At 58.2% G+C, this 57,671-nt stretch carries 39 protein-coding genes and 3 pseudogenes (1 of these 42 running past the window's edge); 28 read left to right on the top strand and 14 right to left on the bottom strand.

The features are described from left to right. Positions 1-924, bottom strand: the 5' end (the start) of a protein-coding gene (locus AC1DOG_RS04005; protein WP_477926911.1) for a bifunctional rhamnulose-1-phosphate aldolase/short-chain dehydrogenase. It extends 1,173 nt beyond the left edge of the window; 924 of the gene's 2,097 nt are visible here — the first part of the coding sequence; it begins with the start codon at positions 922-924; its stop codon lies off the left edge, out of view. A gap of 198 nt (positions 925-1,122) precedes the next feature. Here AC1DOG_RS04005 and AC1DOG_RS04000 point away from each other — a divergent pair, with 198 nt between their 5' ends. The 9 genes from AC1DOG_RS04000 to AC1DOG_RS03960 all read left to right on the top strand — a co-directional run bounded on the left by AC1DOG_RS04000 (position 1,123) and on the right by AC1DOG_RS03960 (position 9,763). Then, positions 1,123-1,932, top strand: a complete 810-nt coding sequence (locus tag AC1DOG_RS04000; RefSeq protein WP_112943539.1) for a DeoR/GlpR family DNA-binding transcription regulator — start codon at positions 1,123-1,125, stop codon at positions 1,930-1,932. Positions 1,933-1,982: 50 nt separating this feature from the next. Beyond that, on the top strand, positions 1,983-2,978 hold the full coding sequence (gene rhaS, locus AC1DOG_RS03995) for a rhamnose ABC transporter substrate-binding protein (protein WP_477926910.1): 996 nt from the start codon (positions 1,983-1,985) through the stop codon (positions 2,976-2,978). Between the two features lie 71 nt (positions 2,979-3,049). Continuing rightward, entirely contained in the window at positions 3,050-4,585 is a 1,536-nt protein-coding gene (locus tag AC1DOG_RS03990; RefSeq protein ID WP_113198403.1) for a sugar ABC transporter ATP-binding protein, read from the top strand. Between the two features lie 9 nt (positions 4,586-4,594). Further along, positions 4,595-5,596: an ABC transporter permease gene (locus tag AC1DOG_RS03985; protein ID WP_477926909.1), complete on the top strand. Its 1,002-nt coding sequence runs from the start codon at positions 4,595-4,597 to the stop codon at positions 5,594-5,596. Further along, on the top strand, positions 5,593-6,606 hold the full coding sequence (locus AC1DOG_RS03980) for an ABC transporter permease (RefSeq protein ID WP_477926908.1): 1,014 nt from the start codon (positions 5,593-5,595) through the stop codon (positions 6,604-6,606). Before AC1DOG_RS03985 ends, AC1DOG_RS03980 begins: the two co-directional genes overlap by 4 nt. Further along, positions 6,603-6,923, top strand: coding sequence for an L-rhamnose mutarotase (gene rhaM, locus AC1DOG_RS03975; protein WP_477926907.1), 321 nt, complete (start codon positions 6,603-6,605; stop codon positions 6,921-6,923). Before AC1DOG_RS03980 ends, rhaM begins: the two co-directional genes overlap by 4 nt. Beyond that, positions 6,920-8,302, top strand: a complete 1,383-nt coding sequence (locus AC1DOG_RS03970) for an FGGY-family carbohydrate kinase (protein ID WP_477926906.1) — start codon at positions 6,920-6,922, stop codon at positions 8,300-8,302. The genes rhaM and AC1DOG_RS03970 overlap by 4 nt, the downstream gene beginning before the upstream one ends. Before the next feature lie 85 nt (positions 8,303-8,387). Further along, positions 8,388-9,155 carry a 2-keto-4-pentenoate hydratase gene (locus AC1DOG_RS03965; protein WP_113008908.1) on the top strand — a complete coding sequence of 256 codons (768 nt, stop codon included), beginning with the start codon at positions 8,388-8,390 and terminating at the stop codon, positions 9,153-9,155. Between the two features lie 104 nt (positions 9,156-9,259). Further along, positions 9,260-9,763 (top strand): hypothetical protein, encoded by a 504-nt coding sequence (locus tag AC1DOG_RS03960; RefSeq protein WP_477926905.1) that lies wholly within the window; start codon positions 9,260-9,262, stop codon positions 9,761-9,763. A gap of 39 nt (positions 9,764-9,802) precedes the next feature. Here the strand turns inward: AC1DOG_RS03960 and AC1DOG_RS03955 are convergent, their stop codons facing one another. Both AC1DOG_RS03955 and AC1DOG_RS03950 read right to left on the bottom strand, forming a co-directional pair. Then, positions 9,803-10,534, bottom strand: coding sequence for a CpsD/CapB family tyrosine-protein kinase (locus AC1DOG_RS03955; RefSeq protein ID WP_409457178.1), 732 nt, complete (start codon positions 10,532-10,534; stop codon positions 9,803-9,805). Between the two features lie 110 nt (positions 10,535-10,644). After that, a complete protein-coding gene (locus tag AC1DOG_RS03950; protein ID WP_113008907.1) occupies positions 10,645-12,180 on the bottom strand; it encodes a GumC family protein in 1,536 nt (511 codons plus the stop codon). 484 nt (positions 12,181-12,664) lie between these two features. On the opposite strand from AC1DOG_RS03950, the gene AC1DOG_RS03945 reads away from it, so the two are divergent. From AC1DOG_RS03945 to AC1DOG_RS03920, 6 genes are all read left to right on the top strand, one after another. After that, positions 12,665-13,978, top strand: a complete 1,314-nt coding sequence (locus AC1DOG_RS03945) for a polysaccharide biosynthesis/export family protein (RefSeq protein ID WP_477926904.1) — start codon at positions 12,665-12,667, stop codon at positions 13,976-13,978. Between the two features lie 91 nt (positions 13,979-14,069). Further along, entirely contained in the window at positions 14,070-15,611 is a 1,542-nt protein-coding gene (locus tag AC1DOG_RS03940; protein WP_113008906.1) for an O-antigen translocase, read from the top strand. Positions 15,612-16,239: 628 nt separating this feature from the next. Then, a complete protein-coding gene (locus AC1DOG_RS03935; RefSeq protein ID WP_112818936.1) occupies positions 16,240-16,743 on the top strand; it encodes a copper chaperone PCu(A)C in 504 nt (167 codons plus the stop codon). Between the two features lie 56 nt (positions 16,744-16,799). Next, a complete protein-coding gene (copC, locus tag AC1DOG_RS03930) occupies positions 16,800-17,168 on the top strand; it encodes a copper homeostasis periplasmic binding protein CopC (RefSeq protein ID WP_112818769.1) in 369 nt (122 codons plus the stop codon). Further along, positions 17,165-18,043, top strand: coding sequence for a copper homeostasis membrane protein CopD (copD, locus tag AC1DOG_RS03925; RefSeq protein WP_113008904.1), 879 nt, complete (start codon positions 17,165-17,167; stop codon positions 18,041-18,043). Before copC ends, copD begins: the two co-directional genes overlap by 4 nt. A 122-nt stretch (positions 18,044-18,165) precedes the next feature. Further along, on the top strand, positions 18,166-18,768 hold the full coding sequence (locus AC1DOG_RS03920; protein ID WP_112818935.1) for a HupE/UreJ family protein: 603 nt from the start codon (positions 18,166-18,168) through the stop codon (positions 18,766-18,768). 73 nt (positions 18,769-18,841) lie between these two features. On the opposite strand, the gene AC1DOG_RS03915 is transcribed toward AC1DOG_RS03920, so the two are convergent. Next, a complete protein-coding gene (locus AC1DOG_RS03915; protein ID WP_047505068.1) occupies positions 18,842-19,249 on the bottom strand; it encodes a response regulator in 408 nt (135 codons plus the stop codon). A 292-nt stretch (positions 19,250-19,541) separates the two neighbouring features. Here AC1DOG_RS03915 and AC1DOG_RS03910 point away from each other — a divergent pair, with 292 nt between their 5' ends. From AC1DOG_RS03910 to AC1DOG_RS03890, 5 genes are all read left to right on the top strand, one after another. Then, positions 19,542-25,016, top strand: a complete 5,475-nt coding sequence (locus AC1DOG_RS03910; protein WP_477926903.1) for an alpha-2-macroglobulin family protein — start codon at positions 19,542-19,544, stop codon at positions 25,014-25,016. Continuing rightward, a complete protein-coding gene (gene pbpC, locus AC1DOG_RS03905; protein ID WP_477926902.1) occupies positions 25,013-27,103 on the top strand; it encodes a penicillin-binding protein 1C in 2,091 nt (696 codons plus the stop codon). The genes AC1DOG_RS03910 and pbpC overlap by 4 nt, the downstream gene beginning before the upstream one ends. A 73-nt stretch (positions 27,104-27,176) precedes the next feature. Continuing rightward, entirely contained in the window at positions 27,177-28,034 is an 858-nt protein-coding gene (locus tag AC1DOG_RS03900) for an IS110 family RNA-guided transposase (protein WP_477926901.1), read from the top strand. A gap of 266 nt (positions 28,035-28,300) precedes the next feature. Beyond that, positions 28,301-28,702 (top strand): DUF2177 family protein, encoded by a 402-nt coding sequence (locus tag AC1DOG_RS03895; RefSeq protein WP_113012492.1) that lies wholly within the window; start codon positions 28,301-28,303, stop codon positions 28,700-28,702. A 53-nt stretch (positions 28,703-28,755) separates the two neighbouring features. Further along, positions 28,756-29,385, top strand: coding sequence for a hypothetical protein (locus tag AC1DOG_RS03890; protein WP_112974259.1), 630 nt, complete (start codon positions 28,756-28,758; stop codon positions 29,383-29,385). A gap of 319 nt (positions 29,386-29,704) precedes the next feature. Here the strand turns inward: AC1DOG_RS03890 and AC1DOG_RS03885 are convergent. From AC1DOG_RS03885 to AC1DOG_RS03875, 3 genes and pseudogenes are all read right to left on the bottom strand, one after another. Then, a pseudogene (locus AC1DOG_RS03885) lies at positions 29,705-30,038 on the bottom strand (ethanolamine utilization protein). 832 nt (positions 30,039-30,870) lie between these two features. Beyond that, positions 30,871-31,338: a hypothetical protein gene (locus AC1DOG_RS03880; protein WP_112974261.1), complete on the bottom strand. Its 468-nt coding sequence runs from the start codon at positions 31,336-31,338 to the stop codon at positions 30,871-30,873. A gap of 584 nt (positions 31,339-31,922) precedes the next feature. Next, positions 31,923-32,168 carry a helix-turn-helix domain-containing protein gene (locus AC1DOG_RS03875; protein WP_112974262.1) on the bottom strand — a complete coding sequence of 82 codons (246 nt, stop codon included), beginning with the start codon at positions 32,166-32,168 and terminating at the stop codon, positions 31,923-31,925. Between the two features lie 786 nt (positions 32,169-32,954). On the opposite strand from AC1DOG_RS03875, the gene AC1DOG_RS03870 reads away from it, so the two are divergent. The 7 genes from AC1DOG_RS03870 to AC1DOG_RS03840 all read left to right on the top strand — a co-directional run bounded on the left by AC1DOG_RS03870 (position 32,955) and on the right by AC1DOG_RS03840 (position 43,778). Further along, positions 32,955-33,191, top strand: a complete 237-nt coding sequence (locus tag AC1DOG_RS03870) for a DUF6894 family protein (protein ID WP_112974263.1) — start codon at positions 32,955-32,957, stop codon at positions 33,189-33,191. 1,646 nt (positions 33,192-34,837) lie between these two features. Continuing rightward, positions 34,838-35,434 carry a diguanylate cyclase domain-containing protein gene (locus AC1DOG_RS03865; protein ID WP_162725486.1) on the top strand — a complete coding sequence of 199 codons (597 nt, stop codon included), beginning with the start codon at positions 34,838-34,840 and terminating at the stop codon, positions 35,432-35,434. A 508-nt stretch (positions 35,435-35,942) separates the two neighbouring features. Then, complete coding sequence (locus AC1DOG_RS03860; RefSeq protein ID WP_112974273.1) at positions 35,943-36,836, top strand: adenylate/guanylate cyclase domain-containing protein; 894 nt, start codon at positions 35,943-35,945, stop codon at positions 36,834-36,836. Between the two features lie 557 nt (positions 36,837-37,393). Further along, complete coding sequence (locus AC1DOG_RS03855; protein WP_477926900.1) at positions 37,394-40,828, top strand: response regulator; 3,435 nt, start codon at positions 37,394-37,396, stop codon at positions 40,826-40,828. Next, positions 40,825-41,658, top strand: coding sequence for a CheR family methyltransferase (locus tag AC1DOG_RS03850; RefSeq protein WP_477926899.1), 834 nt, complete (start codon positions 40,825-40,827; stop codon positions 41,656-41,658). Before AC1DOG_RS03855 ends, AC1DOG_RS03850 begins: the two co-directional genes overlap by 4 nt. Continuing rightward, positions 41,655-42,221 carry a chemotaxis protein CheB gene (locus AC1DOG_RS03845; RefSeq protein WP_477926898.1) on the top strand — a complete coding sequence of 189 codons (567 nt, stop codon included), beginning with the start codon at positions 41,655-41,657 and terminating at the stop codon, positions 42,219-42,221. The genes AC1DOG_RS03850 and AC1DOG_RS03845 overlap by 4 nt, the downstream gene beginning before the upstream one ends. A 3-nt stretch (positions 42,222-42,224) precedes the next feature. Further along, positions 42,225-43,778: a response regulator gene (locus AC1DOG_RS03840; RefSeq protein WP_477926897.1), complete on the top strand. Its 1,554-nt coding sequence runs from the start codon at positions 42,225-42,227 to the stop codon at positions 43,776-43,778. A 204-nt stretch (positions 43,779-43,982) separates the two neighbouring features. Here the strand turns inward: AC1DOG_RS03840 and AC1DOG_RS03835 are convergent, their stop codons facing one another. The 7 genes and pseudogenes from AC1DOG_RS03835 to AC1DOG_RS03805 form a co-directional block, all read right to left on the bottom strand. Continuing rightward, positions 43,983-46,232: a glycosyltransferase gene (locus AC1DOG_RS03835; RefSeq protein WP_477926896.1), complete on the bottom strand. Its 2,250-nt coding sequence runs from the start codon at positions 46,230-46,232 to the stop codon at positions 43,983-43,985. After that, positions 46,229-49,462, bottom strand: a complete 3,234-nt coding sequence (locus AC1DOG_RS03830) for a glycosyltransferase (RefSeq protein WP_477926895.1) — start codon at positions 49,460-49,462, stop codon at positions 46,229-46,231. The genes AC1DOG_RS03835 and AC1DOG_RS03830 overlap by 4 nt, the downstream gene beginning before the upstream one ends. A 10-nt stretch (positions 49,463-49,472) precedes the next feature. After that, positions 49,473-50,612 (bottom strand): annotated as a pseudogene (locus tag AC1DOG_RS03825) (glycosyltransferase family 1 protein); the annotation flags it as partial. 39 nt (positions 50,613-50,651) lie between these two features. Continuing rightward, complete coding sequence (locus AC1DOG_RS03820) at positions 50,652-51,851, bottom strand: glycosyltransferase (RefSeq protein ID WP_112974270.1); 1,200 nt, start codon at positions 51,849-51,851, stop codon at positions 50,652-50,654. Next, positions 51,844-55,161: a DEAD/DEAH box helicase gene (locus tag AC1DOG_RS03815; RefSeq protein WP_477926894.1), complete on the bottom strand. Its 3,318-nt coding sequence runs from the start codon at positions 55,159-55,161 to the stop codon at positions 51,844-51,846. The genes AC1DOG_RS03820 and AC1DOG_RS03815 overlap by 8 nt, the downstream gene beginning before the upstream one ends. 1,014 nt (positions 55,162-56,175) lie before the next feature. Beyond that, positions 56,176-56,418, bottom strand: coding sequence for a DUF982 domain-containing protein (locus AC1DOG_RS03810; protein WP_112942185.1), 243 nt, complete (start codon positions 56,416-56,418; stop codon positions 56,176-56,178). 329 nt (positions 56,419-56,747) lie between these two features. Continuing rightward, complete coding sequence (locus AC1DOG_RS03805) at positions 56,748-57,137, bottom strand: RidA family protein (protein ID WP_477926893.1); 390 nt, start codon at positions 57,135-57,137, stop codon at positions 56,748-56,750. A 307-nt stretch (positions 57,138-57,444) separates the two neighbouring features. Here AC1DOG_RS03805 and AC1DOG_RS03800 point away from each other — a divergent pair. Beyond that, positions 57,445-57,671, top strand: a pseudogene (locus AC1DOG_RS03800) (adenylate/guanylate cyclase domain-containing protein); the annotation flags it as partial.

Here is a 57,671-nt window from a genome sequence, read left to right as displayed (position 1 = left end):
CTTGGTGCGTAGGAAGTGGTCGGGGCAGCTGGTGCCGAGCGCGCCGAGCGGTGCCAAGTTCTTCGAGTTGACGAATTCAAGGACTGCGTCCTGGTCATCGAAGTGGCCGAGCTTGGGCTCCGCCTTGCCGATGCGACCGCGGATTTCAGGCATCAGGCGGGCGGCGATGACGCGGCGCTGTTCGACGGCCAAGCTCTCAGTGGCGGCGCCACCGAAGATCGTCTTGCCTTCAGTCTTCTCGGCAAACCAGACGATCGCCTTGTTGATAATGTCGAGCGTCAGCTCGTAGCAAGCCTTGGCATCGTTGGCCCAGGTGAAGAGACCATGGCTTTCGAGCACGACACCCTTGGAATTCGGGTTCGCCTCGACGTAGGCTTGGAGGTCGAGGCCGAGCTGGAAGCCCGGGCGGCGCCACGGCAGCCAGCCGATGTCAGCACCAAAGATCTGCTGAGTCAACTCCTTGGAATTCTTCGAAGCGGCGATCGCGATGATCGCGTCAGGATGCATGTGGTCGACATGCGTGAAGGGCACGAAACCATGCAGCGGCGTGTCGATCGAGGCGGCGCGGCTGTTGAGGTTGTAGGTGCAATGAGGAAGGAAGCTGACCATCCGGTCTTCGTCTTCAACGCCCTTGTAGACGCCCTTCAGCGAATCCAGCTTGTCCTGATAGAGGGTGGCAAAGCCGTCGAGCTTGATGGTGCCGACGTCGCCGCCCGAACCCTTGACCCAGAGAACCTTGACTTTTTCGCCGGTCAGCGGGTCGGTTTCCATGACCTTGGCAGACGTGTTGCCGCCGCCATAGTTGGTGATACGCTTGTCAGCACCCAGCAGGTTCGAGCGATAGAGTAGCTTTCCAGGCTCATCCAGGCCTGCAGCGTACGAGTCATCCCAACGGTTATCCAGAAGCCGGACGGTTGCCGCCATGTCATCCTCCCATGTAGAATTCTTCAGAACGCGAAATGAGAAATGCGTCCTTTGCGTGGACGGTATCGCTCATCAAAAGCAGCGTTGTCAATCGAAAACGATCAAAATCGATTATGTTGCAACGCAATATGTAAAAATATGATCGTTTGTGATTGACACATTGTCACAACTGCGAAATAAACGATGCAGGAGGAACCCATGCACGAACGCGAACGCCATCGCATCATATTGAGCGCCGTACAGGAAAAGTCGGTCGTGACGGTTCAGGATATTTCTGAGCTGACCGAGGCTTCCGAGGCGACGATCCGGCGCGATATCGCGGCGCTTCACGTGCAGGGAAAGATCCGGCGCGTGCGTGGTGGGGCAGAAGCCGTGCATCCGCCGCAGCTCGGCAATCTCGCCGGCAGGCCTTTCCGAGTGTCAGAATCTGTCAATTCCGATAAAAAACGCGCAATTGCGCGCGCGGCCGTCGATCTCTGCGATCCTGGTGACGCCATCATCATAAACGGCGGAACGACCACCTTCCAGATGGTGCATTTCATGGCGGCGCATCGCATGCAGGTGATGACCAATTCGTTCGCGATCGCCGAACATCTGGTTAAGCACTCGAAGAACACGGTGACGGTTCCCGGCGGTGTGATCTATCGCGAGCAGAGCCTGATCCTGTCGCCTTTCGACAATGACGCGATCCGCAATTTCTATGCGCGGCGCTTTTTCATCGGTGCGCAGGGCGTGGGTCCGCTCGGCATCATGGAAGCGGACGCGCAGATCATTCAGAGCGAGCAGAAGTTGATGCATCAGGCTGACGAGCTGATCGTCATGGTCGATTCCAGCAAGTTTCATCGCCGCTCGAGCCTCATTTTATGCGGGCTCGATCGCGTCACGACCGTGATCACTGACGAGGGCGTGTCCGATGAGGCTGTGCGGATGATCGAGGATGCGGGCGTCAAGCTCGTGGTTGCGAGCGTGGTCTCGCAGGCAAAGGAGGATTCCTCGTCGGTTGCCTGAACGGCGCCGGCAGGATGTGGTCAAGTCAATCAACGTGGGAGGAAGAAAGCATGAAACTCGCAAAGACACTGGCGGTGGGCGTCGCCTTTGCCGTCGCATTGATGGCTGGTGCAGCAAGCGCCAAGGACGTCAAGATTGGCCTCGTGGTCAAGTCGCTCGGCAACGGCTTCTTTGAAGCCGCCAACAAGGGCGCACAGGAAGCAGCCAAGGAACTCGGCGGCGTAGAAGTGATCTACACCGGCCCGACCTCGACGACGGCCGAAGGCCAGATCGAAGTCATCAACTCGCTGATCGCGCAGGGCGTCGACGCCATTGCGATCTCCGCCAACGACCCCGACGCTGTCGTACCAGCCCTAAAGAAGGCCAAGCAGCGTGGCATCAAGGTCATCTCCTGGGATTCCGGCGTCAGCAAGGACGGCCGTATCCTGCAGCTGAACCCGTCGTCGAACGAACTGATCGGCAAGATGTGCCTGACGCTCGTCAAGGATCACCTCGAAGGCGGCAAGGGTGACTTCGCGATCCTGTCTGCAACCACCACCTCGACGAACCAGAACATCTGGATTGACCAGATGAAGAAGCAGCTGAAGGACTTCGACGGTCTGAACCTCGTCACCACCGTTTATGGCGACGACCTCTCCGACAAGTCTTACCGCGAAGCCGAAGGCCTCCTGAAGTCGAACCCGAACGTCAAGGTCATCGTCGCTCCGACGACGGTCGGCGTTCTGGCCGCTTCCAAGGTCGTAGAAGACAAGGGTCTCGTCGGCAAGGTTTATGTCACGGGTCTAGGCCTGCCGTCCGAAATGGCCGGTGCGATCAAGTCGGGTGCGACGAAGGAATTCGCGATCTGGAACCCGATCGACCTCGGCTACTCCGCAACGCAGATCGCCTATCACCTCGTAAAGGGTGACGCGACCGGAGCGCCGGGCACCGAAATCGAAGCCGGCCGCATGGGCAAGATCAAGGTGGACGACAAGGGCGAAGCCGCAATGGCCGATCCGTTCATCTACAATGCGTCGAACATCGATCAGTTCTCGAAGGTTTTCTAAGCCTTTCGCGGACAGACAAAACCCGGCGGTATTGCCGCCGGGCCCTTCCCAATGAACACTGGTAAGCGCTGATGAACAACGCCCTTCAACAACCTGTTGCTAGCGTCGCGACGAACGACGTACCGGCAATTCTCGAGATGCGTGGCATCTCCCAGATCTTCCCTGGCGTGAAGGCGCTCGATAACGTCAGCATCGCGCTCTACCCAGGCAAGGTAACCGCGCTGATCGGCGAAAACGGTGCAGGCAAGTCCACGCTCGTCAAGATCCTGACCGGCATCTACCGTCCGAACGAAGGCGAAATCCTCATCGATGGTAAGCCGACGACGTTTGCCAATGCGCAGGCAGCGATCGATGCTGGCGTCACCGCGATCCATCAGGAAACCGTGCTCTTCGACGAGCTGACGGTTGCCGAAAACATCTTCCTCGGCCATGCGCCACGCACGCGTTTGCGCACCATCGACTGGAAGTTGATGAACAGCCGCGCCAAGGCGCTGCTCACCTCGCTTGAAAGCAATATCGATCCGACGATCCGTCTGAAGGACCTCTCGATCGCGCAACGCCACCTCGTGGCCATCGCGCGCGCACTATCGATCGAGGCCCGCATCGTCATCATGGATGAGCCGACCGCCGCCCTGTCGCGCAAGGAGATCGACGATCTCTTCCGTATCGTCGAAGGCTTGAAGGCGCAGGGCAAAGCCATCCTTTTCATCAGCCACAAGTTCGACGAGCTTTACGAGATCGCTGACAACTTCGCTGTCTTCCGTGACGGGCGCGCCGTCGGCCACGGCAATTTGAAGGCCACACCGCAGGACGAGATCGTTCGCATGATGGTCGGCCGCGACGTCGAGAACGCGTTCCCGAAGATCGACGTCGCGATCGGCGGACCGGTGATGCAGGTCGAGAAATACTGTCACCAGACAGAGTTCCGCGATATCTCGCTGACGCTTCGCAAGGGCGAAATTCTCGGCATTTACGGCCTGATCGGCGCCGGCCGTTCCGAACTCTGTCAGTCCCTGTTCGGCATCACCAAGCCGTTGTCGGGTAAGCTCACGCTTGATGGCCGGGAGATCAGCATCAACTCGCCGCTCGATGCGATCAGGGCGGGCATCGTCTATGTACCGGAAGAGCGCGGCCGCCACGGCCTGGCGTTGCCGATGCCGATCTACCAGAACATGACGCTGCCATCGCTGGGGCGCACCTCGCGCAAAGGCTTCCTGAAGGCGGCCAATGAATTCGCGCTGGCGCGCAAGTATGCCGAGCGGCTCGATCTGCGCGCGGCGGCACTCTCGGTTCCAGTTGGAACTCTGTCCGGCGGCAACCAGCAGAAGGTGGTCATCGGCAAATGGCTGGCGACTATGCCCAAGGTCATCATTCTCGACGAACCGACCAAGGGCATCGACATCGGCTCGAAGGCGGCCGTGCACGGCTTTATCAGCGAGCTCGCCGCCGAGGGCCTCTCCATCATCATGATCTCATCGGAGCTGCCGGAGATCATCGGAATGTCCGATCGGGTGCTTGTCATGAAGGAGGGCCTGTCGGCCGGCCTTTTCGAGCGCAAGGACCTGACGCCGGAAACGCTGGTGCGCGCTGCGACCGGTAACGCTTGAGGATAGCTGATGTCCAGACTCTTGAGAAAACGCGAAACGCTGCTCTTCATCATCATCGCGGTGATGATCGCCGCCTTTTCGAGCCGCGCTGACGGCTTTGCAACGCCTGGAAACCTTGCCGGCATCTTCAACGACACGTCGATCCTGATCATCTTGGCGCTGGCGCAGATGACGGTTATCCTGACGAAGTCGATCGACCTGTCCGTTGCCGCCAACCTCGCCTTCACCGGCATGGCGATTGCGATGCTGAACGCCGCGCATCCGGATCTGCCGCTGATCGTCCTGATCCTCGCCGCGATCCTCATTGGCGCCTGCCTCGGCGCCATCAATGGCTTCCTCGTCTGGGCACTCGAGATCCCGCCGATCGTCGTCACATTGGGAACGCTCACCATCTATCGCGGCATGGCATTCGTGCTCTCCGGCGGCGAGTGGGTCAATGCGCATCAGATGACGCCGACCTTCCTCAACGTTCCCCGCACCGTCGTTCTCGGCATGCCGGTGCTGAGCTGGGCCGCGATCATCATCGTCGCGCTGATCTATATCGTACTGAGATACACCCAGTTCGGCCGCTCTACCTATGCCGCCGGCGGCAATCCGACAGCGGCGGTCTATGCCGGTATCGATGTCGGCTGGACCAAGTTCCTTGCCTTCGTTCTGTCGGGCGCGCTTGCCGGTCTTGCGAGCTACCTCTGGGTGTCGCGCTATGCGGTCGCCTATGTCGATATCGCCAACGGCTTCGAGCTCGATAGCGTGGCTGCCTGCGTCATCGGCGGCATATCGATCGCCGGCGGCGTCGGATCGGTGCTTGGCACCGTGCTCGGCGGGCTTTTCCTCGGCGTCATCAAGAACGCCCTTCCCGTCATCGGCATCTCGCCCTTCACGCAGATGGCGATCTCGGGCACCGTCATCATTCTCGCAGTCGTCTTCAACGCAAGGCGCGAGCGCAATCGCGGCCGCATCATCTTGCGCGACAAGGCCGCCGCGGAAACTCCAGCAGAGGTGGCAGCATGAGCACCGTCGTTTCCACGCCCACCGACAAACGGGTCATCCCGGATCGCCTGGGAACGCCATTCAAGCGGATCATGTCCAGCTGGGAAGTACTGCTCTTCGGCGTGGCCGTCGTCATCTTCATCTTCAATTCGCTGGCATCGCCCTACTTCCTCGACGCCTGGAACCTCTCGGACGCGACCTTCAACTTTACCGAGAAAGCGATGATCGCGTTTGCCATGGCGCTGCTCGTCATATCCGGCGAGATTGACCTGTCGGTTGCCGCCATCATCGCGCTGGCCTCGACCGCCATGGGGGCCGCGGCGCAGGCGGGTGTCGGTGCGCCGGGTCTTGTCGCCATCGGCGTCGGCGTTGGCCTGCTCTGCGGGATGTTCAACGGCTTCCTCGTCTCCGTGATGAAACTGCCGTCCATCGTCGTCACCATCGGCACGATGAGCCTGTTTCGCGGTATCTCCTATATCGTGCTGGGCGATCAGGCCTACGGCAACTATCCCGAGGAATTCGCCTTCTTTGGCCAGGGATATGTCGTCTGGGTCTTCTCCTTCGAGTTCGTGCTCTTCATCGTGTTGGCGATCCTGTTCGCCATCCTGCTGCACGCTACCAATTTCGGCCGCCAAGTTTACACGATCGGCAACAACGATTTCGCCGCGCGCTTTTCCGGCATCCCCGTCGAGAGAGTGAAGCTCATCCTCTTCATGCTGACGGGCGTGATGAGCGGCATCGCCTCGGTCTGCCTGACCTCGCGGCTTGGCTCGACGCGCCCGTCGATCGCGCAGGGCTGGGAGCTCGAGGTTGTGACCATGGTCGTTCTCGGCGGCGTTTCGATCCTCGGCGGTTCCGGCAAGATCGGTGGCGTCGTCATCGCCGCCTTCGTCATGGGCCTCGTCACCTTCGGCCTTGGCCTGCTCAACGTTCCCGGCATCGTCATGTCGATCTTCATCGGCCTGCTGCTGATCATCACCATCGCGATCCCGATCATCGCTCGCCGCATCAAAGCCATGAGTCCGAAATGACGCTGGAAAAACACGCCTTCAAGATGACGCTCAATCCCGGCATGGAAGCCGAGTACATCAAGCGCCACGACGAAATCTGGCCGGAACTGGTCGAGCTGCTGCACCAGTCCGGCGCCAGCGATTACTCGATCCATCTCGACCGCGAGACGAACACGCTGTTCGGCGTGTTGACGCGCACCAGCGACAACACCCTGTCGAGCCTGCCAGACCACCCGGTGATGAAGCGGTGGTGGGCGCATATGCGCGATATCATGGCCACCAATCCGGATAATTCGCCTGTCCAGACCGACCTCGTCACCGTCTTTCATATGCCATGACATCAAGTCAGATCTACGCCCGCGTCGCGGTTCTCGATATCGGCAAGACGAATGCCAAGGTCGTTGTGCTCGACAGCGCCACCGGCGCTGAGGTTGCGGTCGTCAAGACGCCGAACTTGGTGGTCAAATCCGGTCTCTATCCGCATTACGATGTGGAGGCGCTGTGGGCCTTTGCGCTCGACGCGCTGAAGCAATTTGCCGTGTCGCCCGGTTTCGATGCGATCTCGATCACCACGCATGGTGCCAGCGCCGCTCTGCTTGCTGCGGATGGTACGCTCGCCATGCCGGTGCTCGATTATGAGCAAGAATATCCACGCGAGATTATCGACGCCTATACGGCGCTGCGCCCATCATTCGACGAAACCTATTCGCCGCGCCAGTCGATGGGCCTGAACATCGGAGCGCAGCTGCACTATCAGCAGTCGGCCTTTCCGGCGGTGTTCGCCAATGTCGCCACCATCGTCACCTACGCCCAATACTGGGCGGCGCGGCTGACTGGTATCGCGGCCAACGAGGTAACATCGCTCGGTTGTCATACGGATCTGTGGAACCCGCGCGAATCGAGCTACTCCAGCCTCGTCGACACGCTTGATATAAGACCGCTGATGGCGCCGATCCGCTCGGCCTTCGACGCGCTCGGCCCGGTGCTCCCTGAGATCTCGGAAGAGATCGGCCTCTCAAAACCAGTTCCCGTCTATTGCGGCATCCACGATTCCAACGCTTCGCTGCTGCCGCATTTGGTCAGTCGGCAAGCCCCGTTTGCTGTCGTCTCGACAGGCACGTGGGTGGTCAACTTCGGCGTGGGTGGCGATCTCGACCATCTCGATCCGAAGCGCGATACGCTTGCCAATGTCGATGCCTACGGTCGGGCGGTCCCGTCGTCGCGCTTCATGGGCGGTCGCGAATTTGAAATCCTGTCGGCCAAGATCGGGCCCGTGTCTATCGAGGACGCGGTCGCGGCCATGCCTGATGTCATCGAAAAAAGCATGATGCTCTTGCCGAATGTGGCGCCCGGGTCCGGTCCATTCCAAGGCAAGGAGCGGCGCTGGGTCAACGCCGAAGCGGCGAGCGCTGGCGAACATTACGCGGCGGTTTGCCTCTATCTGGCGCTGATGACCGAAGCGTGCCTGGGCTTGATCGGCGCCGGCGGTCCCGTTGTCGTCGAGGGGCCGTTTTCGCTGAATGAGACCTATCTCGATGTGGTCGCTGCGCTCACCGGCCGGGATGTGTTCGCCGTTCCCGGCTCGACGGGCACGAGCGCAGGTGCCGCACTTCTCACCGGAATTGCTCCGATGACAGGTAAAGAGAAGCATTTTCCTCCGCGCGAGATCTTTCACTTGCCGGAGTATCGGCGATGCTGGTACGCCGCGCTAGCATAAGACTCTTTCCGGATCGCCTCTTTGCGCCATCTATGAATGCCGGTAGAGTTGAAGCGCATTTCATACTAGGTGAGGAAAGTACGACATGACAGTTTCATCCGGCGAGGGTTTCGATCCGCGGGCGCTGGCCGCGCGATTGAGTGGCCTTGAAAAGGCAGGCGAAAAAGCGCCGACGGCGGATTTCGCATTGCCCGCGACTTTACGCGAAGCGATGGATGCGCAGAATTTTCTTGCCGCCGAAGAGCGCATCTCGACACACGCATGGAAGGTCGCCATGTCGCCCTCGGGTGAGCCTGTCCTCGCGCCCTTGCATCCTTATTTTGAGGCCGTTTCAGGCGCGTCGATTTCCTGGCGTCCGGGCATGAAATTCGAGGCGGAAGTCGCGGTCCGCCTGGGCCAGGATCTTCCGGTCCGCCAGAGCGGTGACTATACACGCGATGAGATCGTCGCGGCGATCGCGGACTGCCATCTTGGCGCAGAGCTTTTGGCCAGCAGCATTGTGGAGAGCGGACAGGTGTCGTTCCTGCTCTATCTGGCCGAACGCATCGGCAACAAGGGCTATGTTCTCGGTCCTACGCTTCCGAAATGCATCGTCGACACCATCGGCAATACCTCACTTAAGGTGACGCATGGTGAACAGGTGATCTATGACGGCATCGCGCGCCATCCGAAGGACGACGTGCTGGTATGGCTGATGGCCTACGCGAATGACAAGCTGCGCCCGCACACCTCGCTGAAGAAGGGCGCCCTGATCACCACCGGTACGCTCTGCGGAGCCATCGAGCTGACGTCGCGCGGCCCGATCGACATCGTTCTCGGCAACGAAACGCGTCTCAGCCTTTCCATCGTCTGATCGATGAGTGCGTTCTTCCCCGCCTTCGCATAGGCGGCGCAGAAAAAACGCGGAACATTGATGGTCTTCATGCATTCTCCCGGATTGGACTTCGGGAGGATGTCATGGGGATATATCGTCTCGCCTTATGCGCGCTCATTGTCTGCACTGCTGGAGGTGCAACCGCGAACGAGGCACCGTTTCTCAAGTCGCTTGCCGGCAGTTGGACCGGCGGCGGGATGATGAAGCGCACAACGGCCTCATCCCCGATCAATTTAAACTGTAGTTTTCAGTCGAAAGCCAATGGTGAAGCGTTGTCGATGGATGGCAAGTGCACCGGTATGTTGGTCGTTTCGCGCGCGGTGTCCGCGCAGCTTACGGCTACCGGCGGCAGCTACTCCGGCCGTTATATTGGTCCCTCAGGTAGGGTTTCGTCACTCAACGGCGCAAGGCGAGGCGATGCCATCGAGCTCGCGGTCACTTGGTCGAGGATCGTCAACGGCGATCGTGCTGCGACCATGACGATCCGGCACTCCGGCGCGAACACACTGAGGATCAGAACGGTCGACAAGGACCCCGCATCCGGTAAGCAGGTCGTGACCAGTGAGATCAACCTGCAGCGAAATTAGCCGGCTGGCTTTTTAATGCGTGGCATCGAACTGGTTCGATCAGTAGCCATACTTTTCGGCACTGAACTTGCACTTGTTCAGCACGACGCCGAGGACGCTTGTCTTTTCGGCAAGCGTCTGTTCGCAAATGTCGATTTCGCTGAGCGTACTCTGCTCAGCGGCAGCAACCAGAATTACGCAATCGACATTCGGCAGAAACGCCAGAACGTCGTCCGTCGAAAGCATCGGCGGCAGGTCGTAAATGACGACATCGGGGCGCATCCGTTCACGCATGTCCTGCAGCGCCTGGGTCGACGCGGCGCTTTGTAGCAGTTCGGCGGAAAACTGGACGGCCTGTTTATTGGCGGCTATGGCGAGATTGCCTCCGTGGCGCCGAAAGATGTCGTCGGCCTGTAGCTCGCCTCGCAGGAACGATTCCATCGATGCGGCATCGCGAATTCCAAGCGTCTTGCCGACCTGGGGACGTTTCATGTCGAGATCCAGCAGTGCAGTGCGGCAGTCTTTCTGGTTCGCCAGACTGAACGCAAGGTTGAGTGCGCTAAAGGTCTTGCCGCAACCGGGTGTTGGCGATGTAATAGCCACTGATGTCCAATTGTTCTCCCGCATGTTCTGCAGGATCTTGGTGCGCATCATGTCGAAGGCGGTATGCGCGGTGTCTGAGCGATTGACCGTCACGATACGGTTTTTCGCAACGAGACTCGCATCCGGGGTAAACGGCTGAAGCTTTTCCCAGGCTAGGTCGCTGATTTCCCGCGAAGGCGCTGGGGACATGTTACTCTTCTCCTGGAGCGCTTGCGAAAATGACGATACCACGGTCTGTTCCATTGGGTTTGCCTTAACTCTCTTGTTCGATGTAGCCGGCCATCCTCAGCGGTTTCGTGTTACATCGAACCGGGCTTCATGAAGCCGGATAGCAGCCTTTGAAAAGCGCTCGCCAACGGCGCATAGAAGTAGTGGATGATCAGGAGGAAGGCGGGGATGATGCTCGCCGAGACGGCTGCTGCCGCAAACCTCTTGTTGTAGAAGCCGCCGGTCGTCTCGCTCGGTGACCCGATATACGGAATGACGCCAAGCGGCTGACGCTGTAGGAGCTGGCTCAGTTCCGATGGTCTGCGGATCGTGCGGTTCATCATTTCGAGTAGGAACGTAAGCCCTAAGCCAAGAGCGATCCCGCCAACGGCGCCTGCAAGAATGACTATTCGACGCTTCGACTTCACCGGCGTTTCTGGCGGCTTGGCCGCCTCCAACAAGGAGAAGCGTCCGCCGTCCGAGCGGGCCTCGATCTGGGTGCCCAGCGATGCTTCAGCCCGCCGTGCAATTGCCGTGTTGTACTGTGTCTGGATATTGCCGAGATCGCGCTCGATGACGTTCAGCGCCGTTTGTGTTGCGGGGGTTTCGCTTACGGATTTCGTGATGTCGGCGATGCTCTTTGTCAGCGATGTGCGATCGCGGTCGATCGCCTCCAGACGCTTGTCGATATCCGCCAACTGTAGATCGAGAGCCGACACGCCCTGTTTGCCGGCCTGACCGGTTGCCTTTGCCGCACCCTTGCCGCGCAGCGTCGCAATGCGCGATCGCAGGCTTATAATATTGGGGCTGTCTTCGGAGAAGATCGCAAGCTGTTCGGCCAGGGCCTTGTTCAAATCCAAGAGCATCTGCTGCTCCGTGCTAAGCGGACCGACATTGCCTGTTGTGAAGGCATTTTCCGCAAACAAGCTTCTCCGCGCGCGGAGGTCCGCTTCTTCACGTTCCAGCGCCACCAGTCGCTCCTGCTGGCTCGCCTGTTGCTGCCGACGGAACTCCAAGCTCTCTGGAAGAGTATCCCTGTGATCGGTCTTGAATTTAAGAAGCTCGGCCTCGATTCGATTCAGCTCGGCATCCAGCCGCTTCACTTCTTCGTTGAAAAATTGCAACGTATCGCCGGCTCGGTCAGTACGCTGTCGTTGATTGCCCAGCAGGATCGAAGAAGCGAGTTCGTTGGCGGCCTTTGCCGCGAATTCCGGCGTTCCAGCTTCGAAGATGATGCTGAAAACCGTCGTTGCTCCGTCGCCAAGTGGTAGTTGATCAAAGGTGATGCGGGAACGCATGTCCTTGATTACTGCATCCGTCGATAGCTCCTGCCTTTCGCTACCGTAGACATCCAACTTGTCGGCGAGCTGGACCAGATTGTCGCCCGTCGTCATCTGCTGCTGAAGGATCAACAGCTGTTCAAGAGAGCTGGTAGGGACTGTCGACTTCACGAGATTTGTCGGAATCTGTGGAGCCTCGACGAGGATCTTTGCCGTTGACTGGTAGGACTTTGGCATCAGCAGAGCAATCGCCAGTGCAAGCGCTGTCGTGACGACGGTGAGAGCGATGATGTGCGGCAGTCGCCTTAGCAGGATCGACAAGTAGAAACGAAAATCAATATCACCCATTACAAGTTCGCCTGACTGATCCTGAGAATCTGAACGTGCTTTATCTTGCGTTCATTTTCGGTCAGTTCCCCAGCCGAGGGTAGTTCATCGATAGTGGATGCCGCGCTCGGGTTGCTAGTACCTTTGGTCAGGGTGTCGCTTACTGGCAATTTGACTGCATGATAATTTTGTAATTGATGATTTTATAGTTCGGAGTCGTGCGTATTTATGTCGTCACCGGCATATATTTATGATTCATTCAGTTATTTAGTCATCGATGCGAATTAAATATTCTTTCTGTCGCCAAGAGAATGAGACGAAACTAGTCTATATTGGTAGAACGGGCATATTGATCTCTCGCAGTAATACAATGAATGTTAATTCTACGAAATTCAATGAACCCTGCGTCCCTGGGCGAGATATTGCTGGGTGCGCGATAAGGAATTACTCGGCGAGGTGCGCAGTATGTTGAGCGTTTTCGCATTACGGTGAGGAATGATCGAGCATGGTCATGCAACGTAAGTGTTTTTCGACAGGTCGTCATCATCCAAAGCGGCTGGGTTGGTTCCCAACCCTGCTTGCGCTGGGAACGGCGATGTTTGCCGGCGTCGCCGCTAGCGCTCCGCTTCCGCCTCATACGAAGATCAGGTTGAGCGTTGTTCAATGGATGCCGACCAAGGGCGTCTATGAACAATGGGGCTCGATCGGAGGCGATTTCACCATTTCGGATGCGGGCACGGTGTCTGTCCCGGTGCTGGGTAGCATTGCCGTTGGTAATCTCGACGACGACGGTCTGGCCGCTGAAATCGCCAACCGTTTGAAGGAAAAGATCGGACTGGTCGATGCGCCGGCAACGACCGTCCAGACACTTGAATATCCACCTGTGTATGTCGTTGGGGATGTATCCAAACCCGGTGAGTACAAATTTAGCTCGGGGTTGACTGTATTGCAGGCGCTTGCTTTGGGCGGCGGCGAGTATCGCGCGCCTCTGGCGCTTGAAGGCGCTGGCGAAGTGACGCGGTTGGCCGGTAGCTTGAAGGAGCTGGACGACGCTATCACCCGCAGCAACGCCAAAATTGTCCGCTTGGAAGCGGAGATGGCCGGCGCGACCTCGGTCGATTTCTCGCAGCAGCCCGACAAGGCTGATCCGTTCGCCGCGGCCGTCTATAATCAGGAGAAAGTGATTTTCGAAGCCAGGGCGAACGCGGTTGATCGGAAAGCCAAGTCGTTCGCCGAGCTGCGGGATCTACTCAACGAAGAAATCGGCGTTCTCAAACAGAAGACGAAAAGTACTGACGAGAATATCAAATCCATCCAGCAGCAGGTCGATAGCACCGCGATGCTCGTTGCCAAGGGCGCCGTGGTCGCGACTCGGCAGGGTGAGGTCGAGCGTGCACTGAGAAGCTATCAAGACACCCGGCTGGACATCAGCACGGCGATTATGCGAGCCCGCCAAAGCATCAGCCAGACGACGAGGGATCTGCAAGCGCTTTACGACGAGCGAAAGACGGAAGTCGCATCAGATCTCCAGTCTGAACGAGCCGCACTCGTTCAGCTTAAGCTCAAGCGCGAGACCAGCCAGAAACTGGTGTTGGACAGTCTGTCGTCTCTCGGCGGAGCCGTAAAGCAGGATGAGAAGCCCGTCTTGGGTTTCGTTATCGTGCGCAGGGAAAACGGGACGATAAACGAAATCTCCGCATCGGAGACTTCTGCACTCATGCCCGGCGATGTCGTCAAGGTAACTCGACCTTCCCTGCAAGCAGTGAAGCCGGTCGAGCAGGTTTCTGCTATTCCCGGGGCGGATCAGGCAAGCCGATGAACAGGCTCTCGTCGCGCAACAGCCACGGCCGTATCGCGGGTTCGCTCGCGCGGTATGCCGAACGCGCGCCATTAGAGGGTAGCGTGCCTTGATGGCCAGGGATGCAAACGCGACTGGACGACAAAGCTACACGCAGATCCTAAAATCCACGGTTCTGATCGGCGGGTCCTCCGTTGTGAGTATCGGTTTTTCGATTATTCGCAACAAGGCGATGGCGCTCCTGCTGGGACCTGAAGGCGTGGGTCTGATCGGCCTTTACAACGCGACGATCGACATCGTTCATGCCATAGCGGGCTTCGGGATGAACGCCAGCGGTGTCCGCCAAATTGCCGAATCCGTCGGCAGCAACGACCCGGATCGGATTGCCAGAACAGCGACTGCCCTGAGGCGTATCTCGGTCGTGCTTGGGCTGCTCGGAACGCTTGTCATGGCGCTGCTTGCCGCGCCGATCGCCAGATGGACATTTGGCGACGACCAGCATGCGACGGCGATGCGGCTGCTGTCCATCGTGATCGTGTTTCAGGTCATGTCGGGAGGGCAGGCGGCCCTTGTTCAGGGTGTGCGCGACATCGCCAGCCTTGCACGCCTCGGCATATTGGGTGCTTTCTACAGTACGGTGATCAGCATACCCATCATCTACTTCTACGGTGAAGAGGGTATCGTTGCGTCGCTTGTCTGCATCGCTGCGGCGACGCTGGCCACGTCATGGTGGTACAGCCGCAAGATAGAAATCAACCCGTGCCGCCTGTCGTTCAAGGATCTGCGCTTCGAAGCCGCCGGCCTGTTCAAGCTCGGCTTCATCTTCATGGTCACCGGCTTCCTGACCTTCGGCAGCGCCTACGCCATCCGCATCATGGTCTTGGATGAGGCAGGCATCGTCGCGGCGGGGCTATATCAAGCCGCATGGTCGCTGGGTGGATTATATGCAGGCTTCATCCTGCAGGCGATGGGAACGGACTTTTATCCGCGGCTGACGGGTGTCGCCAATGACAACGCCCAATGCAATCGTCTGGTCAACGAACAGACGCAGGTGAGCGTGCTCCTTGCCGGTCCCGGATTGCTTGCCACGCTCACGCTCGCCCCACTGATCATGCATGTCTTCTACTCGCCCGCCTTTTATGCGGCCGTGGATCTCTTGCGGTGGATCTGCCTGGGGATGATGCTTCGCATCGTGGCCTGGCCCATCGGTTTCATCATTCTGGCAAAAGGCGCCCAGCGGATATTCTTCTGGACCGAGGTTGCGGCCACGGTCGTTCATGTCGGTCTCGCCTGGATCTGCATCAAGGCCTTCGGAACGATGGGTGCCGGTATCGCCTTCTTTGGCCTCTATGTGTGGCACAGTATTCTCGTCTACTGGATCGCGCGGCGCTATACCGGCTTTCGCTACTCGGCGATCAATCGTATCCTCGTCATGGTCTACCTTCCTATGTCGGGCCTGATATTTCTCGCTTTCCAGTTCCTGCCGACTTGGCTGGCCGCATCGATGGGCTGCGCCGCCACCGCCGCCACGGGGCTCTACTCGCTCAAGACATTGGCCGAATTGTTGCCGCCGGAAGCGCTGCCGCGCGTGGTCAGAACGAGGCTCGGCCGCGCTGCATTGTCCTGGTCAGGTTCCGTGCGCCAAGTCCCGTGATCCGCCGAAAGATACAGATACGCCTGCCAATTGCTCAAACTGTCGCATTGAGGTTTGCCGGTATTTTGCGTAAACACGATGCAGTGAGCGGCGAGGACTTAGTTGAAAGCGGCGGAAGCAGGCATAGTTCGATGGCTGGTACGTATCAGCTGCGCCGTTGCGCTGGCCCTCGTCGGCTTCGCGCATCAGGTGCCGGCCTTTTCCAATGAGCTTTCCGAATACATCCTACCTGACGGAACCGCGCCGGTTATTTGCACGGTTGACAAGACGCATACGGAGCACGACGGCGGCAAGCTTCATGAACATGGCTGCGAGGCCTGCCGGATCAGCGCGTCGACTGTGTTGCCCGCTCCCGTTTTCGTCGCATGGCCAAGCGCTTCGATCCCCACCTATCTTGGCCCGAGCCTTAGCGCCGAGGCTACCGGAAACCGGCCTTTATTCCCCGGTGGCGGTCCAAGGGGCCCACCGTTGATGGCCGCTCTCATTTGAGCTGCTATGCGGTCTTCCGTAGCCGGTGATCCCGCATAGAAATCCCACTGTCCCACTCATCCGTCCGCTGCCGATGCCGCACGACACATTTGTCATGCGAGTTCAGCAAACAGCGGTCGCTCTGGCAGGAACAACCATCATGAAGAAGTTTAAAGTCCTTCTGGCTAGTCTGGTTCTCGCAGGGCCTTTCGGCGCACCTGCCGGCGCACAGATCGTCACTGCAGGCGACATCGAGATATCCAATCCGCAAGCCCGCGCCATGGTGCCCGGTGCGAAAGTCGGTGGCGGCTATCTCAGCATCACCAACAAGGGGAATGCCGACGACAAGCTCGTCGGCATCACCTCGACGCGTGCCAAATCGTCGGAAATCCACCAGATGAACGTCGATAACGGCGTCATGACCATGCGCCTCGTCGCCGGCGGCCTTGTTATTCCTGCGGGGCAGACAGTCGAGCTCACGCCGGGCGGCTACCACGTCATGTTCAAGGACGTCACCGAGCCCTTCAAGCAAGGCGAAACGGTCAGGGCGACACTGACCTTCGAAAAGGCCGGGCAGGTCGCTGTCGAATTCGCGGTAGGCGGCGCCAGCGCCATGAAGATGGATGGTCATTCCGGGATGAGCGGTATGTCCAAGCCGCAATAGTCGTCAGGTATTAGACTGTCATCGACAATCAGAAAATCATTACAGTGAGCAATCCTATGTCTAGAACGAGCAAATTCCTTATCGCGTCCTTCGTTGCCACTCTTGTTGCCGCAGGGCAGGCGAGCGCCCATGCGCACCTCACGTCAAGTGTTCCCGCCGATAAGGCCACGGTACAGGTGTCCCCCACAGCGGTGGAACTGCATTTCTCCGAGGAGCTTAACCTCCGCTTCTCGGGCGCGACGATTGCCGGTGCCGGTGACAAGCAGGTTCCGACCGGCGACGCCAAGCTGTCGGATGACGGAAAGACGCTGACGGTGCCCGTTTCGGGGAGCCTTGATGCCGGCGGATATGTCGTCGATTGGCATGTCCTGTCGACGGATGGCCACAAGACCAATGGTAGCTATGGCTTCACGGTCAAGCCGTGACGCCGGATACGGCCCTCGTTCTTTGCCGTCTTCTCTTCGATGCTGCAGTCATCCTGATCTGGGGTAGCTCCGCCTATCTCTGCGCGCTCGTTTCGCCCGAACTGGCACGTGTCGTCGGCGACCGGCTGCGGTGGTTGAGCGCGGCTGCAATCGCAGTCGCGTTCGCGTCCACCGTTGCCATGCTGCCGCTCCGCACGGCGATCATCGGCGACGGGTGGTCCGATATGGTGACGCCGGAGATGCTCGGCGCCGTGCTGACCCAGACGGATGTCGGGACGGCCTGGATGGTCCAGGCCGCCGGCGTGGTCCTGCTTGGCGCGACGGTGTTTCTTCCGTACAGGTATCGGCAAATGGGACGAGCCGTCTTCGCTGCACTCCTGCTGCTCAGCCTGACGCTGAGCGGCCACGCAGCGATGAACAGCGGTTGGCTTAGGGTGCTCCACCGCATCAATGACGGTGCGCATCTTTTGTCCGGCGGTGCATGGCTGGGTGCGCTCGTGCCGGTCCTCTTGATCCTGTCGATGCTTGGACGCGGCACGCTGCAGGCCGATGCGCGCGTCGCGGTCATGCGGTTTTCGACCGCGGGGCATGTCGCAGTTGCGCTCGTGCTTCTCTCAGGCGCCGCGAACACGCTGCTTATCCTAGGGGGCGTGCCGTCGGATTGGTCGTTCAGCTATCAGCGTCTGCTGAGCGCAAAGATCGCGGTGGTGGCGGCAATGGTGTTGATTGCGGTCATCAACCGCTATGTCTTCGTGCCGAAGTTTGCTCGAGATCACTCTCTTCTTCAGCTGAAGATCTGCGTCATCACCGAGGTCGTGCTGGGGCTCGTGGTCGTGGCCCTCGTCGCCTGGTTCGGTACGCTGCAGCCACGCTAGGCGCGAAGACCGCCGGCAATCCATCTACGTCAAATAACGGTGCTCCTTGTTTTTTCGCTTTGAAGCCTTGATTCTCCATGTCATTTTCGGCGCAACACTGCATACCAATAATGGGGACGATCATGTTTTCAAAAAGCATCAAATTCAACGCCGCGCTTGCCGCCCTCGTGCTCGCGCCATCGCTTGCATTCGCCCATCCGGGCGCCGGCCAGGCGGTCGGCTTTGCGCATGGCTTTAGCCACCCCATGTCCGGGCTCGACCATATCCTGGCCATGATCATGGTCGGCGTTGTTGCTTGGCAGCTTGGCGGCCGTGCCGTCTGGATGGTGCCGGCCACCTTCGTCGCCGTTATGGGCCTGGGCGGAGCGCTCGGCATGATGGGTATCTCGATCCCCTTCGTTGAAGCCGGGATCGCGCTTTCCGTGATCGTTCTCGGCGCGGTCATCGCGCTTAACGTTCGTGCGCCTGTTGCCGTTGCCGCCGGTCTGGTCGGTCTGTTCGCCATTTTCCATGGTCACGCGCATGGTTCCGAAATGCCGGCTGCCGCCGCAGGCATGTCTTACGCCGCCGGCTTCATGATCGCGACGGCCACGCTGCACGCCATCGGTCTTGCTATGGGATTTGCGATTGCACGGGCCGGTGATGCTCAAGGCGCTTTCGTAACGCGCTCCGCCGGCGGTGTCGCGGCGCTGGCCGGGGTCGGCCTGCTGACCGGTCTTATCTGATCGCTCTGTGCTCCGGGATGAGGTACCTTCATCGGCTCCTCATCCTATGTTTCGCGGAGGCAACTCGGCCTTTCTAATTCAAGCCGCGGCGAAGTTCCGCTGCTTTTCTCAGCGTTCGTTGCACGGTCGAGGGCATGGCCGGCTTGGTGACGACACCAAGCGCGCCGTTTAGCTTGTCCGCCACGGCCTCGGGATTGCCGGTCATGAACACCACCGTCACCCCGAATTCCTCCACCAGACGGCGGCCGATTTCAGGGCCGGTCGGCCCATCCGAGAGGTTGACGTCGACGAAGGCGATATCGGCGTCACGTGCAAGCTGCAGCGCCTGATCGCGGCCATTCGCCAGACCGGCGACATCGAAGCCCATCTCTTTTATCGTTTCCTCGAGATCAAGGGCTATAAAAAGCTCGTCCTCGACGATCAGGACGCGCTGCTTGGTGCTATTTTCAGTCTGTGAACTGTACTCAACGCCGGTGCCCATACTTGGCCCCCTGTTACTCATTTTCACCAGAACTCGGACGGAAAACGGCTCGGCAACAGATATGTTCCGGCGCGGGACAGCTTTATTTTCATTTAAGATATTGTTAGTATTAACAAAATGCTAATTTCGGCCTCTCGTGGCGGATGCTCTCTCAGAGATCCACAGCCGGTCTTGATGGTGTTGTTACATGATTGAGATTTACTGCAGGGCGACGCTCCATCCGAGTTGACAACAGGGATGCGAGTGGGGAGAGTTGCCGCCAAATGAGGCGCCAGCATATTGGGGGGAACCTATGTTCGCACGCGCGTTCTTGACAGCCGTAACCGTTGTTCTTTCGACCGCTCTAATTGGTTCACCCGCCTTTTCCGCGGACAGCAAGCGCCAGATACAAACCGTGCGTGATGCCGACTATTTCGGCTTTGATCTGCGCAGCGAGCAGAATGTCACGCTCGACCAGTGCAAGGCCTCGTGCATTGGCGACAAGTCGTGCAAGGCCTTCACCTATAACCCCAAGGCTAGTTGGTGCTTCCTGAAATCCGACTTCAAGACGATGAATGCCTTCCCGGGCGCCATCGCCGGCAAGATCGTCGAGACAGCGGGCAGTCAGGAGCCGGACCTCGGGGCAGCACCTCGCATCGGCTTCCTCTCGGGCGATGTGCTGCAACAGGCGCGCGACGACAAGGCCAATCTCGAGCTCGCCGATGACCAGCAGGGCCAATCCGCCGACAGTCTCATCGCCAACGCGCGGATCGATCTCACGGCCAACAATGTCGTCGATGCCCTGAAATCCTTCCGGGGCGCGCTCGCGCTCACGCCCGATAATGCGGATCTGTGGCTGGAAACGGCGCGCGCGGGCGACAGCTTCGTCAAGACCGACGACAACAATGGCAGCGAGATCTATGCCCAGGCCGTGCTCGCCGCCATCAATGGCTACGACCTGACGCGGACGACGACCAGCCGCGCCGATGCGCTTGCGGTTCTGGCGGTGGCGCTGGAGAAGAACGCGAACTACCGGGCCGCGCTGAACGCCTATAAGGCAAGCCTGGCGCTGGTGAATTCAAAGGAAGTCCAGGCCGCCTACCTGCAGCTGAAGTCGACGCAGGGCTTCCGTATCACGGATCACACCGTCGATGCCGACAGCGCCACCCCGCGCGCATGCGTCACCTTCTCGGAATCGTTGGTCAAGACCACCGACTATACCCCCTTCGTGACGCTCAATGGCGCCTCGCCGAAGGCGCTCGAAACCAAGGACAGGCAGATCTGCGTCGAGGGCCTGACGCACGGCGAGAACTACAAGATCTCCTTCCGCACCGGTCTTCCCTCGTCGGTCGACGAGGTTTTGGAGGCGCCCGTCAGCCTTGATATCTACGTCAAGGACCGCACCGCAAGCGTCCGCTTCACCGGCGACAGCTTCGTGCTGCCATCGACGGCGCGCCGCGGCATCCCGATCGTCTCGGTCAACATGGCCTCGGCCAACCTCAAGCTCTACCGCATCGGCGATCGTGGCATCGCGCCGTTGCTGACCAGCTCGCAGTTCCTCACCCAGCTCGATGGCTATAGTGCCCAGCGGATCGAGGACGAAAGCGGCGAGCTTGTCTGGCAGGGTGCGATCGACATCGCCAATGACCTGAACAAGGATGTCGTCACCAGCTTCCCCGTCGATGAGGCGCTGCCGGAGCGCAAGCCCGGCGTCTATGTGCTGACCGCGACATCGCCGACCGGGCCGGACCAGGAATGGAATTCGCAGGCCACCCAGTGGTTCGTGGTCTCCGATATCGGCGTGACGACCTATGCCGGGACCGACGGCCTCAACGTCTTCGCCCGTTCGCTTGCATCAGCCAAGCCGATGGCTGGTGTCGCGCTGCAGTTGCTTGCCAAGAATAACGAGGTGCTTGGTACCGCCACGACCGACGACAATGGCCGCGCCACCTTCACCGCCGGCTTGATCCGCGGCACATCGGCGCTGACGCCTGCCGTTATCACGGCGAAGAACGGGACGTCGGACTACGTCTTCCTCGACATGACACGAGCCGGTTTCGACCTCTCCGATCGCGGCGTCACCGGGCGCGCATCGCCGGGCGCAATCGACGTGCTGACATTCACCGAGCGCGGCATCTACCGCGTCGGCGAAACGGTCCACGCGTCTGCGCTGGCGCGCGATACGGATGGCAAGGCAATCGAGAATCTGCCGCTGACCTTCATCTTCATGCGCCCTGATGGCGTCGAAGGCCGCCGCATCGTCAGCCAGACCAGCAATCTCGGCGGCTACAATGTCGATTTCGCCGTGCAGGACAATGCCATGCGCGGCACCTGGACGATGAACATTCATACCGACCCGAAGGGTTCGCCGATCGCCAGCAAGAGCTTCCTGGTCGACGATTTCGTGCCTGATCGTACCGACATGGAGCTGAAGACCGAGGCGAAGGTGATTGGACCGGACACGCCGGCAACGATCAATATCTCTGGCAAGTATCTCTATGGCGCGCCCGCCGCCGGGCTGACGCTGGAAGGCGATGTCGTCATCAAGCCGACACACCAGGCGGATGCATTTCCGGGCTATTTCTTCGGCCTTGCCGATGAAGAGGCGAGCGAGGATTCGCGCCAGTCGATCGAGGGATTGCCGGACCTCGACGAAAAGGGCGAAGGCGTTACCGATCTGACGGTCGGCGAGCTGCCCGCAACGACGCAGCTTCTGAACGCGACCGTCTATATTCGAATGCAGGAAGCCGGCGGACGCGCGATCGAGCGCTCGCTTGTGCTGCCGGTGCAGAACCAGGGGCCGATGATCGGCATCAAGCCTGAATTCTCGGGCGATCTCGGCGAGAACTCGATCGCCAACTTCACCGTCATCGGCGTCAACGCCGATGGTGCGAAGGAGGAGATGAAGGGGCTTCGCTGGAAGCTCTTCAAGCTCAACCGCGACTATCAATGGTATCGCGACGGCACGGCCTGGAAATACGAGCCGGTCTATACCGCCGAGCAGGTGGGCAACGGCAATGTCGATGCCGGCATCGATGGCGCCAAGATCGCCTCGCCCGTGCAGTGGGGCCGTTATCGCCTCGAGGTCGAGAGCACCGACGCCGATGGCCCGACCTCCAGCGTCGAATTCGACGCCGGCTGGTTCGTGCAGGCAACATCCACGGAAACGCCCGATGGGCTGGAGATCGCGCTCGACAAGGATAGCTACAAGGTCGGCGAGACCGCGAAGCTGAAGGTCTCCTCGCGCTATGCAGGCGAACTGATGATCGCCGCCGGTACCGAAACCCTGGTTGCCGTGCAGAACGCGGCGATCGGCGAGACGGGTGGCGAAGTGGATATCCCCGTTACCGCCGATTGGGGCGCCGGCGCCTATGTGACCGCGACGCTGTTCCGTCCGGGCGATGCCCAGGACAGCCACATGCCGATGCGCGCCATCGGCGTGAAATGGCTGAAGGTCGATCCTGAGGATCGGGCCTTGCAGGTCAAGATCGAGGCACCTGAGAAGATGCTGCCGCGCGGCCCGCTGCCGATCACGCTCGCCGTTGCGGGTGCCGGCGCAAACGAGGACGCTTATGTCACCGTTGCCGCTGTCGATGTCGGCATTCTCAACCTGACGCGCTACGAGCCGCCGAACCCGGAAGAATGGTATTTCGGTCAGCGCCAGCTTGGTCTCGAGATCCGCGACCTTTATGGCCGCTTGATCGACGGCTCGCTCGGCGCCACCGGCAAACTGCGCACCGGCGGCGATGGCGGCGCGATCGCGCTGCAGGCAAGCCCTCCGACGCAGAAACTCGTCGCCTTCTTCTCCGGCCCGGTGAAGCTGGATGCCGAGGGTAAGGCGCATGTCAGCTTCGATATTCCTCAGTTCAACGGCACGGCGCGCCTGATGGCGGTCGCCTGGTCCAAGTCCGGTGTCGGCCATGCGACGCAGGACGTGATCATTCGTGATCCTGTCGTCGTCACCGCCAGCCTGCCACGTTTCCTGGCGCCGGGGGACAAGTCTGAACTGCGCCTTGATATCGCCAATACCGATGCGCCCGCAGGCGACTACAAGCTGGCAGTCACAGGCAATGACGCTGTCGGTATCGATAAGGCCACGCAGACGATCCGTTTGGATGCCGGTGCGAAGCAGGCGGTGACGCTGGCGGTGACCGGCTTGCAGCCGGGCAACGGCGTCGTTTCGATTAACCTCTCGGATGCATCCGGCCTGTCGCTCGACCAGAGCCTCGATGTCCCCGTTCGGCCGGCGGTGTTGCCGGTCACGGAGCGTCGTGTGCTGGCGCTGAAGCCGGGCGCGAAGCTGACGATCGACAAGGCGCTCTTGGCGGATAGCGTTCTTCCGGGCGCATCGGTCAGCGTCAACGTCACGCGCTCGGCTGCCTTCGACATCCCGGCCTTGCTGATGTCGCTCGATCGCTATCCTTTCGGCTGCGCCGAGCAGACGACCAGCCGAGCTCTGCCGCTGCTCTATCTGAGCGAGCTTGCCGAGCAGGTCGGTCTCGATGGCGATGCCGATATCAAGAAGCGCGTGCAGGATGCCATCTATCGTGTCCTGTCCTACCAGGCATCCGCCGGAAGCTTCGGTCTTTGGGGACCGGATAGCGGTGATCTCTGGCTCGATTCCTACGTCACCGACTTCCTGACGCGGGCCCGCGAGCAGAAATACGATGTGCCGGATCGTGCGCTCGCACAGGCGCTGGAGAATCTGCAGAACGCCTTGAGCTATGACGTTAATGTCAAGGATCAGGGCGATCAGATCGCCTATGCGCTATATGTGCTCGCGCGCAACAAGAAGGCCGCGATCAGCGATCTGCGCTACTATGCGGACACGATGATCAACGACTTCCCGACACCGCTCGCCAAGGCCCATATCGCGGCCGCGCTGGCGCTCTACGGCGATGCGACGCGGTCGAAGAACATCTTCGTCGACGCGCTGCAGATGTCGGCCCAGTCGATGGTCACCAAGGTCAACCTGTCGCGCACCGACTATGGCTCGGTGCTTAGAGACGGCGCCGCCATCCTCGCGCTCGCCGCCGAAAGCCGGCCGGTGCCGCCGATCGTGCCGGAACTGGCGAAGGCAGTGGCGAAGGAGTGGGAGCGCAGCAAGTACACCAGCACCCAGGAACAGGCCTGGATGCTGCTTGCTGCCCGCGCCATCCAAGGGGGCGACGACTCGCTGAAGATCGACGTCAACGGCGCGCTCCATAACGGCGCCTACATGGCGCGGATGAGCGGCGAGGCGCTGACCGATCACGCGCTGACGCTGACCAACCAGACGAGCGATGCCGTTTCGGCTGTTGTCACGACCGTTGCGGCACCGGTGACGCCGCTGCCGGCAGGCGGCGATGGCTTTGCCATCGAGCGCAGCTACTACACGCTGGATGGCGAGGAAGCGAATGTCTCGGCGGCGAAGCAGAACGAGCGCTACGTCGTCGTGCTGCATGTCACCGAGAGCAACAAGTGGCCGTCGCGGATCGTCATCACCGATCTCTTGCCAGCCGGTTTCCAGATCGACAATCCGAGCCTGGTCGACAGCGCGCAGCTGACCAACTTCGACTGGATCGGCGATGTGACGGCCGCGCATACCGAGTTCCGCAACGATCGCTTCGTCGCCGCCTTCAACCGAAGCGCTGATGACAATAGGGAGATCAACGTCGCCTACGTCGTGCGCGCCGTGACGCCCGGCGTCTACGATCATCCGGCGGCGAACGTCGAGGATATGTACCGGCCGCAGCTTTCGGCGCGGACGGCAACCGGCAAGATGGAGGTCGTGGCGGCACAGCCATGAGACTGAGGCGGAAAATCGCGATCGGCCTTGTGGCGGCGATGGCAATCGCCGGCGCCGGGCTGATCGGGCTCGACGCGGCGGACAAGGCATTTCCGCCGCCGCTCGACAAGGCGCGCGTATCCGCCGAGGTGCTGGATGCCGACGGAGAGCTTCTGCGCGCCTTCGCAACGCCGGAGGGGCGCTGGCGTCTAAAGACGACCGTTGGCGATGTTGATCCGCAATTCCTGCGTATGCTGGTCGCCTATGAGGATCGGCGCTTTTACGAGCATCGCGGCATCGACATGCGTGCGATCGGCCGCGCCGCCTTCCAGCTCGTCACCAACGGCCGCATCGTTTCGGGGGCCTCTACGCTCTCGATGCAGGTTGCCCGGCTGATCGAGCCGCGACACGGCCGATCGCTTTCGGCCAAGCTATTGCAGGTCGCACGTGCGCTCCAGATCGAGCGACGCCTGTCCAAGGATGAAATCCTCGATTTCTATCTGACGCATGCGCCCTATGGCGGCAATCTGGAAGGCGTCAGAGCCGCAAGTCTTGCCTATTTCGGCAAGGAGCCGAAGCGTCTGACGGTGGCGCAGGCAGCGTTGCTCGTGGCATTGCCGCAGCTTCCCGAAAAGCGCCGCCCCGATCGCAACCTCAAGGCCGCCGAAGCGGCGCGCAAGCGCGTGCTGGAGCGCGTCGCGGTCGTAGACGCGATCGGGGAAGGGGAGGCGGAGCGCGCCGAGGCGACGCTTGTGCCGGCAAAACGCATTCAACTGCCGGCGCTCGCGGCACATGTCGGCGAAGCCGCGCTGCGTATGGCGCCGGATGCGTCGCCGTACCGGACCACGCTGAAGAAGCGGGTGCAGGAGGGGCTGGAGGCTGTCGCCAAGGCGGCCGCGCTGAAGCTAGGTCCCAAGCTGTCGCTGGCGATGGTGATGGCGGATGCGCAGACTGGGGATATCGTCGGCGAAGTCGGCTCGGCCGATTATTTCGACGCCAGCCGATCCGGCTGGATCGACATGACGCGCGTCCCGCGTTCGCCGGGATCCACGCTAAAGCCGTTCATCTATGGCCTCGCCTTTGAAGAGGGATTGGTTAGCCAGGAGACGATTATCGAGGATCGGCCGGCGGATTTCTTCGGTTACCGGCCGCGCAATTTCGATATGAGCTACCAGGGAGACGTGACAGTGCGCGATGCGCTGCAACTCTCTCTCAACGTGCCTGCAGTCAAGCTGCTCGATGCCGTCAACCCGGCCAAGCTCCTCATCCGCTTCCGCCGCGCCGAAGTGCGCCCGCTGCTGCCGCCCAACGAAACGCCGGGGCTGGCGATCGGGCTTGGTGGCGTCGGCCTCACGCTCAAGGATCTGGTGCAGCTTTATACGGCGCTCGCCAATCGAGGGCAGGCGGTCAGGATCGGGGACGGCATATCCGGCCAGCCCGGAGAGATCGAAGGCGAGGCGTTGCTTGAACCGGTCGCGGTGTGGAATGTCGCCGATATCCTCTCGGGAGTAATACCGCCCGCCGGTGCGCCGCAGCGTGGCATCGCCTACAAGACCGGCACGAGCTACGGATACCGCGACGCCTGGTCGGTGGGCTATGACGGTCGCTATGTCCTCGGCGTTTGGGTCGGTCGTCCGGATAGCGGCGCCTCGCCCGGCCTGACCGGATATGGCACGGCCGCGCCGATCCTGTTCGAGGGTTTTGCCAAGTCGGGCATCTCAACGACGCCGCTGCCGCGCCCGCCATCGGGCGCCGTGCGCATCGCGCAGGCGCAGCTGCCGATCAGCCAGCGCCGGTTTGCGATCAATCCCAGCGGATTGCTCGCGACATCCGGCCGCGAGCCGGCGCCGCAGATCGTCTATCCGCCTGAAGGAGCGCATGTCGATCTCGGGGCCCAGGGTCTGGCAAAGGGCGGCGAACTCTCGCCGTTGATGCTGAAGCTCCAGGGTGGCCGAGCGCCCTTTCGATGGCTCGCCAACGGCAAGCCGTTACCCGACCTGTCGCGGCGGCGCACCAACCAGTGGACGCCCGATGGCGGCGGCTATTCCAAGCTGACCGTCATCGATGCGATGGGTCGCGCCGCAAGCGTCGGCGTGTTCATCGATTGAGGCGGTTTTGACCGTCGTCAAAACAAGCGCATTTTGCGCTTGACCTTCAGATCTCAACAAGGGAGTTGGAAGCATGACTGCCTCTTATGATTACCATATCGGCGTTGATTACCACAAATCCTACAGCCACCTGGTGGTCCAGGACAGTAGCGGCAAGACGCTGCGCTCCGGCCGGGTCAAGAACGATCGCCAGTCGCTTGGCGGGTTCCTYGAACGCTACCGCGAGAACTCGCATGCGGTCATCGAGGCGACGCGCAACTGGATGGTGATGTATGATTGGCTCGACGACATTTGTGATGATGTCGTTCTCGCCCACCCGTTGAAGGTCAAGGCGATCGCCGACGCCAAGATCAAGACCGACAAGATCGATGCGACGGTACTGGCGCATCTGCTGCGGGCCGACCTGGTGCCGGAGGCTTGGGCACCCAGCGAAAAATCTCGGGARCTTCGCGTCGCGCTGCGCGAACGGATGTTTTACGTACGGCTGCGCACGATGACCAAGAACCGGATCGTCACRGTGTTTGACCGGTATCCGGAGCAAACAGCCCAGCTGAAGAAGCTCGGCGACCTGTTTGGCAAGGCCGGCCGCATCCAGCTTGCCGAAGTGAACGTCTCGGAYATTGACCGTATCCAGATCGACCGCGGCCTCGCGTTCATCGGCGACATCAACGAGCGRATCAAGCAGTCGGAAACRACGATCCGGGCGATGACCAAGGCCAATGCCAATGTGAAGCTGTTGAAGACGATCCCCGGCATTGGCGAGTTCTTCGCCCGGCTGATCGATGCCGAGATCGACGACGTCAGCCGCTTCCGCAATGCCAAGAAGTTTGCTGCCTACGCCGGGCTTGTGCCATCGACCTATTCCTCCGGTGGCAAGACTCGCGGCACCACCACCACGGAAGGCGCGTCGACGATATCCCGGTTGTCCTGATGATTTGCTAGCGAGCCCGGCAACGCCGGACTGCGCTCTTACAGGAGAATGGGAAACCGGGAGCCGAACGCCACTCTGTGACCGAAGCCAAGAAGGCACAGGGTCACGAATTGGAGAATGGTTCGAGAACCGAAGGACACCTTTGTCCTGCGGAAAAAAAGACTTTGCCGATCGRCGCCAACGCCGGTCAAAACACAACCAGAACCCAAGGAAACGCCGCCAACGCTGGTGTTTTATCCCTTGTATTCTTTCATTGGAGACAACACATGAAGGCATTCGGCATTGCGTATATCGCGACCCTCGGTTCTTTTCTCCTCATCGATGCGGCGTGGCTGGGCCTGATGGCCAAGGGTTTTTACCGTGACCAGCTAGGCGACCTCATGCTCCCCTCCCCAAACCTCGATATTGCCGCAGCCTTTTACGTCGTCTTTGCAATCGCTATCGTGGTACTTGCGGTACGGCCGGGGCTTGGTGCGGGTTCGGTGTGGGCCGCGGTCGGATATGGTGCCGTCCTTGGGCTTGCCGCCTACGGCACCTACGACATGACGAACCTTTCGACGTTGAAGGGATGGCCCATTAGCCTGAGCATCGTCGATATGATCTGGGGTACCGTCCTTACTAGCGTTGCAAGCGCCTGCGGTTATGCCGCTGCCCGGGCCATCGCCTAGCAACGATTTCGTACCGCATTGACGAGAACCGGAACCTACACCATCTATTCGGCATGCCCAAAAAGGATAAAAACGACGTCGAACTTATCAGGGGATGGACGCTACCCGCGTCGTCTACTTTAGGGTCCGCGGTGCGCGCCAAGGGCATCCTCCAGGAAATCCAGGCTCGTCTCCCCGCCGCTTCGAAGAAGGCCATCTCGTTGGATGGCGTTGAGCTGACTTTGGCGATGTCGGCGGGCGAAAAGACTGCTTTCAACGCAGCCGCGTCGATCATCGCGAATACAGTCGCCGAAGCCGACACCCTTCCGGTAATACCGCGCGAGATCCAGGATATCCTAGCGATAAAAGCTACCGAGAGGCACCGATGGCTGGTGGACGGTCGTCTTCCAAGCGCGGGGACACGAACCGTCCGATTGAATGGACGCGCTCGGCAGATCACCTTTCACGTCTTCGATCCCAAGATCGTTGAAGACTTGCTCGACCGGGGTGTTGTGGATGAGTGGCGCGTTCAAGACGCCGAAGCCAAAGCTGAGAAGCGCCAGACCAAGGCTTACGAGGCGAAATTGAAGAAGTCCCTCACGAACCGTGCCAAGGCAAAGAAGGTCAAAAAAAAGAAGACAGATGACGAGGCATCGCAACTACGTGGCTGGGACGAATTCGACATCGACGGCCTGCTTCGTTGAGCGCAATAGCAGCTGTTCCTCGCGCGTCGCCATTTGATGAGATAGCCGAAGTCGAGTCCGTAAAATCCCGCCAACGACTAAGCCGGTCAGCGTCAATGAACTTTCGTCCGGGTCATGACCGTTGGAAATCCCTCTCTAAAGCCTCGCTGTGGTAGCTGTCGCGGCCACCAGAGACATAAAGAAACGGGCGCCCGAGTGACGTCGAGAGCTTTCCGCTAGGTTCACGATCATCCGCATATCGGCCTGTGCAAGCGCGATCACCAGTTCTATGATCCTTTCATAAGATCCCACCACGTGCCTAGTCACCGGGAGCCTCAGCTCAATGAGGATACATTACGAAAGCTGTCACCGCCCCTCGCCTCTGTTGTGATCGTAACGGCCTGCCCCGTAGATGATGTCGCCGGGCCCAGCAGTAACGGTGCCGTCGCGCGTTGAAACCGATAGCCGCCCTTCCAACACGATCATGGTCTCGTCGACAGCCATTGTCTCGGTGAGGGCGTATTTACCGTAGCCGATATTGGGCTGCCGCTCGTCTCATCCACGAGGATCCCGACATAGATATCGCCATCCTGGCCGTGAGAACTGATCAAGTCAGCGTCAGATAATTCATCAATGCCTCTTTCGCCCCGACGGAAAATAGCGCGGGAAACCATGCCGCCAATCTCTTCGTGACGTTTGCGAGCGGGCGTCAACATTGCTGCAAAGCAGGTGAGGCCACAGAGCGGCCGCAGTGGGGTCGACACGTATCGCTGCCGCATCAATTGTTACCCGTCTAGGTGATCTAATAAACAACCAAATCATTGGCAAATAGATGAAACCATGCCAACGCGACCGCGTTAACGAGCAGAAAATTCACCATGTCGCCTTATGGTCGCGCGCCGTCAAACAATACTGGAAATCGGAGGGTTCAATCGTGACGAAATCGCCGCTGCTTATGATAACTGCGCTTGCCACAGTGCTTGCCGTTCTGGTCGCCATCAACCCATTCGGCCGTAATTTGGTGTCGCCACATCCGGCGGAGACGGCAACTCCCCGGACCTAGATCGCTCTGATTAAACTGCAATATCTCGAGCCGACGACGCTTGCAGCGATGTCTGAGATTTGAGATAGGCAACTCCTGGGCGCTTCCCCCTCCAGTACGATAACTCCGCAATCATCGACGACCGTTATCCGGGCATCGGTTAGTTCGATTGCATAAGCCAAAGCGGATGAGAGTGTAGCGGCGGCTCCAGCGAGGCCGGACAAGGGGCTGACGATGCTTGGTACGTTGGCCTGAAACATATCGCATTTTCCTTTTGCCTGAAAGAAACGCGTAGCCCACAAATATGTTCATCGTGCGTTCATCTTGAGCAACAGAACCGAGTTCGCAGCTAGATGCTACGTCCAAGTTAGCGGCGTAGCTTCGCCCTATTGGCCCGGTTGAGCGACAAGAAAGCAGGAGAGACGCCTTTCCCTCGTTGCTGCTTCCCTTCATCGATTGGAACTTCATCGTGCTTTGCGTTGCAAAGCGGAAATGATCAGCGGCAAAACAGCCGACCCTACTGCCGCCAGTGGAAGGGCGCGCAGCGCTTTCGTCGCTACGAAGCTCGCGGCCGTGGCCGCCGCCAACTTAGCCCAGGGGTAGTCACCAAGCTGCGCGTGTGCACTCGCGTCCGCCCATTCCATGCGAGCGTGAACGATTTGCGCGATATCTTCCTTTATACGTGCGAGGCGGTCCCGCAAAATTTCGAGTTCGACCCGTGTGTCGCCGTAGCGAAGACGCAGATCCACGCTCGCGGGAAGGTAGTCTAAAGGAGCGCTATCCTCTACTTCATCGCTGATATCCTGGGATATCTCGTCAAACGTTCCGGTCGGTTGGCCCAGAGATCCAGCGTCTACATTCTGAGGGTTTTGAAGCTCCTCATTCAATGAACCAATATTGAAACCAGACGTCCCATCTTCGCGCTTATGCATGACTGCTCTCCCTAATCCGTGGATAACGCCGAAAGAGGTCTCGGGTTCAGCCTTGTTCGGGACTTTGAAAAGCGCAGACACCGGTTGCCGCGGGAGGCTTGGCCTTGAGGATGTCGAGAACAGAGGCATTGTCCTGAGATATCCGCAGGACGCATGCCGAGCTTGCCGTCATCCGTACACGCGCTACGCTCGATCTCAGCGATCAAAGTTCGCTTTGTCCACACGACGGACTTGCGACGTCCGTTTTACTCGGCCGCCGGCCGGTTGGTTGTGAGCTTATCCAAAGCCACGCGCAATTGAACCGCGTCGTTGTAGTCACCCTTACGCGTAGCGAGCAGCAGGCTTCCTAGACCAGCTCCGGCTGTCGATGACCGTTCGTAGCTGACAACGAAGAAGCTTCCAGCGGCAAAGCACTTACTTTAATCCAGTCGGCGGTTCGCCCCGATCCGTATCTGCTGTCCGCAAGATGACACCCTCGAGGCCATGTATCCCTGTCGCGTCACATGCAGCACGAAGCTTCAGCTCATGAGCTGGTTTGCGACTAAGCCGATTGCCACCTTTCTGGTCTTCTGCACGCACGCTCCCTATCCATCGTGTCTCGCTCCGATTACCTGATCGAGAACGAGCGATGGTCGAAGGCGCAAGGCTTTACAGATCGTCAGAAACACCGGGACAGACATGGCGTTTTGTCCGTTCTCGTATTTCCCAACCTGCTGGAAACTTACTCCCAGTGATTTTGCAACCTGCGTTTGGCTAAGCCCTTGGGCTTTTCGAGCCGACCGCAATCGCTTACCGAGTTCCTCATTAACATCCAAGGCGTTCGAACTCATATACTTGCCTTCAACTCCGTGTTGGGTGCGACAGATATTAAACGCAACGGAGAGTTGGTTGGATCACCGCGATGTGAAGAACCTCGGTGTTCTTTCGATCGGCGGCGAAAGACTGCGCGGTGAATGGGAAGCTCGTGCTTAGCCCGATGGGTGAAGCACACAACTCGAACAGGCGCACGCCCTCACCCTTGCTCTAGAAACAGTCGTGCCTCGGCGCGTTCAGCAACTACCAGCCCAAACGGTCTGCTCGTGACATGAGCTGCCGTTCAAGACGACGCCATGCTTGTGGACGTCGTGCAGCTCTGGCGATATCGTCGTCGCTAGGACCGATCCGCTTTCGCAAAACCTGAGGCACTCCCTGATAGGCGGGGGAACAACCCAGCCTTCGAAAAGACCATCAGTCCGTCGACATATGCGCCGGTGGCAGATCGATATACAAGAAACTTTGGTTCACCGGGGAAATTGGCGTCGGCCGCAGACGTCGCCTACGCCACGGATCCAGATGAAACTCAGACTGCTTTTTCCTACCGGTCCTTGCAAGCGCATCGGGTTGGAGATCTACAAGTGCGGGCCGATATCAACTCACTCTTAAGAAGGAGCGATGAGATCGAACTCGTGCGGATTGAGAGCCATTAACATTATATTGGAAACCGCACCCTGCTTCATCCTCGCCAACCCCGCCCACGCGTAAACGTTCGCAACCGCCTGCTACTCGACGTTTTTGGAACCCAACGACCTGTGTATTTGACTTTCGGAACCAAAACTTCGAGGAAACGTTCTCGCGGGATGCGATACTATTTCCACATCCGCGATGGCCTTGATATCGAAATCGACCCGGAGGGTACCGAGTTGCCATCGGTCAATGCGGCCCAACAGGAGGCGCGCGAAGCAGCACTGGAAATAGTTGCTGAGATGGTTCTTCGACATGAACGGATCGCGGGGAAGACATTTCAGGTGACGGACGAGACAGGCGTGGTGATAACGCTGATACCATTCGCGTCCGTCTTGCGTCTCGATTGTTGACAGTCTCCTGCGTTCTTCGGTCATCTCGGTGAGGCAGCGCTAGCGCAGCCCTGGTGCAAGCAGAGCCTGCGCCCGTCGTGAATGGTCGCCATTAAGAAACCCCTCTCAGTTGCGGGAATGCCACGTCACCTGATTAAGCGGGCGTAATCGATGCCGCGAGGCCGATTATTGATTGTGGAGATGGTTGTGGCCGCTAAGACTTGCAGGCAGGTAAAGTGGACTGAAAATGTTTCAACAATGGAATATGCGACTAATACTCCGGACGTTCTTCCATGGGGCGGGAACTTGCATCTCGGCTTTTTTACTCACGGGCGCGGACGTGCGTGCCCAAGCCGTTACTCAGGTCGCACCTTTCTCACTCATCGCAGCAGAACTGGACTTGTTGGTAAGCGAAAAGACGAGAGCGGCAAAGGTCGACGGCGTGGGCTACTTTGTGATCGATGACCGCGGAGCTGTGGTACGCGGGCCCGTCGTCATTGTGAAGGGGTCACCGGCCACTGCTCGGGAAGCATTCGAGAGAGATTTTCGTGCTGCAATCTTAAAGGCGGCCCCTTTTGATCCACTCAAGGAGTTAGTCGGCAAGGTCCTCGTGCTGCGCCTATCGACCTGCGGCTCTGGCGCGTACGCCTCTTGTGGTCATCGTCTCCAATCGATTCCGCCGAAGCTGGTGCAAAGCTGGCGACCGCGGCGATAGGAGCCTCTTTGGCCAATGGAGACTGCCGGGACTACAGCACACCTGTCAGCGCCGGCCATTCGACAAACCGCGTCCAACCAATCTTAGCGCGACATGCTCATAATGACATGGATCGGTACGTCGCGGAACGGCCAGCTATCGCCGTTGAATCGATCTTGGAGCACCGGAACCCAACACGCTGTTTACGCGTTCCTTTTCGCATTTTGACAGGAGTTTAAGCAACGCATGTCCACAGGTAATAACGCTCGCCGCCGCATGTACGCATTTGTAGCGGTGATTTTCGCAGCAGGGATTATGATCGCGGGGGCGTATGTCCTCCTGGCGAAGCCCGGCGAGAGTGCGGACAAGTCGGTCTCCGAGGTCGTCAATCCAAACAGCTAGCGGGTGGGAGCGCTGCCTTGGGAAAGGTCCATCACGGGTCGACTGATCGTCTAGGCCTCGCCGCCGGCAACGCTTGAAGCGTGCCGGACCTGAAGTGGTCCTGCACGCACCATTCGAGAAAGGGCTAATGCGGTTTTCCACCTCCTCCCCGACGCTCGTCACGTCATTTGCGGTCGCTTGCATTGGAGGTGGACTATATCGGCCGCGTGAACGCCGTCATCCAGAGCGGGGATGTTTTTCATCCGTCGGGTCGCGGCAAAACGCCAGACTGGCGCCGAACCCTCGAATTGGGCACTCACCCCCTCGCCATATGGGCTAGCATTGCTATTTCACAGCCTAGCTGCTGTCTCAAGTGCAGAACGAATTGTTTCCGAATCTGCGGCGAGAATCACTCGCCGATCGAACGCGCGCGAGCTGTGACACGCTGGTTTGGTCCAATCCGGCGACACATCGCATTGTTTTTTTGCACCTCTGCAACGGAGAGGATCGAATGTAACAAGTTGGAACGATCTCGCATTATTCTTTAACTGCTTTGCGCCCATTGTCCGCTTTCGCAACGATGGAGACCGCGTTGACAGATGGATCGCTGGCCCGACAAGGGACCACGCCTGCATTTCCGGCGAATGAAGAAGCGGCGCCGTCTAGGGCTGAGTTGCTCATTGCACTCGGACACGGGCGAGCAGGCACTCACCTGCTGATGGTCGCGTTTGACCAAGGCGTGTCGTGGGACATGCTCAGCGACGAAATGGTTGATCGTGTCGAGTCGACCGTTCTTGCCAGACTGCGTCGCGTAGTTGGGCGGCAAGGAGTTTATCGCGGCTCCCGAAATACCTTCATCGTTGTTTTGAACGAACTTGACGACACGTCTGCGATCTCAACCGCGGAACACCTCGTGGAGGTCGTCAACCGCGCAATGCTTCTAAGCGGCCAAGCAGTACATGTGCGCAGCGCGGTCGGAGTGACGACCATTGACTCCAACACTCCTGCCGAAACGAACCTTCGACATGCGAGGATCGCCCTGATGGCGGCATGCCAAGTATCAAAGGGCAGCGTGTCCATCTTCACGTCCGCAATGCTAGAGGTGGCGGAGGAGCGTCGTGCAACATCGCATGATTTGCTCGATCAGCAAAACTGCCGACCGGAAGTGCACACTTTTTCATGGGCTTGAACAGGAATACATAGGGAGACCGATCTGGTGTACAGTCGGTTTTCATAATCTTGCGTTTCCATCGTCAACTTCGGGTCTGCAGATCGTTAAACAGTTAGCGGCGGTGCCAAGGTGGGCCCACTACGCTTTTGCGACCTCTGAGGAAACAGTTTCAGCGAGACGAAGAAGCTTCCAATACAACTCGCAGTTCTTCGGGCGGCGTCGTTCGACTCCTTCTGACGTCCGGATTTCGGTATTTGCTGTCGATACGATGGAACTTCGAACGAAGGTCAGACTTCTTCCAAAAACAGAGGACGACCATGGCAAACCGTAGGGACGCTGCCTATCTGATTGCCAAACAACTGGAGAGAAAAACATGCCGGCGCAGGGCCTCGAAGCAGGCATGTTCGCTTCTCTCTTGGGTGCGTGCGCAGCCACTGAATTCCTTGGAAGTTAATGGCCTTTATCGCATAAGCGAAACGCTAGACGCTACGCCACACGAAGCATCGTTTTGAACACGGAGTTGACTTTGGAAGCGCCTCCCCTTCGGCGAAAGCTCGCCGCCATTCTCGCCGCCGACATTGAGGGCTACTCCCGCCTCATGCACTCCGACGAGGAACGAACTTTGGCAATGTTGACTGGTCATCGCGCGAAGGTCGACGCCCTGATTGAGGCTGCGAACGGGCAAATTTTTGGTACCGCCGGCGATAGCGTCCTAGCTGAATTTCCAAGCGTGGTGCAGGCCTTTAACTGCGCGATTGCCATCCAGTTGGCTATCAACGCTGCCAATCAAGATGTTGATGTCGAACATCAAATGAGATTTCGCATCGGGATTAACGTTGGCGACGTGATGGTGAAGAACGGAGACATCTTCGGCGACGGCGTCAACATCGCAGCGCGACTAGAGTCACTCGCGGACGCAGGCGGAATATGCGTGACGCGAGGCGTGCGAGACCATATCCGCGACCGGGTTGAAGCAACGTTCGAGGACATGGGAGAGCAGAGCGTTAAAAATATCGCCCGTCCAGTCCGCGTGTTCAAGGTTATTTTTAGCGACGATTATAAACCTGTCTTATCTGGTTCTCCTTCTTCAGTCGACTTCGTTGACGATACGCAATCATCTAGTGGAGATCACGCTGACGCGGAAGAGGTCGCGTTTTGGGAGTCCATTCGTGAGGACGATGACGGTTCGGAAGTCCGCCTCTACCTTGAACGATACCCAAATGGCGCTTTTGTCGCGCTTGCGAAGGTGCGCCTCGATCGCGAGCCGATCGCTCATGAAGATCCTGCAGTCGAAGTTGCATTCTGGGAAAGCGTTAGAGACAGCAGCAAGGCCTCGATGATCGAGGCATATTTAAATCGCTACCCAGCAGGCAAATTTGCCGAACTCGCGAAAATTCTGCTGGACGAGCAGAACAGTTGAACGCCCGATAAACACCTGCCACGATTGAGATCAAGGTGCTTTTCCTCTCATCAGACTTGAACAGCAAGAACGGCCGAGCTTTCAAGTTTGGAGCTCTTTCAACCAGGAGATTTAGAACGCGAGTACTCTTCTGATAATCGTCATTGTTCTCGTACTGCTCGGCGTGGCGCGGCTGTTATGCCAACAATCGCTATGGGGCCCGCGGCTTAGGTGGCGTTTTGGGATTGATCGTGGTGGTGTTGATCGCCCTGGTTTGCTTGGTGCCTTGCACGGTGGAGCCGCTCCACCGGTTTCGGCGCCGACAACTAGATTGGGGACAGACCCCGCGCCTCATGGCGTTGGTTTTTTTGTGAGCTGCGCACATTGCTAGCAAACACTCCGCGTTGCGATGAACTTGAAGTATTTCAACCAAGCAAACGACGTTCTTTAGGTTGTAAATTCGATTGTTGTGCGATAGCCGGTTCGAGGAGATTGAACTTGTCGCCTGGTGCACTATGTGCGCGAGGCTGCAATTCGACATCAACTATCACTTCTCCGCGCTCGTCTCAGAGGATTTCATGCCGCATAATCGACCGCAAGACCATTCCAAGCGGGGGCTCGGACTCGACCCAATCATAGCTTTTAGCCTTGCTGGCGCGATCGTCTTTTTCCTGATCAGCGGCGTCTTCGCATACATGAACCTGAAGACATTACGTCAGAACACCGATGCGATCGTCCATTCCCATGAGGTGATCATTTCTCTGGATGAGCTGCTTTCCACGACCCAAGACGCTGAAACTGGCCAAAGGGGTTTCCTGCTGACGAACAGCGAGAGATATCTCGAGCCATACAACAGGGCTCTAAATACGATCCCCACTCAGTTGAAGACAATTGCCGACCTTACGAGTGATAATCCCGCACAGGTTCGCCGTCTCCCGACATTGAGGCAGCATGTGGACGCAAAACTTTCGGAGTTGAAACAGACCATCGAGCTGCGGCAAGCCCAAGGGACGGAATCGGCCCTCGCCATTGTCAACTCAGACCGTGGCAAGGCGGAGATGGATGCAATTCGCAGTCAACTCTTGGCCATGAGCCAGGAGGAATCGAACCTGCGCATGCGTCGTCTGAACGAGATGAACGACGCCTACGGAACCGCTTTGACCAGTAGCGTCCTCGCCGGCACTCTGGGCATCCTGCTGACCGTCGCCATTGGCGTTCTCATCCGCCGATCGACGCTGGCCCGTCGCCGCGACGAATGGCTCCAGGCAAGTAGCCTCGGCTTGGCCGCAGCGCTCATGGGTGATCAGCGCACCGAAAAGCTCGGTGAAAATATTCTTGGCTATCTGGCGAACCATCTCGGAGCTATCGCCGGTGCGATCTTCGTCGGAACCCCGGATCTATATCGCCGTGCTTCGACATACGGCGTTCCTACCGACGCCAAGATGCCGGAGCAGATCAAGCCGCGCGAAGGGTTGCTGGGACAGGCGGTCGTCGAAGGGAAGCCCATCATCGTCGACGACGTGCCGGAAGACTATCTTGTGTTTGGCTCTGCGTTGGGACGCAACAAGCCGCGGCAACTGGTCATCGCACCTGCCGCAATCGACGCCCATGTCAATACAGTACTGGAGCTGGGATTTCTGCGACCGGTCGACGAACAGGTTTTGGAGTTCCTCCGCCAAGCATCTTCCACCATTGCAACTGCCATCCGATCAGCAAATTATCGCAGCGAGCTGCAGAATTTCCTGGAAGAAACCCAGCGTCAGTCCGAAGAGCTGCAGGTCCAGAGTGAAGAACTGCGCGTTTCCAACGAGGAGCTTGAGGAGCAAAGCCGCGCGCTGAAAGAATCGCAAGCACGTCTCGAACAGCAGCAGGTCGAGTTGGAGCAAACGAACTCCCAGCTCGAAGAACAGGCTCAGCAGCTTGAATCTCAGCGGGACGATCTTGAGCGTGCCAATTCTTCGAGCCTGCTGAAGGCCCGCGAATTGGAGCAGGCGAGCCGCTATAAGTCGGACTTCCTCGCCAACATGTCGCACGAGTTGCGCACACCGTTGAATTCGTCTCTGATTTTGGCAAAGCTGCTTGCCGACAATCCTGACGACAACCTTACTGCTGAGCAGGTGAAATACGCCCAGACGATCCAGTCGTCGGGCAACGACCTTCTCAACCTCATCAACGATATTCTCGATCTTTCAAAGATCGAGGCGGGTCATGTCGACGTCAGGCCAGAACCAGTGTCGGTCGAGCGTTTGGCCAACAACCTGCGTCAGGTCTTCGAACCGATCGCCACCAACAAGGCCCTCGCCTTCCAGGTCGAAATCGCAAATGAATGCCCTCCGGTCATTGAGACGGACCTGCAGCGGCTGGAACAAATCCTCAAGAACCTTCTTTCCAACGCCTTCAAGTTCACGGAGCGGGGTAAGGTATCGCTGTCGATGAACCGGACGGGCGATGGTCAGGTCGCGTTTGCGGTAACAGATACCGGGATCGGTATTGCCGACGAGCAGCAGAAGCGGATCTTCGAGGCGTTCCACCAAGCCGACGGCACAATCAGCCGCAAGTACGGGGGTACGGGCCTTGGCCTGTCGATTTCCCGCGAGCTTGTGAGGTTGCTGGGAGGAACCATTCAAATTGACAGTCGGGAAGGTAAGGGGAGTACCTTCTCCATCACACTCCCACAATCCTACGATCCGTCGATCGTCGTCCCACGAGCCCCGGTTGGCAATGCCCTGCCCATGGCCGATAGCATCCCAGTGTCGACGGCAAATTCCGCAATTCCGACCTCTCGCTCAATCGTGGAGGACGATCGTGCCCTTCCCTCGGACGACCGCCGTATCCTGTTGGTCRTCGAAGACGACGACACCTTTGCGGGCATCCTGCGCGATCTTGCACGCGAGATGGGGTTCCGATCGCTCGTTGCGGGCACCGCACAGGATGCCTTGGACCTTGCCCACCAATTCATGCCGAGCGCCATTGTTCTGGATGTCGGTCTTCCCGACCAATCGGGACTTTCGGTCCTCGATCGATTGAAACGAGACGTTCGCACACGGCACATCCCAATCCATATTGTTTCGGCTGACGACTATACGGAAACCGCACTCTCCCTGGGCGCGGTGGGCTACATGCTCAAGCCCGTCCAACGCGATCAACTGGTGGAGGTGCTTCGAACGCTCGAAGCAAAGTTGGCGCAAGATGCTCGCCGCATCCTTATCGTCGAGGACAACGAGGTCCAGCGCGACGCCGTCGCCAAACTGCTGACCTCACACGACGTTGAGACGATCAGTGCCGGCACCGCTGCAGAAACCCTCGCGCTTCTGAAGGACCAGACCTTCGATTGCATGGTCCTCGATCTCTCTCTCCCAGACGCTTCCGGCTATTCGCTTCTCGAAACGATTAGCAAGGACAGCGCCCATTCTTTCCCGCCTGTGATCGTCTACACGGGTCGCGTCCTGTCGGCTGACGAAGAGCAAAAGCTCCGACGTTACTCGAAGTCCATCATCATCAAGGGTGCAAAGTCACCGGAACGCTTGCTCGACGAAGTCTCGCTCTTCCTGCATCAGGTTGTCTCCGAATTGCCCGATGAACAGCAGAAAATGATCCGCAAGGCGCGGCACAGAGACGCGCTTCTCGAAGGCCGCCGTATCCTGATCGTGGAAGATGATGTTCGCAACGTCTACGCCCTGACCAATATCCTGGAGCCTCGCGGAGCCGTCGTACAGATCGCACGGAATGGCCAAGAGGCGCTCGATGCTCTTGACAAGTCCTCCGGGGACCAGACGTCAAAGATTGATCTGGTGTTAATGGACGTTATGATGCCTGTTATGGACGGACTTACTGCTACCCGGACGATACGTCGAAACCCCGATTGGAAGAAGCTGCCCATCATCACCTTGACTGCGAAAGCGATGCCCGACGATCAGCAGCGGTGCATTGATGCGGGCGCTAACGACTACATGGCGAAGCCTCTGGACGTCGAGAAACTCTTGTCCCTCGTGCGCGTGTGGATGCCTCGGTGAGCGACACTTTCGAGAAAATCGAGGACATAGAGATCCGACTGCTGCTGGAAGCGCTCTATGTGCGCTATCATTATGATTTCCGCAATTACGCAATGGCGTCAGTGAAACGTCGCCTGCGGCAGGCGCGCGAACAGCTTGGCTTCGCGACAATTTCGGCTCTGCAGGAGGCGGTTCTCCATGACCCGGCCATGCTCCCTCGCCTGCTTGGCTATTTGACCGTCCAGGTAAGCGAGATGTTTCGGGATCCGCAGTATTTCCGATCCATACGTGACAAGGTCGTCCCGCATCTGAGGACCTATCCTTCGCTCAAGATTTGGATCGCCGGCTGCAGCTGCGGTGAGGAGCTTTACTCCTTCGTGATCCTTTTTCGCGAGGAAGGTCTGGAGGATCGAACAATCTTTTATGCGACTGATATCAATCAAGATGCGCTTCAGATCGCGGAAACCGGCGTCTATGATCTCGACCGAATCCAGATATTCACTGAAAACCATCGCAAGTCGGGCGGCAAGACTTCGCTTTCGGACTATTACTCCACCGGGTATGGAAGGGCGTCGTTTGACAAGACGCTGCGCCGGCATGTGGTCTTTTCCGATCATAGTCTGGTGACCGACGCAGTGTTTGGCGAGATGAACCTGATCTCTTGCCGCAATGTTATGATCTATTTCGATCGTCCGCTACAGGACAGGGCGATCGGGTTGTTCAAGGACTCACTGGCACGAAAGGGCTTTCTTGGACTGGGTTCGAAGGAAAGCCTTCGTTTCTCCAAACATGGCCCATCGTTCACCGATTTCGTGCGTGAAGAGAAAATCTATCAGAGGTCTGGCCGATGACCGGAGCCGCACCAGAGGCAGTTGTCATCGGCGCATCAGCGGGCGCGCTGGAGGCTCTTTCGGCCATTCTGCCTGCGCTGCCGGCAGCGTTCAAACTGCCGATCATCGTGGTTGTACATATTCCGCCCGACAAAAGCAGCGTGCTTGCCGAGCTCTTCAATGCCAAATGCGCGCTTAAGGTGGTGGAGGCTGAGGACAAAGAGCCACTTATGGCAGGTACCGTCTACTTTGCTCCGCCCGACTATCATTTGCTTGTTGAGGCAGACAAGTCGCTCGCGTTATCGAGCGACGAAGCCGTGCTTTTCTCCCGCCCGTCCACCGACGTATTGTTCGAGTCGGCCGCCGACGCATACGGCGCCGCCTTGGTCGGCATCATTCTCACTGGTGCAAATCAGGATGGGGCGGCGGGTCTCAAGGCGGTCGCCGACGCCGGCGGCATTACACTCGTGCAAAATCCGAATGAGGCCTTTCAAGATGCCATGCCACAGGCGGCGATTGACGCCGTGCCAAACGCCCTAATGCTGTCGCTTAGTTCTATAACTTCTTTTTTACAAAAGGTTTGACCCATGACTCCCGTCAATTTTTTGCTGGTCGACGATCTGGAAGAAAACCTCCTCTCTCTTGAGGCTCTGCTTCGCCGCGAGAATCTTTCGCTTTTAAAAGCGCGGTCCGGCGATCAGGCACTGGAGCTTCTTCTGGAGCATGATGTGGCGCTGGCCCTGATTGACGTTCAGATGCCCGGTCTCAACGGCTTTGAGCTCGCCGAGCTGATGCGCGGAAACGAGCGAACGCGCAGAATCCCGATAATCTTTGTCACCGCCGGCAGCACCGACGATCGTCGCCGTTTCGCGGGCTACGAGGCGGGCGCGGTGGATTTCATTCAAAAGCCTATCGAGCCGGATGTGTTGCGTCACAAGGCTGAGGTTTTCTTCGAACTGCACCGTCAGCGTCAACAGATCGAGATCCAGCGAGACCAACTGCATTTCCAGGCCGAGGCGCTGCGCGAGGYCGACCGAAGAAAAGACGAATTTCTGGCGACCCTTGCACACGAACTTCGCAATCCACTTGCCCCTCTTCGAAACGGCCTCGACCTGCTGCGTCGCAATCCTGACGGGCAAAAGGCCACTGAAATTAAGGACATGATGGACCGGCAGCTCGATCACCTTGTACGACTGGTCGACGATCTCATGGACGTCGCGCGAGTCAGCCAGGGTAAGATCGAGCTCCGAAAAGAGAAAATCAAAATTGCAGATGCTATCCACTCGGCGGTCGAAGCAAGCCGTCCGCTCATCGACAGTGCCGGCCACGCATTCGAACTCGATGTTCCGAACGTTGACTTATGGATCGATGCAGACGCGACGCGCGTGTCACAAGTCGTCTCTAACCTTCTTACAAACGCTGCAAAATATACGCCGTCTGGAGGACGTATCCGTCTCTCAGTTGCCGCTGATGGCAGCAAAGTGCTAATTGGCGTCACGGACAACGGAATTGGTATCCCCGCCGAGATGCAGGACGACGTCTTTCGTCTGTTTGCGCAGATCGGGGACCATCGCGAGCGATCTCAAGGGGGGATGGGGATTGGTCTGGCTCTGGTCAAGCAGTTGGTTGAAATGCATGGCGGCTCTGTCAGCGCCTCGAGCGATGGTGTCGATCGGGGTAGCGCGTTCACGATCCGTCTGCCTTTGACCGCACCGCCAGCGACTACCTCGCCCTCCGAACCAGTAGCCGAAACGGCGGAAAAACCTCCTCGGCCGCTGCGAGTTCTGGTCGTCGACGACAACCCCATCATCGCGGACACGATGGGCATGTTGCTGGAAGACATTGGCCACGAATTCGAGGCTGTCCATGATGGGAGAGAGGCGCTGGACGCCGCCAGGAGCTATCTCCCTGACGCGATACTGCTTGATATCGGGTTGCCGGGAATGGACGGATACGAGGTCTGCAGAGCCTTCCGTCGGGATATGTTATTCGAGGACACCATAATAATCGCGCAGACCGGCTGGGGTCAGGACAAGGATAAACAACTAGCGAAGGAGGCCGGGTTTGATTTCCATCTCACCAAGCCAGTTCCTCTCTCGGATCTCCAAACCATACTAATGAGCGTGACCCGGAGAAACTGAAGGGTGTTGGAGGCGTCTTTTGCGAAGCTAAGAAGCTCATAAGTTAGCAATGGGAAATTTGACACGCGGCAACGCGGATCACACGCGGCCTGTCCCACGTCGCGGGCTGTGCGCCTTCCGCGTCGATACCATCTCGGCATTTTCGCAATGCGCTTCTCGTCTATTTCGTCCACTTCGTGTACGGCCCGGCGTGTAACCACGTCTCTAAAAACGCGCAAACATAGTTTCGATACCGCGGGCAAAGTCCTGATCGGAGACGGGTCGAAAACTTGGAGTCACTGAGGATGCGAAAAGACCGTTTCGGCAGTCCCGATCGTCGTCCCAACCTGGATGGTCCAAGATCGGGTAGAGACAAACGCCTTCGAGTGGAACGCCGGCAGCGAGCGCCGCCGAAGCTTCCACAACAACGTACTGGATCCACGATGCCCTGCGATCGCCTTCTATACCGGTTTCGGCTATTAGAATAGGACGACCATAACGGGCGTACGTCTCCACAAGAATATTTCGAAGTGGTTTGTATTGTTGGTGCCCGACATCGATCGGAGACCCTCCGTGGATCCATTGGTTGTTGAAGTAATAGTTGACACCAACGATATCCAGGTAGTCAGCTCGGCCTCCGATCTGTGGCCAAATCCTGCCTTCGATCAAATCCCAACCTTGAAACTGTGCGAGCCGGTGGCCTTCGGCGGCGGCAGTTTCCCACGGGCGTGCGCGATCCGCGACGACGTTGATAACCGGATCGCAGTGGACAAAACGGGCGCGTGCATCGACCTCTCGGATCGCGTCCATGGCTGCGATTGAGGCGCGTGCTAACTGAACCTTCAACTCAAACCCACGATGTCTCGAGAAAGGATTTAAGTACGCGGCGTCGCCTCCACCCCATGCAAAGAACGAGATCTCGTTCACTGGGCAATAGAACGGAACCAGGTCGGTTTCGTCTCGCACGACATCGGCGCATGCTCCGGCAAATTTTGCGAAACGCTCGACGAATTTCGGCGACCAGATGTCCAGATCGTCGGGCCAACCATAGTGGAGCAGATCCCAAATGACCTGCGTGCCTGAGAGTGATGCCGCCCTCAGCATTGAGCGAACGCTCGACCAATCGTAGCTACCTGCTCTATCAATCAGGTGCCATCGAAACCCGTCGCGAACCGTTCTTATGCCGAACTCTTGTAGGCGCAGATAGTCTTGGTAAGCGTGGTCATCATGCTGCGTGGTGTGGATGACATCCAGACGACGCCCGCGCTGTTCCCCTTCTCTTTGCCGCAGACGATGGGTCGAGCATTCGAAGCCGCCTTGCAAGAAGGATTTGAAAATCTTTTTGGGACGCCCGGCCTGCCGTTCGAGCAGAACGTCCGAGAACAACTTCTCCCATAGCGGTATTACAGCCGCAACGCTGTAGCGCTCCTCGATCTTCAGCCTCAGCTGCTGACCGAGGCGTTTGCGCTCATATCTATCTTCGATCAATTTTTGAATGCCAACCGCAACTGCCCCCACATCTGCGTACGGAACCAAAAGGCCGGAAACTCCATCCTCAATTTGCTGCAGAGCACCGTTGTCAGGCGTTGCGATGACCGGAAGTGATGCAGCGCCTGCCTCTGCGATCACGTGGGGCATTCCCTCGCCCTTGGAAAGCCAGACGAAGATATCCATTGCTGACAGGAGATCCGGGACGTCAGTCCGGTCTCCAAGGAAGGTCAACCTTGTGCCGAGACCGAGCGCGGTTGCACGCTGACGGAGCTCAACAGCGTAATCGGGGTGAAAGGCGTCAGGGCCGCCGACGACGACGAATTTTGCAGTTGGACAACTTCCCTGAACTGACGCCGCCGCATCGATGAAGTCCTCGACGTTCTTTTTGGGATCCAGTCTTCCCACCCACCCGATAAGGACCTCGCCTTCGTCGATTCCGAGCTCCGATCGAACCGCGCTACGTCGACCGTTTCCGAACTCGCTGAGATCGACCATCGAGGGAATTTCGACTGCATGGGACTCGCGTCCAGGCATTCGGGCTGCAGCCGCCTCGGTGATTGTGCGACACACACCAACGTAACGCGAAGTGAAATGCTTTGGCCCTGCTTCGGCTTCAGATACCAGCCCCCCATGCTCGATCAGCGGCGGGCGGAGCTTAAGCCTTTCCAAGGCAGGGTATATGTCGGCGACGTTCTGGCAGGAGACGACGAGGTCATATGCCGGCACCTTCCCGGCGAGGTAGGCGACCGTGTCATCGAATGAGAGATCGTAAGGTGTTGTGTCGACGTGTACGCCGAGCGCTTCAAGTTGCTGGTGTGTTTGTTCCGGCATCCCAGGTTTACGAAAGCACGCGACGACATCTATCTTGTACCGGTCAGGATCCAGGTTGGCTGCAAGAAGACGGATCTCCGTCTCCTCGCCGCCGACGACGAGCCAGGCGAATACAAACAAAATTCGAGTAGGCGATTTATCGTCCCCGATCATAGGTCAGCCTGAAAGACGATCTGGATAAAGTCCGGTCGATTGTCGATCAGACTTTGCAGGAACACGGGGCCCTGCGACATCGGTACAATATCGGTTATGATATGTTCTCTGATAGCCTGGCCATCTCTGCGGAGTAGTTCGACCGTTTCCGCTGCCAGTCGGCGCCTGTCCCAGCTCGCAGAGAGCCCCCGTGGCACTCTGTTAATCTGAGCGCATTTGATGCTTAAACCGTTGTGATGGAATTCCTCCCCAAGTCGTAGCTCGGGAGAACCGCCCTGATAGAACGCAAGATCAATGACGACGCCTTGAGGTCGCAGTGCTTTCATTGCGAGATGCAGGCTTTCAGTGCTGGCTCTGGTCTGGAACACAATGTCGGCGCCCCGACCCATAATCCCGTCGTGCCATCGCGCCTTAGTGTACTGCCACGCCTCGTCATCGGTGACGGCGACGAATCCTAAAGCCTCAGCCCTTGCGCGTCGAAATGACGATGGGTCGGTGATCACCACTTCGGAAGCGCCCGCTTTCCGGGCAAACAGAGCGGTCATAAATCCGACGGGTCCTCCGCCGCAAACGAGCACAGGTCGTCCGGCGATGCTCGCGCCGAGCGATGGAACATGGGATCCGAAGACTTCGGCATCGGCGTGCAGGATACCGTTGGCAGCAATGGGACCCATCTGAGCTGCAAAGATCCCAAGGATCGGGTCGACATCATCCGGGAGCGGGATGAGTGTTTCGTGGTAAGGGTCGGTTGTATGCCCGCTTTTATGGCCATAGGTCGCAGATACAATCTGTCCATCCTGAAAACCCGCCGCCCTGGATTCGACGATCCTCCCCACTTCCATGTAGCCAAGGAAGGGGACCGGATAATGAAGATCGGGCTCGTTTCGCACGAAGACGCCGCGCTGACCGTCGAAGCGAGAATGGAAGTACGGATTGGTATTCTTGAGGAACGTTAGTTCCGTCCCCGCTGACAGTCCCGTGTACAGCGTCTCCAGCCTGACTTGTCCGTCAGGCGTTGGTCCTTCCTCATATTCAAACAAATAGGCTTCCGACGGGCCGTGAACGCCAAGAGATCGGACTAACCGGTGACCAGCCGGCAAAGGCTGGTCAAGATCATCGACGTGTTGCGATTGAAGCGGCTGCAAGGTGTTCCTATCGAATGACGCAGGCTCCAATCTCACAGGATCGCCGCTGTTGGCCGACGCAATAACGGCGAGAGCAAGCCGGTGCGTAACAAGCGCGTCGCCGTAAGGGCAACGAATGTTGTTCGGCCCCCCTGCTACCGCATCGATGAAATCCCTATCTTCCCTCCACACCGGGTCACCAACGGCTGCGCGAACTGGGCGACCCCGACCGACATCAACCATGATCTCATGATCGTTTAGCTCGATCGCCAATTTGTCAGCGAAGATGTGGAGACCGACCCGATGGCTCCAACCAAGCAGGCAGGTCGATGAGATGTTGGCTAACACGCCAGTCTCGAAAGTCAGGTTGGCTGTGGTTACAGTTGGAACGTCAAGGCCAGGGAAATCCCCGCGGTCCACATGGCCCGTCCTGCCGTAAACCTCAGTGACTTCGCCGACAAGAAACCGGGCAAGATCAAGAAGGTGCGTCGTTTGCTCGACCATCTGCCCGCCGGACTGCTCCTCCTTCCACCACCACTGAGGAGGCGGTGTCGAATCGAGCCAATACCCGGAAAGGAGCTGCGCTGGATTGTCTTGAAGTAACTCGCGCGCTTCATCGACAGTATCAAGATATCGCCAGTGGTAGCCAACGCCTGTGACCAGGTCTGCGGCACTGACCTTGTGCGCGATTTCTTCTGCAAGCTCGATGTCCCTCGTCAGTGGCTTCTCGACGAAAAACGGAATGCCCCGCTCAATCAAGTCAAACTCCGGCTCGCCATGAGCAAACGGTGGAATGCAGATATAGACCGCATCCAACTCCTCGGCGTCGAGCATCTCTTTATGCGATGTATAGGATCTGGCGCCAAAGCGGGAGGCGGCCGCGTCCGCTCGACCAAGGTCCGGATCGCAAAAGGCGACAAGTTCAACGTCGTTGAAAGTCGCAAGAATGTTCAGGTGGCGTTGCGCGATACCGCCAACACCAATGAAACCGAGGCGCGTCTTCGTCATCGTGTTACCCTTCGAGCTTTGAGAGCTTACGTGGCGGCCGTAAACCCCGGCCGTCTCACTAACCATACGGGAGGCGGTGAAATGGCGTCGGTACCTTTCAAGCCCAGCTTCGCTGGCAGCCTTTAGTCGGTCAGCATCCTGGAGCGCCCGGATGACGACCTCGGCAATGGAAGTATCTTTTCCGGGCTCAGCGAAATACTCATGTTCTTCTCCCAAAGCCTCGACGCTTCCGCCAATTCGGGTCGCAACAACCGGCAATCCGACCGACATGGCTTCGAGGACCGCTAGAGGGAGCCCCTCGAACTGCGATGGGAGAATGAAGACATCCGCCGCCAGCATCAGATCAGCGACGTCAGCTCTCGATCCAAGAAAACGCACAAGCGAAGTGAGACCGAGATCCTCGACGAGAGCTTCCAAATTTGACTGCTCCTCCCCAGTTCCCACGAGCAGAAGAATGGCGGACGGGACCGCTTGCAATATCGTGGGGAAAGCCTTGATGAGGGAGGCGTGATCCTTTTGCGGGGACAGACGCGCAACTGTCAGCAGAACAATCTTTCCCGCGATCGCAAGTTCTTCATCAATCGAGCCCGAGGGCGTGGTCGGTGTCATCGGCTGAACGCCGTTCCTGACGACGGTGATGCGATCGCTAGAGACCCCTTCCGCTAGGTAGCTTGCCTTGGAAGCTGCGGAGACTACGATGTGTTGAGAAATACGTTCCGTGGCTGAGCGGTAACGCCGTTTTTGCTCGGGATCGGTCAGCAAATATGGAAGGTGCTCGGTCCGGATAACGGGGACGTTGCAATCGATCCCGGCCGAGGAAAGTTCATGGCCTTCCCAGCCTATTCCAGCGTGGACGTGCAAAAGATCAACGCCGGCACCCTGCAACCAGCCGCGGAACTCTACGTCATCTCTCGCCAACTTTACTTTCAGGCCGCGGCGAGCCGCCCGCGGGAGCAAGCCAGTCCGGTCGTCGCCAACGACCGCGAATGTTACGTCAAACGTCTCTTGCAAGCCTTGTCCGAGGTCGAGCATGTGCTCCCCCAACCCCGACGGCTCTAGGCTGTCTGTGGCGATAACCACGCGCTTGGCGTCAGACATGGAGTTCTTCTCGTGCGACCGCGTGTTCCACCAAGGCGCTCATCTTTGCGAAAGTCTTGTCCCAAGACGACTCGGAAAGCTTTTCATCGATCACGGCACGCCAGGCCGGATCGCCGTGATCCATTCGACAAGCCTCGTCACAGGCTGCAGCGAAATGTTCCGCTCCATCCACGAGAAACACGCCCGGTATATTGCCGTAACCTGCCACGACATCCGCGATACGCGTGCTAACGACCGGAACGCCGGCAGCAAGATATTCAGGGGTCTTTGTGGGACTGATATAGCGGGTGGCATCGTTGTGCGCGAATGGCATCAAAGCTGCTCGCCAGCCGCTTAGAAATGCTGGAAGCTCATGGTAGCTTTTTCGACCGAGATAATGCAGATTCGCTCGTTTAGGCAGGTCCGATGGTGAAATCTTCACGACGGGACCCACGAAGACGAACGAAAAGTTCGGCCGCGTTCTCGCGACTTCATCTACTAACTCTAGGTCAATCCGCTCATCGATGACGCCAATATAGCCGAGGCGCGGCAAGTCGATCGATGTCTGGTCGTTGGGCGTGTCATTGAGGGCTCTCGCCGAGCCAAAGTGTGTGACATCGACACTCGACGGAAAGCAGTGGACGTTGGTGTGACGATTGCTTTTGGCTTCGAAAAGGCTCTTTCCGCCAGTAAATACCACATCCGCCCGGCTCAATAGCGCACCCTCGGCATCCTTCAGGTCGGGTGGTGCAAACTTGAAATTTGCGAGTTCATCCATGCAGTCGTAGACAACCGCATCCGCGTCGACATGACGGGCAAAAGAGAACATCAAAGGGGTGTAAAACCACATAATCGGCTTGGCTCCGCAAAACGAAGCGATAACCTCATCGAGCAGCCGCGACAAAGCAGCTTGTCGCTCAGCTTCGGACCACCAATGAGGGACCCGCGGTCGGACCGCTTTAACCGCTGTTCCCTCGAAGCTATGCACTTCGAAGTATGCCAAATGGTGGTCGGTTGGAATGAACTCTTCGAAAAAAATGACCAGCCGATCGCAAGAGAATCGTTCCATCAGATGCTGCGGTCGTTGAACCACAAAGTCCCAACGGAGGTGGGAGAAACAAATTATCGGTGAGCGATGATCAAGCGCCTTGAAAGCCGTCACAAGATTCATGCCAAATCCCCACGCTGTGTTGCGTTAGTGAACCTGCATTTATGACGATGGTTCCTTGCTCCCAAAAATAAGATGCCCCCTCGGATTTGACCGGATGGCGTGTGCAAGCTTGTCAATCGAGGCGGGCCAAAGCCAGTTTTCACAGACGGTCTGTCTTGGCGAAAAATCACTCAGTCTCGCGAGCATTTCGACGATGCCTTGGGCGAACAGAGCACTGTCGACAGCCAAGCCAGTGTCACGCGTGATGTACTGCAGTCCGCAGGCAAGTTTGTTGTTCGCTAGCACGGGAATCCCTGCGAGCATGTATTCTGTGAGAATGGCCGGCGCGCCGTCATCCACGCCGCAGACCACCCCAATCTTCGATTGGCTCATGTATCTATTGACTTCGTCATAGCCCACGCCTGGAGGCCCAATGAATTCAACGTTCAGGCCGAGCTCCGTTGTTCGAGCTTTGAACGTGTCGACCAAATCTCCATAGCCGCAGACACAGAGGGCTTTGAGCGGCGCGGTAATTTTTGCCAATGCCTCGAAGAGGATGTCGTGACGCTTGTAGGGTTGCGCTGCGGCTACATAGATGACGTCATACACCTTCTCCAAGCCCAGTGGCCTGAACATGGTCTCGGAGGCGAATTCAGGCCCAATTGGTAGCACCAATGTTGCCAAGCCTGGATGGACGCGCTGCACTTCCGCAGACTGCCAATCGGCGCCGGTTAGGATAAGATCGAAATGTCGGCTGACTTCAGGCGGAATACGTAGCGCTGGCGCATCGATCGAATTGTAGATCTTAAAGCTTCCGCTGCATGCGCGCATGATTTCTTCGTCAACGCCGAGCCCCCATACACATAAAATTTCTGGTGCTCTAAAGGCGGCGATGTGGCCCAACATGTCGTTTGAGGAGAAGGGAGGCACTGGACCGTTCATTCTGAATGACCTGCGCGTCAGCGGGTCGTTGTCTCGACTGACAATAGCTGGCTCGGGATTGCGACTGTGGGTCCAAATCTCGGCGCTGTCGACAAGCCTAGATCGTAAGAACGCAAGCGGGAGACGCTCCATGTAGCTGCCTGCCACTTCGAACGCCTCCTTGTACTCCCTTCCAAACGCGGATCCCCCAATGCCACGTGCCTCCCACATAGCTTGAAATTCGGCGGCTAGCGGGAGCGCCACATCCTGGAAACATCCTTCCTGGTAGTCACTGATAACTACAAGCCGCCTTTTAGCATGACCAACAATCTCATCCATTGCTTCTGCCTACGTTGTCCCAACCGGCGGCAGTCGCGAAAAGAGTTTCAAGAAACGGCAGGCGCTCAACGGTCTCGGTACTCAAGTCAAACAGAACCCGTTTCCCTTTCGCGTTTGCTCGTGCCGACTTTCTCCACTTCTCCAGTATCGAAGCATCTGGGCGCTTGTGAAATTCGATTGCGGTTCCGTCTGGCCCTGCAAGAACCGATGCTATACCCAGGTGGCCCGCTCGCGCTCGTATGCGCATAGCTCGAAGCAAGACCACCACTGGGTCGGCGAGTTCGCCGAAGCGATCCAACATCTCCTCCTCCAACTCGTCAAACTCTTCCATCAACGTCATCTTTTGAAGACGGGTATAAAAGCTCAGTCGCACTGTTGGATCGGGAACGTAATCGGACGGGATAAAGCCCGCTACGCCGATCTCGAAATTGGGAAGTTCAAACGAAGCTGAGACTTCTCCACGAAGCAAGCGTACCGCGTTTGCAAGAAGCTCTTGATAGAGACCAGTTCCGAGAACCTTGATGTGTCCCGCCTGCTCCTCGCCTGCCACGCTACCACCGCCACGCAGCTCAAGGTCGTTCATCGCCACGTCGGTACCCGATCCCAGACGATCGAACTTGAGCAGTGCGGATAGACGCTGGCGGCTATCATCGCTTGCCTTCCCATCCGTCTCGGTCAACATGTACGCCAGCCCTTGCGATCTGCCTCTTCCAACGCGGCCGCGCAATTGATGAAGCTGTGCCAGACCAAATCGGTCGGAACGCCAGACGAAGATCGTGTTCGCGCGGGGTACATCGAGACCGCTCTCAACGATGTTGGTTGAAAGTAGAATGTCGGCCTCGCCTTCGGAAAAGCGGACAACTGCATCTTCCATCTTATCTACCGCCATCTTGCCGTGCGCCACCAGAACCTCAAGCTCTGGCGCTATCTCCATAAGCATTGCTTGGAGCGGAGCGATGTCGGCGACCCGTGGGGCGACAAAAAAGGACTGTCCGCCTCGACGTCTCTCGCGCAGCAAAGCTGCCCGGATCGTCGCCGTGTCGGTTTGTAGGATGGAGGTCCTGACGGGGCGGCGACGCGCTGGTGGTGTTGTGAGCAAGCTCACATCTTGAACCCCGATGAGAGCGGATTGCAGGGTGCGGGGAATAGGCGTCGCAGAGAGGGCCAATACATGGATGTTTGGCGAAAGAGCCCGTATAGCGGCTTTGTCAGCAGCGCCGAAACGGTGCTCCTCGTCGATAACAACCAGCCCCAGCCTCTGAAAGCTCAGGTCCTTCCTCAGGATTGCATGGGTTGCGATTACAATATCGACGGTCCCATCATTTATCGCATCGAGCGTTTGCTTGACCTCGCCGTCTTTCACTGCTCGCGACAGCAGGCCGACTTTGAGACCGGATCTTTCAAATCGCTTTTTAAACACATCGTAGTGTTGCCTGGCCAGAATAGTTGTCGGCGCTACCACTGCCACCTGCATGGTGGACATTGCAGCAGCCGCCGCAGCCCTCAGAGCAATTTCGGTCTTTCCAAATCCGACATCCGCGCAAATCAGACGATCCATAGGACGGCCACTGGCCATATCGGCCAGACATTCATCGATGGCGTTCATTTGGTCGGTCGTGAGAGTGTAGGGGAAGCGCGCAGCGAATTTTTGGTACCGGTCTTGCGGTGGCGATAGCGGCTCTGATTTTGTCTCGGACCGTCGACGAGCAACTTCCACGAGATGTCTTGCTGCGAGCTTGATATCCTGCTCAAGGTCATCTCGCTTCTTCGCCCATCCTTTCGTGTTGAGCCGGTCCAAGGTGACGGAAGAGGCTTCGGCCCCGTATCGCCAAAGGAGGCCAAAATCCTTCATCGGAACGATGATCGAAGCACCCCCATGATATTCGAGCCGCACGGTGTCAAATTCTACGCCCTCGACAACGGTGGTTTCGATTGCGCGCAAAATTGCGACCCCATGGTCTTCATGGACGATGACGTCTCCAATCTGGAGATCCGGAGCACGGAGCGTCGACGCTGCGAGGTTGCGTTGGTGGCCGATCGGCGGACCAATAATGTCCTGGCAAGCCACCACCACCAAATTTCGCTTACGATCTATGAACCCTTCTGTCCACGGGACCATTCCGCTTCGGACACTCGGTCCTGCCTCCAAGAGTTCTTGCCAAGTTCTGGTAGGCGCCACTTTTGTGGTCAGCGATTTGCTCAGGCGATCCGTCAATCGGGTCAACTGAGGTTCGTCCCCCACTATAGCGAGGGAGGCTCCGTCGGCGGCCGCGTTGTTGGCAATCTCCATTAGGGCTCTGAACCCTTTCCCTCCTGTTTCTAGCGGTAAATAGCCCTCCGTATCGAGCCTCGACCAGCCGGGCGACGTGCGCGTGTTTTCCCAGGTTTCGCGATCGAGATAGAGCGAGCGCTGCGTCAAAGGCGCCCCGGCCGATATTCGCGCGTCCTCTATAATCTCGAGATATTCGTCGACCCTTTCGTCTACCTCGTCCTCTACCAAAAAAGCAGCGGGTCTCAACAAGTCGAATACCGTTTGGAGTGTGCCATAGTTTGCAAGAATCTGGGCGTAAATGGCCTGCCCACTCGGTGGTTCTACGAGATTCTCGGGGCGGAGGACGACTTCGGAAGCTGGTCCAAACAACATCGTTTGAACGCTTGCTTGCGTGCGTTGTGTCGCCGCATCATAAAACCAGAGTTCCTCGACAATACCGTTTCCGTTCAGATAGCATCGCATTGGTTGGTTACCACCGGCAGGAAATATATCAACGACGTCCTTTAGGATCGCGACCTCACCAGGTTCATCGACGACACCGTCGACCGCGTAGCCTGTCTGCGAGAGGAAAGCTTCGAACGATGAGAGATCAAACCGGCTGCCGACGGCTACTTTGAAATAGGTCGACTGGATAACATCCGCAGGTGGGACCCGCTGCAGCATTGCCTCAAGTGATGTCACGCATAGTCGTCCGCCCCGCTCCGTCGCCAGCCAGTCGCGCAGGGCATCCATTCGCATTCCCATTGAAGCTCTCGATGGCGGTACCCTATCGTATGGAAGACAATCCCACGCGGGCAGATATATGAGTTTGCTCCCGAGCGAGATGCAGTCGCATGCCTCGACGATGCGCTTTGCACGCCCGTCCGAGCGTGCGACGAAGACAATATCTTCACTGCGGCTGGCTTCGACATGGCGCGCCAGCTCACTGGCGACAAAGGCTGAATTTGCAGCGCAAACTTGGTTTTGGGGATCTACTGACATCAAGCTGAACCATGTATCGGGGAAACGGGCAAACTGGCGGTAGTCAACGACAGTCATGTGACTAGGTTCCGGACAGCTGCCCATAAGATCGATGGGCGGAGAAATGCGGCACACGCCACACACAGTCGTCCAATGGCCTCTGATCGAGTTCACCAAACAAAGGCTCAGTGGGCCATTTTCAGGTGCAAGCCTGAGCGCCCAAAGTCAGCCACCGATCCCTCGTTTGGCCGCTCAACGCCACGTTATCTGCTTTAGGGTAGCTCGTACCAAGCCAACCCGCGTTTCACGCTACCCGGAACTCTCTCGATAAACGCAAGTTAGAGCAGGATCGCCACGGTTTTGTCCCTTGTCCGCCTTGGCGACCGGCGAAGGGTTGGTGTTCGCTGATCCTTCGCCGCCCCTCGCTCCTCCCACGGGGGCTTCTCAAAGGGATTGGCTCCATGCGCATATTTTTTTGACAAATCACATTTAGCTTGGCTTTCGCTTCAAATTCAGAGGCTTGGAACCAATTGGCGTGGCGGTAGTCGTTGTGGTCAATCACGCGCCGGTGGTGAAGGAGCATCTGGGGCGAGCTCCAAAGGTGGGGTCACAAGCTTTTCTTGCCTGCAGCAGATGTCAAGATTGCGCCCGTAGTGAATGTCCCTATGTGCAGCTTAACATCACAGCTCCTTCCCAGTCTCGACCCTTCTCGTGACCGATTTACTACGCATATTCGCTGGCAGTCGTGAGAGTACGGGTCGGTCCAGATCGGCGTGTTGCCGACGCGACGCCGGGTTCGCGACAAATAGGTTGTGCCGAAGTGACCGCTCGTCCTGGCGATGTCCAACCCTCCCCAGTTTTGCCATGGACGCAAGCCTACTATCAAGCTCGAGTTGGATGCTTTCTTAGAGTAAGCCAAATCTGAAATCGCGTACGATTATCTTCCAGGACGACCGGTCCCCAATCCCGATCGTTCGTTATCGGAAAAGTCCCCCCCCCGTCGACCAGATAGGTAACCCAGGTGTGTGCCTTGCCTAGTCGGAAGCCAGAAACGCTGCAACGAGGCAAACGTCTTTTCGACGGTGTCTACGGTCAGTGTGCTTTGCCACCGGCCTCGCCAACGGCGTCGACAAAGAATACCCGTGCGTCATCCGCACTCAGGCGACCATCGAGCGCGGCTTTGCAAGCCATGCGGGCACGTAAAAACTTCAGGCCACTCATATTGGGCCACCTGTCAGTGAGGCAGGTCATGGCCTCAAACGGACCACCGATAACCTTCTGTTCCTGATGCGGGAAATTCACAGCTACTGGGGCATTCCAAGCATTATTCGCCATCATATCCTCCCAACGACGCAATATCCTCGTCATCGACAATATTTAGGGTGCATCATCAATTAGCAAAGCTCCTAATTTCGTTGGTACGGTTCCAGACGGAAAACTTTACCTAAGCGCGCTGGCGAAGCGGAGACCGCCAAACCGCCTCGTCGTCGATACAACTGAGCTGATCGGGAATCTCCATTTGACGGCCGCCTGCGCGGCGCTATCGACCTCAGTTTAGGGCGCTGGATGGAAGCCGGGAAGTTTGCCCATCGCAGCCGCAGTGACCATCGCGTTAAACCTCGCGAGCACTCAAATGTCTGCGGCGCTCCATGCCAAAGGCAAATTCACTCTTCGGCGATCATGGCGATCACGGCGATCGAAATCTTGAGCCCCGGGACCTTTACGGGGAGTTTTGCCCCCTGGCGCGCCGGAGGGCGCGCTGGAAACCACCTTAGCCACTCCTCATTCATGCCCGCAAAATCCTCTTCTTCAGCGAGGATGACCGTAGCACTCACGGCCCTGTCTAGATCCGTGCCGGCTGCCTCCAGGATGGCGGCAATGTTGCGAAGCGCTTGGGCGGTCTGCTCCTGGATAGATATCCCCACAAGCTCACCCGTCTCTGGCGAGTACGGCGCCGTGCCCGAGACAAATACTAGGCCCCCAGCCTTTACAGCATGGCTAAAGTACGGAGATGCTTTTGGCAGCGCCGTAGACGAGACAATCTCACGAGACATCCACTCCTCCGGGTTCGACTGCAGAGCGAAAGATTACGATGTTGAGTGCGTCTGAATGTCCGCCTCAGGTCAACCCCAGTCAAGGTCTTACGGCCACACGATTTCACTGGCTTCTCGAGCCGTCGTGCTTTCGCCCGCTTTAGCAGGGTGCAATCTGCGGCGATTCAGCGCGTCAGATCATCTTATCAGCGGCATACATAGGCGGTGACCTGCATCTCCGCCAAGCAGCCGTGACAGGCTTACGACTTGTTGACTCACCAAAGGGCGAACAATACCCTGCGAGTTCAGTCGTTAGGCTTGTCCTCAGATGACAGATCCATCTCTTCAGCGGCGTCTTGCCGCCATTGTCGTTGCCGATGTGGTGGGATATTCTCGCCTGATGGAGGCTGATGAAGTAGCGACGGTGGAGAACCTCCGGGCGCTCCGTTCCGGCGTTATCGAGCCCGCCGTGACGTTCCACAACGGTCGAATCTTCAAGATCGTAGGCGACGGCTTCCTAATCGAATTCGCTAGCGCATTGGATGCGGTCAAGGC

This window comes from Rhizobium sp. 01N48 (assembly GCF_056399145.1).
The sequence above is the reverse complement of the archived record's forward strand: the minus strand, read 5'-3'. Positions and strand labels throughout refer to the sequence as shown.

What these genes read in the sequence shown, in the direction of transcription:
- AC1DOG_RS03805 (WP_477926893.1), bottom strand. Translation starts at nt 57,137, where the DNA reads ATGTCTCGTGAGATTGTCTCGTCTACGGCGCTGCCAAAAGCATCTCCG.
- AC1DOG_RS03895 (WP_113012492.1), top strand. Translation starts at nt 28,301, where the DNA reads ATGAAGGCATTCGGCATTGCGTATATCGCGACCCTCGGTTCTTTTCTC.
- AC1DOG_RS03955 (WP_409457178.1), bottom strand. Translation starts at nt 10,534, where the DNA reads ATGTCCCCAGCGCCTTCGCGGGAAATCAGCGACCTAGCCTGGGAAAAG.
- AC1DOG_RS03870 (WP_112974263.1), top strand. Translation starts at nt 32,955, where the DNA reads ATGCGATACTATTTCCACATCCGCGATGGCCTTGATATCGAAATCGAC.
- pbpC (WP_477926902.1), top strand. Translation starts at nt 25,013, where the DNA reads ATGAGACTGAGGCGGAAAATCGCGATCGGCCTTGTGGCGGCGATGGCA.
- AC1DOG_RS03815 (WP_477926894.1), bottom strand. Translation starts at nt 55,161, where the DNA reads ATGACTGTCGTTGACTACCGCCAGTTTGCCCGTTTCCCCGATACATGG.
- AC1DOG_RS03880 (WP_112974261.1), bottom strand. Translation starts at nt 31,338, where the DNA reads ATGCATAAGCGCGAAGATGGGACGTCTGGTTTCAATATTGGTTCATTG.
- AC1DOG_RS03950 (WP_113008907.1), bottom strand. Translation starts at nt 12,180, where the DNA reads ATGGGTGATATTGATTTTCGTTTCTACTTGTCGATCCTGCTAAGGCGA.
- AC1DOG_RS03915 (WP_047505068.1), bottom strand. Translation starts at nt 19,249, where the DNA reads ATGGGCACCGGCGTTGAGTACAGTTCACAGACTGAAAATAGCACCAAG.
- rhaM (WP_477926907.1), top strand. Translation starts at nt 6,603, where the DNA reads ATGACGCTGGAAAAACACGCCTTCAAGATGACGCTCAATCCCGGCATG.
- AC1DOG_RS03845 (WP_477926898.1), top strand. Translation starts at nt 41,655, where the DNA reads ATGACCGGAGCCGCACCAGAGGCAGTTGTCATCGGCGCATCAGCGGGC.
- AC1DOG_RS03890 (WP_112974259.1), top strand. Translation starts at nt 28,756, where the DNA reads ATGCCCAAAAAGGATAAAAACGACGTCGAACTTATCAGGGGATGGACG.
- AC1DOG_RS03940 (WP_113008906.1), top strand. Translation starts at nt 14,070, where the DNA reads ATGGCCAGGGATGCAAACGCGACTGGACGACAAAGCTACACGCAGATC.
- AC1DOG_RS03985 (WP_477926909.1), top strand. Translation starts at nt 4,595, where the DNA reads ATGTCCAGACTCTTGAGAAAACGCGAAACGCTGCTCTTCATCATCATC.
- AC1DOG_RS03820 (WP_112974270.1), bottom strand. Translation starts at nt 51,851, where the DNA reads ATGGATGAGATTGTTGGTCATGCTAAAAGGCGGCTTGTAGTTATCAGT.
- AC1DOG_RS04000 (WP_112943539.1), top strand. Translation starts at nt 1,123, where the DNA reads ATGCACGAACGCGAACGCCATCGCATCATATTGAGCGCCGTACAGGAA.
- AC1DOG_RS03810 (WP_112942185.1), bottom strand. Translation starts at nt 56,418, where the DNA reads ATGGCGAATAATGCTTGGAATGCCCCAGTAGCTGTGAATTTCCCGCAT.
- copC (WP_112818769.1), top strand. Translation starts at nt 16,800, where the DNA reads ATGTCTAGAACGAGCAAATTCCTTATCGCGTCCTTCGTTGCCACTCTT.
- AC1DOG_RS03835 (WP_477926896.1), bottom strand. Translation starts at nt 46,232, where the DNA reads ATGATCGGGGACGATAAATCGCCTACTCGAATTTTGTTTGTATTCGCC.
- AC1DOG_RS03990 (WP_113198403.1), top strand. Translation starts at nt 3,050, where the DNA reads ATGAACAACGCCCTTCAACAACCTGTTGCTAGCGTCGCGACGAACGAC.
- AC1DOG_RS03935 (WP_112818936.1), top strand. Translation starts at nt 16,240, where the DNA reads ATGAAGAAGTTTAAAGTCCTTCTGGCTAGTCTGGTTCTCGCAGGGCCT.
- AC1DOG_RS03960 (WP_477926905.1), top strand. Translation starts at nt 9,260, where the DNA reads ATGGGGATATATCGTCTCGCCTTATGCGCGCTCATTGTCTGCACTGCT.
- AC1DOG_RS03965 (WP_113008908.1), top strand. Translation starts at nt 8,388, where the DNA reads ATGACAGTTTCATCCGGCGAGGGTTTCGATCCGCGGGCGCTGGCCGCG.
- AC1DOG_RS03920 (WP_112818935.1), top strand. Translation starts at nt 18,166, where the DNA reads ATGTTTTCAAAAAGCATCAAATTCAACGCCGCGCTTGCCGCCCTCGTG.
- AC1DOG_RS03945 (WP_477926904.1), top strand. Translation starts at nt 12,665, where the DNA reads ATGGTCATGCAACGTAAGTGTTTTTCGACAGGTCGTCATCATCCAAAG.
- AC1DOG_RS03980 (WP_477926908.1), top strand. Translation starts at nt 5,593, where the DNA reads ATGAGCACCGTCGTTTCCACGCCCACCGACAAACGGGTCATCCCGGAT.
- AC1DOG_RS03875 (WP_112974262.1), bottom strand. Translation starts at nt 32,168, where the DNA reads ATGAGTTCGAACGCCTTGGATGTTAATGAGGAACTCGGTAAGCGATTG.
- AC1DOG_RS03910 (WP_477926903.1), top strand. Translation starts at nt 19,542, where the DNA reads ATGTTCGCACGCGCGTTCTTGACAGCCGTAACCGTTGTTCTTTCGACC.
- rhaS (WP_477926910.1), top strand. Translation starts at nt 1,983, where the DNA reads ATGAAACTCGCAAAGACACTGGCGGTGGGCGTCGCCTTTGCCGTCGCA.
- AC1DOG_RS03970 (WP_477926906.1), top strand. Translation starts at nt 6,920, where the DNA reads ATGACATCAAGTCAGATCTACGCCCGCGTCGCGGTTCTCGATATCGGC.
- AC1DOG_RS03830 (WP_477926895.1), bottom strand. Translation starts at nt 49,462, where the DNA reads ATGTCTGACGCCAAGCGCGTGGTTATCGCCACAGACAGCCTAGAGCCG.